The organism is Rhodococcus sp. IEGM 1302, from assembly GCF_030056935.1.
GTDB classification, from domain to species: Bacteria; Actinomycetota; Actinomycetes; order Mycobacteriales; family Mycobacteriaceae; genus Rhodococcus_F; species Rhodococcus_F qingshengii.
In genome coordinates this window covers 56,544-114,214 of sequence record NZ_JASHKY010000012.1, presented here as the reverse complement: position 1 = coordinate 114,214, position 57,671 = coordinate 56,544, and the positions used below count along the sequence as shown (strand labels likewise).

The 57,671-nt window shown below is 62.7% G+C and carries 52 protein-coding genes and 1 riboswitch (2 of these 53 cut by a window edge); of the genes, 25 read left to right on the top strand and 27 right to left on the bottom strand.

Annotation, left to right across the window (positions count from 1 at the left end):
• On the bottom strand, nt 1-619 hold the 5' portion of the coding sequence (locus QM609_RS18015; protein WP_042449828.1) for an ABC transporter substrate-binding protein. 377 nt of this gene lie to the left of the window's left edge; only the first 619 of its 996 coding nucleotides appear in the window; the start codon lies at nt 617-619; its stop codon lies beyond the left edge, outside the window.
• 115 nt (nt 620-734) lie between these two features.
• Nucleotides 735-880, bottom strand: a riboswitch (cobalamin riboswitch).
• Nucleotides 881-951: 71 nt separating this feature from the next.
• On the opposite strand from QM609_RS18015, the gene QM609_RS18010 reads away from it, so the two are divergent.
• From QM609_RS18010 to QM609_RS17995, 4 genes are all read left to right on the top strand, one after another.
• Nucleotides 952-3,072, top strand: a complete 2,121-nt coding sequence (locus QM609_RS18010) for an MMPL family transporter (RefSeq protein ID WP_050654846.1) — start codon at nt 952-954, stop codon at nt 3,070-3,072.
• Nucleotides 3,073-3,139: 67 nt separating this feature from the next.
• Nucleotides 3,140-3,607, top strand: a complete 468-nt coding sequence (locus QM609_RS18005; protein WP_228232554.1) for a hypothetical protein — start codon at nt 3,140-3,142, stop codon at nt 3,605-3,607.
• 284 nt (nt 3,608-3,891) lie between these two features.
• Nucleotides 3,892-4,014 (top strand): hypothetical protein, encoded by a 123-nt coding sequence (locus QM609_RS18000; RefSeq protein WP_003940840.1) that lies wholly within the window; start codon nt 3,892-3,894, stop codon nt 4,012-4,014.
• Nucleotides 4,015-4,064: 50 nt separating this feature from the next.
• The gene (locus QM609_RS17995) at nt 4,065-6,059 is read left to right on the top strand and encodes an SDR family oxidoreductase (protein ID WP_283337329.1); all 1,995 of its coding nucleotides are present in this window, start codon (nt 4,065-4,067) and stop codon (nt 6,057-6,059) included.
• A gap of 96 nt (nt 6,060-6,155) precedes the next feature.
• Here QM609_RS17995 and QM609_RS17990 read toward each other — a convergent pair whose 3' ends face one another.
• Nucleotides 6,156-6,884: a response regulator transcription factor gene (locus QM609_RS17990; protein WP_007727444.1), complete on the bottom strand. Its 729-nt coding sequence runs from the start codon at nt 6,882-6,884 to the stop codon at nt 6,156-6,158.
• Nucleotides 6,881-8,053, bottom strand: coding sequence for a sensor histidine kinase (locus QM609_RS17985; RefSeq protein WP_283337328.1), 1,173 nt, complete (start codon nt 8,051-8,053; stop codon nt 6,881-6,883). Before QM609_RS17985 ends, QM609_RS17990 begins: the two co-directional genes overlap by 4 nt.
• 298 nt (nt 8,054-8,351) lie before the next feature.
• Between QM609_RS17985 and QM609_RS17980 the strand changes: the two genes are divergently transcribed.
• The 4 genes from QM609_RS17980 (at nt 8,352) to QM609_RS17965 (ending at nt 13,584) form a co-directional block, all read left to right on the top strand.
• Complete coding sequence (locus QM609_RS17980; RefSeq protein ID WP_228232550.1) at nt 8,352-9,437, top strand: serine hydrolase domain-containing protein; 1,086 nt, start codon at nt 8,352-8,354, stop codon at nt 9,435-9,437.
• 228 nt (nt 9,438-9,665) lie between these two features.
• On the top strand, nt 9,666-10,850 hold the full coding sequence (locus QM609_RS17975; protein ID WP_050657081.1) for a serine hydrolase domain-containing protein: 1,185 nt from the start codon (nt 9,666-9,668) through the stop codon (nt 10,848-10,850).
• A 99-nt stretch (nt 10,851-10,949) separates the two neighbouring features.
• Nucleotides 10,950-12,146 (top strand): serine hydrolase domain-containing protein, encoded by a 1,197-nt coding sequence (locus QM609_RS17970; protein ID WP_228232546.1) that lies wholly within the window; start codon nt 10,950-10,952, stop codon nt 12,144-12,146.
• Nucleotides 12,147-12,441: 295 nt separating this feature from the next.
• Complete coding sequence (locus QM609_RS17965) at nt 12,442-13,584, top strand: MFS transporter (protein WP_238588030.1); 1,143 nt, start codon at nt 12,442-12,444, stop codon at nt 13,582-13,584.
• Nucleotides 13,585-13,677: 93 nt separating this feature from the next.
• Here the strand turns inward: QM609_RS17965 and QM609_RS17960 are convergent, their stop codons facing one another.
• Both QM609_RS17960 and QM609_RS17955 read right to left on the bottom strand, forming a co-directional pair.
• Complete coding sequence (locus tag QM609_RS17960; protein ID WP_007727452.1) at nt 13,678-15,303, bottom strand: N-acyl-D-amino-acid deacylase family protein; 1,626 nt, start codon at nt 15,301-15,303, stop codon at nt 13,678-13,680.
• Between the two features lie 153 nt (nt 15,304-15,456).
• Nucleotides 15,457-16,446: a threonine ammonia-lyase gene (locus tag QM609_RS17955; protein ID WP_050656871.1), complete on the bottom strand. Its 990-nt coding sequence runs from the start codon at nt 16,444-16,446 to the stop codon at nt 15,457-15,459.
• Nucleotides 16,447-16,527: 81 nt separating this feature from the next.
• Between QM609_RS17955 and QM609_RS17950 the strand changes: the two genes are divergently transcribed.
• A complete protein-coding gene (locus QM609_RS17950; RefSeq protein WP_007727464.1) occupies nt 16,528-17,451 on the top strand; it encodes a LysR family transcriptional regulator in 924 nt (307 codons plus the stop codon).
• 2 nt (nt 17,452-17,453) lie between these two features.
• Here QM609_RS17950 and QM609_RS17945 read toward each other — a convergent pair whose 3' ends face one another.
• Nucleotides 17,454-18,029: a TetR/AcrR family transcriptional regulator gene (locus QM609_RS17945; RefSeq protein ID WP_042449699.1), complete on the bottom strand. Its 576-nt coding sequence runs from the start codon at nt 18,027-18,029 to the stop codon at nt 17,454-17,456.
• A 76-nt stretch (nt 18,030-18,105) separates the two neighbouring features.
• Between QM609_RS17945 and QM609_RS17940 the strand changes: the two genes are divergently transcribed.
• Nucleotides 18,106-18,720: an NAD(P)H-dependent oxidoreductase gene (locus tag QM609_RS17940; RefSeq protein ID WP_050656865.1), complete on the top strand. Its 615-nt coding sequence runs from the start codon at nt 18,106-18,108 to the stop codon at nt 18,718-18,720.
• Between the two features lie 13 nt (nt 18,721-18,733).
• Here QM609_RS17940 and QM609_RS17935 read toward each other — a convergent pair whose 3' ends face one another.
• Nucleotides 18,734-19,315, bottom strand: coding sequence for a GNAT family N-acetyltransferase (locus QM609_RS17935; RefSeq protein WP_050656866.1), 582 nt, complete (start codon nt 19,313-19,315; stop codon nt 18,734-18,736).
• Between the two features lie 76 nt (nt 19,316-19,391).
• On the opposite strand from QM609_RS17935, the gene QM609_RS17930 reads away from it, so the two are divergent.
• A complete protein-coding gene (locus QM609_RS17930; RefSeq protein ID WP_003940911.1) occupies nt 19,392-20,375 on the top strand; it encodes a hypothetical protein in 984 nt (327 codons plus the stop codon).
• Between the two features lie 54 nt (nt 20,376-20,429).
• Here QM609_RS17930 and QM609_RS17925 read toward each other — a convergent pair whose 3' ends face one another.
• Genes QM609_RS17925 through QM609_RS17915 form a run of 3 tightly spaced genes read right to left on the bottom strand, consistent with a single transcriptional unit; the run spans nt 20,430 to nt 22,464 of the window.
• Nucleotides 20,430-21,320, bottom strand: a complete 891-nt coding sequence (locus tag QM609_RS17925; protein ID WP_283337324.1) for a ferredoxin family protein — start codon at nt 21,318-21,320, stop codon at nt 20,430-20,432.
• Between the two features lie 58 nt (nt 21,321-21,378).
• Nucleotides 21,379-21,951, bottom strand: a complete 573-nt coding sequence (locus QM609_RS17920) for a YdeI/OmpD-associated family protein (protein ID WP_050656867.1) — start codon at nt 21,949-21,951, stop codon at nt 21,379-21,381.
• 9 nt (nt 21,952-21,960) lie between these two features.
• On the bottom strand, nt 21,961-22,464 hold the full coding sequence (locus QM609_RS17915) for a hypothetical protein (protein ID WP_042449832.1): 504 nt from the start codon (nt 22,462-22,464) through the stop codon (nt 21,961-21,963).
• Between the two features lie 128 nt (nt 22,465-22,592).
• Between QM609_RS17915 and QM609_RS17910 the strand changes: the two genes are divergently transcribed.
• Nucleotides 22,593-23,438 (top strand): alpha/beta hydrolase, encoded by an 846-nt coding sequence (locus QM609_RS17910; RefSeq protein WP_042923446.1) that lies wholly within the window; start codon nt 22,593-22,595, stop codon nt 23,436-23,438.
• On the opposite strand, the gene QM609_RS17905 is transcribed toward QM609_RS17910, so the two are convergent.
• Nucleotides 23,423-24,379 (bottom strand): GlxA family transcriptional regulator, encoded by a 957-nt coding sequence (locus QM609_RS17905; protein WP_007727480.1) that lies wholly within the window; start codon nt 24,377-24,379, stop codon nt 23,423-23,425. The two genes, QM609_RS17910 and QM609_RS17905, sit on opposite strands and share 16 nt — an antisense overlap.
• 125 nt (nt 24,380-24,504) lie before the next feature.
• Between QM609_RS17905 and QM609_RS17900 the strand changes: the two genes are divergently transcribed.
• Nucleotides 24,505-25,143 (top strand): HD domain-containing protein, encoded by a 639-nt coding sequence (locus tag QM609_RS17900; protein WP_007727481.1) that lies wholly within the window; start codon nt 24,505-24,507, stop codon nt 25,141-25,143.
• Between the two features lie 9 nt (nt 25,144-25,152).
• Here QM609_RS17900 and QM609_RS17895 read toward each other — a convergent pair whose 3' ends face one another.
• The 7 genes from QM609_RS17895 to imuA' all read right to left on the bottom strand — a co-directional run bounded on the left by QM609_RS17895 (nt 25,153) and on the right by imuA' (nt 32,467).
• Nucleotides 25,153-26,109 (bottom strand): R2-like ligand-binding oxidase, encoded by a 957-nt coding sequence (locus QM609_RS17895; protein WP_003940790.1) that lies wholly within the window; start codon nt 26,107-26,109, stop codon nt 25,153-25,155.
• Nucleotides 26,110-26,196: 87 nt separating this feature from the next.
• On the bottom strand, nt 26,197-27,834 hold the full coding sequence (locus tag QM609_RS17890) for a sulfatase family protein (RefSeq protein WP_050656868.1): 1,638 nt from the start codon (nt 27,832-27,834) through the stop codon (nt 26,197-26,199).
• A 45-nt stretch (nt 27,835-27,879) separates the two neighbouring features.
• On the bottom strand, nt 27,880-28,221 hold the full coding sequence (locus tag QM609_RS17885) for a DUF6292 family protein (protein WP_003940902.1): 342 nt from the start codon (nt 28,219-28,221) through the stop codon (nt 27,880-27,882).
• Between the two features lie 67 nt (nt 28,222-28,288).
• Nucleotides 28,289-29,044 carry an alpha/beta fold hydrolase gene (locus tag QM609_RS17880; RefSeq protein ID WP_030535116.1) on the bottom strand — a complete coding sequence of 252 codons (756 nt, stop codon included), beginning with the start codon at nt 29,042-29,044 and terminating at the stop codon, nt 28,289-28,291.
• Nucleotides 29,031-29,876 (bottom strand): alpha/beta hydrolase, encoded by an 846-nt coding sequence (locus QM609_RS17875; protein ID WP_050656869.1) that lies wholly within the window; start codon nt 29,874-29,876, stop codon nt 29,031-29,033. Before QM609_RS17875 ends, QM609_RS17880 begins: the two co-directional genes overlap by 14 nt.
• Before the next feature lie 165 nt (nt 29,877-30,041).
• On the bottom strand, nt 30,042-31,595 hold the full coding sequence (locus QM609_RS17870) for a DNA polymerase Y family protein (RefSeq protein WP_076949016.1): 1,554 nt from the start codon (nt 31,593-31,595) through the stop codon (nt 30,042-30,044).
• Nucleotides 31,592-32,467, bottom strand: a complete 876-nt coding sequence (gene imuA' / locus QM609_RS17865) for a DnaE2-dependent mutagenesis accessory factor ImuA' (protein ID WP_042449713.1) — start codon at nt 32,465-32,467, stop codon at nt 31,592-31,594. The genes QM609_RS17870 and imuA' overlap by 4 nt, the downstream gene beginning before the upstream one ends.
• 227 nt (nt 32,468-32,694) lie before the next feature.
• On the opposite strand from imuA', the gene QM609_RS17860 reads away from it, so the two are divergent.
• On the top strand, nt 32,695-33,894 hold the full coding sequence (locus tag QM609_RS17860) for a serine/threonine-protein kinase (protein WP_283337323.1): 1,200 nt from the start codon (nt 32,695-32,697) through the stop codon (nt 33,892-33,894).
• 9 nt (nt 33,895-33,903) lie between these two features.
• Here QM609_RS17860 and QM609_RS17855 read toward each other — a convergent pair whose 3' ends face one another.
• Both QM609_RS17855 and QM609_RS17850 read right to left on the bottom strand, forming a co-directional pair.
• A complete protein-coding gene (locus QM609_RS17855; protein WP_003940869.1) occupies nt 33,904-35,295 on the bottom strand; it encodes an FAD-binding oxidoreductase in 1,392 nt (463 codons plus the stop codon).
• On the bottom strand, nt 35,292-36,128 hold the full coding sequence (locus tag QM609_RS17850) for a class I SAM-dependent methyltransferase (RefSeq protein ID WP_050656354.1): 837 nt from the start codon (nt 36,126-36,128) through the stop codon (nt 35,292-35,294). Before QM609_RS17850 ends, QM609_RS17855 begins: the two co-directional genes overlap by 4 nt.
• Nucleotides 36,129-36,263: 135 nt before the next feature.
• On the opposite strand from QM609_RS17850, the gene QM609_RS17845 reads away from it, so the two are divergent.
• From QM609_RS17845 to QM609_RS17820, 6 genes are all read left to right on the top strand, one after another.
• The gene (locus tag QM609_RS17845; RefSeq protein WP_003940889.1) at nt 36,264-36,941 is read left to right on the top strand and encodes a winged helix-turn-helix transcriptional regulator; all 678 of its coding nucleotides are present in this window, start codon (nt 36,264-36,266) and stop codon (nt 36,939-36,941) included.
• A 110-nt stretch (nt 36,942-37,051) separates the two neighbouring features.
• Nucleotides 37,052-37,636 (top strand): M15 family metallopeptidase, encoded by a 585-nt coding sequence (locus QM609_RS17840; RefSeq protein ID WP_003940687.1) that lies wholly within the window; start codon nt 37,052-37,054, stop codon nt 37,634-37,636.
• A 2-nt stretch (nt 37,637-37,638) separates the two neighbouring features.
• Nucleotides 37,639-38,280 (top strand): phosphatase PAP2 family protein, encoded by a 642-nt coding sequence (locus QM609_RS17835; protein WP_047270193.1) that lies wholly within the window; start codon nt 37,639-37,641, stop codon nt 38,278-38,280.
• Nucleotides 38,281-38,355: 75 nt separating this feature from the next.
• Nucleotides 38,356-39,054: a response regulator transcription factor gene (locus QM609_RS17830; RefSeq protein ID WP_003940940.1), complete on the top strand. Its 699-nt coding sequence runs from the start codon at nt 38,356-38,358 to the stop codon at nt 39,052-39,054.
• The gene (locus QM609_RS17825) at nt 39,051-40,445 is read left to right on the top strand and encodes a sensor histidine kinase (protein WP_003940854.1); all 1,395 of its coding nucleotides are present in this window, start codon (nt 39,051-39,053) and stop codon (nt 40,443-40,445) included. The genes QM609_RS17830 and QM609_RS17825 overlap by 4 nt, the downstream gene beginning before the upstream one ends.
• A 188-nt stretch (nt 40,446-40,633) precedes the next feature.
• Nucleotides 40,634-41,842, top strand: coding sequence for an MFS transporter (locus tag QM609_RS17820; RefSeq protein WP_050656355.1), 1,209 nt, complete (start codon nt 40,634-40,636; stop codon nt 41,840-41,842).
• Here QM609_RS17820 and QM609_RS17815 read toward each other — a convergent pair.
• The 3 genes from QM609_RS17815 to QM609_RS17805 are packed head-to-tail and all read right to left on the bottom strand — an operon-like array spanning nt 41,839 to nt 45,279.
• Nucleotides 41,839-43,293 (bottom strand): MFS transporter, encoded by a 1,455-nt coding sequence (locus QM609_RS17815; RefSeq protein ID WP_007727505.1) that lies wholly within the window; start codon nt 43,291-43,293, stop codon nt 41,839-41,841. The two genes, QM609_RS17820 and QM609_RS17815, sit on opposite strands and share 4 nt — an antisense overlap.
• Before the next feature lie 49 nt (nt 43,294-43,342).
• Entirely contained in the window at nt 43,343-44,002 is a 660-nt protein-coding gene (locus tag QM609_RS17810) for a response regulator (protein ID WP_003940972.1), read from the bottom strand.
• A complete protein-coding gene (locus QM609_RS17805; protein ID WP_037125680.1) occupies nt 43,999-45,279 on the bottom strand; it encodes an ATP-binding protein in 1,281 nt (426 codons plus the stop codon). The genes QM609_RS17810 and QM609_RS17805 overlap by 4 nt, the downstream gene beginning before the upstream one ends.
• Nucleotides 45,280-45,515: 236 nt before the next feature.
• On the opposite strand from QM609_RS17805, the gene QM609_RS17800 reads away from it, so the two are divergent.
• Both QM609_RS17800 and QM609_RS17795 read left to right on the top strand, forming a co-directional pair.
• Nucleotides 45,516-46,901, top strand: a complete 1,386-nt coding sequence (locus QM609_RS17800; RefSeq protein WP_050656356.1) for a PspC domain-containing protein — start codon at nt 45,516-45,518, stop codon at nt 46,899-46,901.
• Nucleotides 46,898-47,131 (top strand): hypothetical protein, encoded by a 234-nt coding sequence (locus tag QM609_RS17795; protein ID WP_003940832.1) that lies wholly within the window; start codon nt 46,898-46,900, stop codon nt 47,129-47,131. The genes QM609_RS17800 and QM609_RS17795 overlap by 4 nt, the downstream gene beginning before the upstream one ends.
• Nucleotides 47,132-47,186: 55 nt before the next feature.
• Here the strand turns inward: QM609_RS17795 and guaA are convergent, their stop codons facing one another.
• Nucleotides 47,187-48,758 carry a glutamine-hydrolyzing GMP synthase gene (gene guaA, locus QM609_RS17790; RefSeq protein WP_007727510.1) on the bottom strand — a complete coding sequence of 524 codons (1,572 nt, stop codon included), beginning with the start codon at nt 48,756-48,758 and terminating at the stop codon, nt 47,187-47,189.
• Nucleotides 48,759-49,125: 367 nt separating this feature from the next.
• Here guaA and QM609_RS17785 point away from each other — a divergent pair, with 367 nt between their 5' ends.
• Together QM609_RS17785 and QM609_RS17780 are read left to right on the top strand one after the other, a co-directional pair.
• On the top strand, nt 49,126-50,895 hold the full coding sequence (locus QM609_RS17785; protein ID WP_003940887.1) for an Ig-like domain-containing protein: 1,770 nt from the start codon (nt 49,126-49,128) through the stop codon (nt 50,893-50,895).
• 51 nt (nt 50,896-50,946) lie between these two features.
• Entirely contained in the window at nt 50,947-52,704 is a 1,758-nt protein-coding gene (locus QM609_RS17780) for an Ig-like domain-containing protein (protein WP_003940813.1), read from the top strand.
• Between the two features lie 69 nt (nt 52,705-52,773).
• On the opposite strand, the gene QM609_RS17775 is transcribed toward QM609_RS17780, so the two are convergent.
• The 3 genes from QM609_RS17775 to guaB form a co-directional block, all read right to left on the bottom strand.
• Complete coding sequence (locus QM609_RS17775; RefSeq protein WP_003940689.1) at nt 52,774-54,528, bottom strand: GMC oxidoreductase; 1,755 nt, start codon at nt 54,526-54,528, stop codon at nt 52,774-52,776.
• Nucleotides 54,529-54,701: 173 nt separating this feature from the next.
• Nucleotides 54,702-55,841, bottom strand: coding sequence for a GuaB3 family IMP dehydrogenase-related protein (locus tag QM609_RS17770; RefSeq protein ID WP_003940976.1), 1,140 nt, complete (start codon nt 55,839-55,841; stop codon nt 54,702-54,704).
• A gap of 27 nt (nt 55,842-55,868) precedes the next feature.
• Nucleotides 55,869-57,392, bottom strand: coding sequence for an IMP dehydrogenase (gene guaB / locus QM609_RS17765; RefSeq protein ID WP_003940903.1), 1,524 nt, complete (start codon nt 57,390-57,392; stop codon nt 55,869-55,871).
• 243 nt (nt 57,393-57,635) lie between these two features.
• Here guaB and QM609_RS17760 point away from each other — a divergent pair, with 243 nt between their 5' ends.
• Nucleotides 57,636-57,671, top strand: partial view of a DUF5319 domain-containing protein gene (locus tag QM609_RS17760; RefSeq protein ID WP_003940777.1) — the start only. It continues 369 nt past the right edge of the window; 36 of the gene's 405 nt are visible here — the first part of the coding sequence; the start codon lies at nt 57,636-57,638; the stop codon falls past the right edge of the window.

Genomic DNA, 57,671 nt, shown 5'->3' with positions numbered 1-57,671 from the left:
CCGGCGCCGCGTCTCCGACCGAAGCGCGGACGGAATCGAGACCATCGCTGATCTCCTCTGCGACCTCGCGGGCGGAATCTTCGACGCCCAGGACTCGACCGAGTTGCGTGTAGTCGTTCTCGAGCAATCCGATGTCGGGGAAACCGGTGCCACAGTATTCCGAGAAGAGGAAGGTGTTGATTCCGCGCTCGCCGAAAGCGTCTCGGGAACGGCCTTGCTTCTCGTTGAAGGCACTGGTCATTCCTCCGACCACGAAGTCCGGATCGACGTCGAGAACCTGCTCCATGCTGGGGAACGTATCGGAGAGGCTGGGAATCTTGTTGAATACATCGGCGGTCTCGGCAGTTGGCGGGTTGTCGCTGTACGCCCGCCCGACAATCCGATCACCCGCGCCGATCTCGATGAGGGCTTCGGTGACGTGTCCGTTCAAAGACACGATGCGCTGCGGCGGCGAATCGAAGGTCATCTCGCGATCGCAGTTGGTCACGGACACCGGCTGTGCGAAGGATTCCGCAGCAGACGCCGACTCTGATTCCTGACCTTTGGAACAACCTGCCGAAACCAAGGCGACCGCGATGAGAACAGCGGCGGCGCGGGACGGGGAGAACTGAAGTGACACGGGACCTCGTAAGGGCTCTGAGCCACGAATGAGGATCCGACAGACAACTCCGCCCGCACGCTGATCCTCGGCCAGAGCTCCTGCTGGACTTCCTTTTCGTAGACCACGACGAATGGATGTCGCACACCGCGCGGCGGGTAATCGGGCTTGCCGACACTCGGTGACTACCGAGAATCGACCTACCGTTGCGGGTCAGCGCCGGATTCGGACCGGCTTCCCCCACACGCGTGGCTTGCAAGTGCTTCGAGCAGTATGCATGACGTTTCCGATTCAAGACCAAACGCCCACTACAGTCGATCTGGCCAGACGCCCCCACACACCGGAGTTGATACATGACACGCTGGGCCCAAACCGTCGTCGCCCGGAAATGGTGGGTACTGAGCCTCGCGGTTCTGATAGTTCTCATCAGTGGGGTGTGGGGACTCGGAGTGTTCGGCAAGCTCAGCCAGGGCGGCTTCATCGATCCGGGCAGCGACTCCGCGAAGGTCGCCGACATCATCGAAGACAATCTCGGACCGCAGACCCCGGACATCATCGCGATCTACTCGCCCATGGACGGCAAGACTCTGGACGACATCGGGCCGGCAGTGACAGCCGCCGTCGACCAGTTCAAAACCGAAGTGCCGACCGCTTCGGTGAAATCGTATTGGGGAACAGACGCCGCAGCGAAGGCCAGCCTGCTCTCGAACGACGGATCCATGGCGGCCGTCGCGATCACGTTGGCACCGGACTCGGGCGTCACGCCGGCCACTTTCGCCGATCTCTTGCCGAAGCTCGAAGTCGAAGGTGCCGAGGCACAATTCGCGGGTAACACCGTCGTCGGCGTCGCATTCAACACCAAGCTCGAGAAGGACCTGGTGGTCGCCGAAGCCATCGCCATTCCGATCACTCTGGTGCTGTTGGTCTTCATCTTCGGCGGCATCGTCGCTGCTGCCGTGCCCGTGTTCGTGGGTGTACTCAGTGTCCTGAGCGCTTTGGCCGTTCTGCGAATCCTCACGCTGATCACCGATGTGTCCTCGTTCTCGATCAACGTCGCTTCTCTTCTCGGGTTGGGACTGGCCATCGACTACGGACTGTTCGTGGTCGGTCGGTTCCGTGAAGAACTGAATTCGGGCTCGGACCCGGGAGCGGCTGCTCAGCGGACAGTTCTGACGGCGGGTCGCACCGTCATGTTCTCGGGTCTACTGCTGATCTGTGCGTTCAGCGGCATGCTCGTATTCCCGCAGGCCGTCATCCGGTCTTTGGGTTTCGGTGCGATCGCCGCGGTATTGAGCGCGGCAGTTCTGTCGCTGACCGCTGTGCCTGCGCTGCTTGCCATTCTGGGGCATCGCATCAACGCCCTGACGTGGCGCAAGGATGCGGCGCAACGCGGCGAGGAACGCTCGCGCAAGTTCTGGGGCCGCGTCGTCACGTGGGTGATGAAGCGTCCGGTCGCAGTCTCGGTGACGATCGTGGCTGTGCTGCTCGTGATGGCCTCGCCGCTGCTCGGCGCCCGGCTGGGAGAACTCTCGTACACCGCACTACCGGACAACGACCCCGCTCGCGTCGCGATGGACACGTTGGTCAACGACTTCCCGCAAACCGGAAACGGCGCAACGATGATCCTTCAGGCCGAGGACGGGAACACTCTCACCCCGGCCGAAGGTGCAGCGATCGCCGAGTCCGCCGGTCGAGTCGAGGGCATCGGTCAGGCGACCGTCGTCGCGAGCACCAATCAACTCGTCGCGGTTCAGGCTCTCTACAGCGAGGGCTCTACACCCCAATCACAGAGCGCCGCAGTGACAGATCTGCGTGCGATCTCCGCTCCCGACGGAACGGTGCTGCTTGTCGGCGGCGGTCAAGCCATGGTCGACGACGGCAACAACGCCGTCCTGCATTGGCTACCGGTGATGATCCTCATCATGGTCGGATCCACCCTGATCCTGTTGTTCCTCGCGTTCGGTTCGGTGGTGCTGCCGATCAAGGCGGTGCTGATGGCAGCCCTGAGCCTCGCGACCACCTTCGGTGTCCTCACCTTCGTCTTCCAGGACGGACACGGCGTCGAACTCCTCGGGGTCAGTCAAACTCCGCTGGAGGCTACGTTTGTCGTGCTCATCCTGGCGGTGGTCTTCGGATTGTCCACGGACTACGAGGTTTTCCTGATGTCACGAATGGTCGAGGCCAAGAACGCGGGAGCGACGACAGAGGAAGCGGTCAAGTTCGGAACCGAGCGCACCGGCCGCATCGTGACGGCTGCCGCCTTACTCCTGATAGTGGTGACGGGGGCCTTCGCAATGTCAGGGCTGTCAGTGATGAAGTTCCTGGGCGTCGGCATGATCGTCGCGCTGATCGTCGACGCGACCATCATCCGCATGTTGCTCGTGCCCTCGCTCGTGAAGCTGATGGGCGAAGCGAACTGGTGGGCTCCTGTGTGGATGAAAAAGGTTCACGCGAAGGTCGGCATCGGCCACTGATCGCGACTGGATCATGTCGCTGAAGAGTGCCTGGGATCCTGCGGAGAGCCGTGTTTGACTAGGGGTCGTGGGTGACTTACCTGAGAGTGTTGTGGTCGGCTCAGCAGTGTTTTCGCGTGTCGACTCGGACGATTCGTTGGCGTGCTGGACATCGATCATCGATGTCCAGGGGGTCGGTGACTCCAGGCCGGTGAGTCTGGTTATCGAGCCGGCCACCGTGCCGGAGTCTGCGGTGTGTGAGCTCGCTGCGACCGTGATGGCCCGGTTCGGTGAGTTTGCCGAAGTCGCCGCCGATTACCTGCGTCAACAGCTGCGTGGGCCACAGTTCGGCCTCCGCCACTCCGAACTCGTGGAGTTGGACGCCACGGAGTCACTGTTCGGCGAACCTGAGGCGGTGATCTGGGCTGACGGAACCTGGCTGCTGCGGTTCGCTGAGTCAAGGCTCGAGATGGCCGATCCTTTCGGGATCGGTGTTCTGTTCGAAGGAACGACCCCGTATGCGGTCGAGGACTTGTCGGGCGCTGAACCGGCCTAGGGTTTGCCGGCCTGGCCACTCCATCGCCTCGACGATGGTGCGCCGGTCTACTGGCGGACGGCGCATGGCCTTCACACCCTCGGAACAACGGCCGCCCACATCTCATCCGAAATCACGTCACGCGACGCAAGGACGAGCGCGCACCCCACTGCGCCCGAAACTCTTCAGCAACAGACCTAGTGGATTTCCCTGATCGGGCAGTCGTCCTCGAGGATGACTGCCCGATCGTCTAAATCGCTCCGCAGGGCGATGTTCTCCGAAGCTGATTTCGTCAGACTTGGAGCATGACAATTTTCGAATGGATCCTTGCAATCCCCGCTCTTGCGCTTGCCGTCGCGTTCTTGTTCTCCGGAATCATCTCCGCGGGCATCGACTTCGACGCCGAGGACGGGGTCATGACGCATTGATGTTCGTTTCCCTCTAGCCGCTGATCTTACTTTGGAGTAAGTTACCGACTATGGCCACATACATCGTCACTGGCGGTACCGGATTTCTCGGACGAGCTGCACTGCCACTCCTGCTCGAGCGTGATCAAACTGCTCAGATCCGTGTGCTGGTCAGAGCCGGTTCTGTCGCCAAACTCGAAGAACAGGTGTCGGCAATTCCCGGCGGCGATCGCGTGCATCCGCTCATTGGAGATCTGACCGAGCCTGGGCTGGGCATCGATTCTCCCCCACCTGCCGACCACGTCCTTCACCTCGGCGCGATCTACGACATCACCGCCGGAGACGAGCAGGCTTCGACGAATGTCGAGGGCACACGCTCCGTGGTCGAACTTGCTGCGAAACTGGGAGCCACCCTTCATCACGTGTCATCGGTCGCAGTCGCAGGCGACTATCCGGGCACGTTCAGCGAGACCGATTTCGATTGCGGCCAAGGCTTTCCGACGCCCTACCACCGAACCAAGTTCGAGGCCGAGAAGCTCGTTCGAGAACGAGAAGGCCTCACCTGGCGTGTTTATCGGCCGTCTGCCGTGGTCGGCAACTCCGTCACCGGGGAGATGGACAAGATCGACGGTCCGTACTACTTGTTTCCAGGACTGGCGCTACTCGCGAAACTACCTGCAGCACTCCCCGTCCCGATCCCCAACCTCGGCGCAACCAATGTGGTGCCCGTCGATTACGTAGCCGCCGCCCTCGTCGAATTGATGCACGCGCCCGGCCACGACGGCGAAGCATTCCATCTCGTGAATCCGAAACCTCAACCGGTACGCGAAATCTATGCCGGACTCGCCAAGGCCGCCGGAGCGCCCCGGCCCGCACTCAGCCTGCCGGGCGTGATCGCCAAACCCTTTGTCTCGCCATTGCCGATGGATTCGGCAGAATCGGCGCGGAAGGTCTTCCTCGATCGCATCGGCATGCCTGCAGCATTACTCGACAACATGACGATGGCGCCGACATTCACCTCCGCGAGAACCGTTGCCGCCCTGGCCGGATCAGGACTGGCGGTCCCCGAGTTCGGGTCGTACTCCACTGTGTTGTGGAAGTACTGGCGCGCAAACCTCGATCCCAATCGCGCACGACGTAACAGTCCCGAAGGACCACTCGTCGGTCGGATCGTTCTGATCACCGGAGGCTCTTCCGGAATCGGCAAGGCATCGGCCATTGCCGCCGTTCAGAAGGGCGCCACCGTTCTCCTGATCGCACGCCGCACCGACGAACTCGATGCCGCAGTACAGGAGATTCGATCAGCCGGAGGCAAGGCGTTCGGTTACCCCTGCGACATCACCGACGACGAGTCGGTCCAGCACACGATCAAAAGCATTCTGACAGAACACGATCACGTAGACATGTTGGTAAACAACGCCGGCCGATCCATCCGGCGCGGCATTTACCACTCCACTGATCGTTTCCACGACTACGAACGAACGATGGCCGTGAACTACTTCGGCGCTGTGCGATTGGTGCTCGCCTTGTTACCGACCATGCGTTCTCGCCGCTTCGGCCACATCGTGAACATCAGCAGCGCGGGAGTCCAGGCGGCAACGCCTAGATTCTCGGCCTACGTGGCGAGCAAGGCCGCCCTCGACGGTTTCTCGGACGTAGCCGCCTCTGAAACCCTGGCGGACGGAATCACTTTCACGACCATCCACATGCCGCTGGTCGAAACACCGATGATCGCTCCGACCGGCGAATACAACAACGGCCCGATCACCAGCCCGGAAAAGGCTGCGGCAATGGTGATCCGCGCGCTGATCGACCGCCCCAAACGCATCGACGTACCACTGGGAACCCTGGGTGATCTGGGAACCCTGTTCGCACCGCACACCAAGGACCGAATTCTCAACCAGATGTACCAGGCCTTCCCCGATTCTCCGGCGGCAAAGGGTCAGGTAGACAAGGAAACTCCGGCAGACGCTCCGGCAACACCGGCGCGACAGCACCACTCGCGCTCGCGCATCCGCAAACTCGGCCGTCGTGCCGCCCGACTCGTGCCCGGTACGCACTGGTGACCGGTGGTGTGACTTCGTCTCGGAGCGTTTCGGCAAGAGGAACGGATCTGTAGGTTCAGTCGGCGAATCCTCACCGGGTCACGCTGACAAAATCAATCAACCGCCAGTTGCACAGGGTTCCGTATCGGTGCCTGACCCCGGGACCACCAGACCAGACTCGTAGGCGATGACGACAGCGTGCGTCCGATTCTGAGCACCGAGCTTTGCCAGCACGTTCCCGACATGCGTTTTCACTGTCTCCAGGCTCACAACCAGAACCTGAGCAATATCCGAGTTGCACAGCCCGGTGGCCATCAACCGCAATACCTCTTCCTCCTTTGCTGTCAGCGCTGCATTCGGGAACGCCTCAGCGGAGACCAACGGGCGGGGCGTAACCATCCGGCGTAGCGCGGCAGGGAACAGGATCACTTCGCCCGCCGCCACCACACGTACTGCCGCTGCGATCTGCGGGACTGGGAGCCGCTTCAGCACGAAGCCACTCGCGCCCGCACTGAGTGCGGCCGTGACGTAGCCATCGTTTTCGAAAGTGGTGATTACCAAGACTTTCGGCGGTTCGGTGCACTCGGCCTGGAGGTGCCGAGTTGCCTCTATTCCGTTGCGCAACGGCATCCGCACGTCCATCAGCACCACATCCGGACGAAGTTGCCGCGAAAGCTCCACTGCTTCGATACCGTCGGAAGCCTCGCCGACGACCACAATCCCGGGCTGAGCTGCGAGCAGCATACGCAGGCCGCTGCGGGTAACGTCGTCGTCATCCGCAATCAGCAGGGTGACTGGCATGCTTGCAGGTTTGGCGGCGTCCTCACTCCAATTGGCTTCGGTCATCGTGCCACCCGGACCGGCAACTGAACACTCAATCGCCAGCCCTGGGCTCCGTCCGGTCCAGCCTTGAACTCACCGTTCAAGAGTCGCACGCGCTCGGCCAAACCTGCCAGGCCGCGCCCTGATCTTCGAACTACGTCTGCCTTTCCCCCGGTCACTGCCCCGATGCTGTTGACCACTCTGAGCTCGACGCTCTCCGAGCCGACTGCCACCGTGATTTCGATCGGCCCGCTGTCCCCGTGCCGCAGAGCATTGGTCGTCCCCTCTTGCAGGATCCGGTACGCCGCGCGAGAGAGTGTCCCCTGGATATGTGAAAGGTCACCCGACAGGTTCACCTCCACAACCGCCCCCGCATGCCGCAACCGATCAATTAACGCAGGCAAGTCCGACAGCGTCCGAGAAGGTACAGCCCCAGGCCTCTCCTCGCGAAGTACACCCAGTACGTAGTCCAGGTCCTCGAGCGCTGCCCGTGTCGACTCCTCGATGCTACGCATGGCGGCCCTCGCTGCGGCAGGATCGGAGGCAAGCACCTCGCCGGCCACCGCCGCCTGGATCGTGGCGGCGGTGAGCGTGTGTCCGATCGAGTCGTGCAACTCGTGAGCGACCCGATTACGTTCGGCCAGTTGCAGTTCACGTTCTTCCGCCAGCGCGAGCCGTTCAGCCGTGGACGGCCCCAACAGTCGTGGCGCCAGCCATCTCAGCAGTGTTGCCACCAGGACACAAATTCCTACCGCAAGCAGGAGGCAGCCGGCCGCCACGACCCAGGTCCATCCACCCGTCACGTCAACCGACGTATCGAACAGACTGATTCGCGCCGTGCCGCCGAGCCAGTTCCCCGGGAGCGAAATCCCCATGATGAAAAGGACGCTGGTCGCGAGCGCCGCCAGCCAACCCACCATGACATGCAGGACAATCCAGAGCGGGGCCCGCCAGCGATCAATGTCCGAGAGGTTAGGAGTACGGTGTCCGAGCGCTGGACTCGGCAGCGACACCTGCAGCAGTCGGCGGGCAGAAACGATGAGCGCGCGTCGCACAGGATGCACCAGGCCGAGTGCTCCTACCAAAGTCACCCATATGAGCAGGACCGAAAGCACCCGGACGAACTCGGGTGCGGATTGCCACGCGAGAGCAGGCAACATCGCAACCACCAGAAGTGGCAGGCTTGCCAACACACCACAAAAGGCGAAAAGTACAGCTGAGTATGTAGAGCCCCGCATCAGCGGTCGTAGTCCGGTGATCATGATTCGACAAGTATGACTGGGCCGCTCGGCGATGGCCTCCCCCGATCGAGGGAGATGGTTTTCCCGCGTCGGAGCGATGCGCGACCAATTCTCCAGCAGACAGGATCGTGTCCAGACCGATCAATCTCTCCAAGGAGTTCTACTGATGCGCCGCCACAGTCGACAGGGCCAGCCTCCCTCACCCCAAAGACAAAGCCGGAAACGGCACCGCGCCCTCTGTTCCGTCGCAATGACTCTCAGCGTGGTCACCCTCGGTGCGTGCTCGTCGTCCGCCGATACCGTCGCTGCGCGGCACGATGCGGTTCAACGCTCCCTCGACGCGCTGGTGAGCGAGGACGGACTACCCGCCGCCCTCGCAAGCATCCAAGACCGAAACGGCAACTCCCACAACTACACCGCAGGAGTCGGTGACCTGACCACCGGATCAGAGGTACCCCCCAACGGCCAGATACGAATCGGCAGCAACACCAAAACCTTCACCGCAGTAGTGGTCCTGCAACTGGTCGCCGAAGGAAAGATCGAACTCGACACCCCCATCGAGACCTACCTACCCGGACTCGTCCGCGGAGACGGGATCGACGGCCACAACATCACCATCCGCCAACTCCTCCAACACACCAGCGGACTCCCCAACTACAGCAACTACCTGGAAGACGAAGTCCGATATTACGACCCACGCGAACTTCTCGACATCGCGCTCGAACATCCTGCCGACTTCGCCCCCGGAACGAGTTGGAAGTACAGCAACACCAACTACGTCCTCGCCGGCCTACTCGTACAGAAGATCACTGAAAAACCCCTCGCCGAGGAGATGAACCGGCGAATCTTCGCGCCGATCGATCTGCAGCACACATACTTTCCTGAACCATACGACGAGAAGATCTCGGAACTTCACCCCCGCGGCTACTACCGGGAGTCATCGGACGCGCCTCCCGTCGACATCACAGAGATAGACCCCTCGTGGGGATGGGCCGCAGGGCAATTGATCTCCACCACCTCGGACCTCAACCAGTTTCTCCACGCACTCCTCGACGGACGACTGCTCCCCGCAGCCCAACTCGACCAGATGCGCACTACCGTCCCCGCGGAGGAAACCTTCGGACCCGATGCCCGCTACGGACTTGGATTGGTCAGCCGCCCGCTACCGTGTGGCGGCCTGTCCTGGAGCCACGGCGGCAGTTTCCCTGGATACGAGACACGCGGGGGCGCTACCGACGACGGACGCGAAGCGAACATCGCGGTCAGCATGCAAGTAGTCGACGACGCCACCCGGAGAAAACTCGAACACGCGGTGGATATCGCCCTTTGTCGCTGAGGCCTCCTGTCAATCACCAAAGGCCGCCTACTCCGAAATAGCTCGTCAAACCGACAGTATCGGCCGCGAGACGCCGGACTCCGAGGTGCAGCCAGCTACACCCCGTACGCTCCGGCACGCACCACCGAGAGACTGCACTTCGCACCATGGAGGACGCGTACGCACGTCAATACTGTTCTCTGCATGTGGAACTCACCACGAGATTCGACGAACAGGAGACCACAACCAATGACCACCCTTCGACGTCGCCCCCTGCTCACCGTGCTTCCGGCAGTCACCGCTGCAGCCCTCATATTGGGCGTGAGCGGATGTGGTGACACCACTGACTCCACTGATTCCACTCGGCAAAGCGACGCTGCCGTGCAACAGGCGCTCGACGGCGTCATCGAGCAGGGGATCCCCGGCGCACAACTCGTGATCTCCGACCCGTCGCGGGGCACTCGCATCATTCGTGCAGGAATGGGAAACACCGCCACCGGCGAGCCTATCCCCGATGATGCGCGGGTCCGAATCGGCAGCAACACAAAGGCCTTCGTCTCGACCGTCGTCATGCAACTCGTCGACGACGGACTGCTCGACCTCGATATGAGCATCGAGCACTACCTGCCCGGAACGGTCGTAGGCAACGGGAACGACGGCAACCGAGTCACCATTCGAGATCTCTTGCAGCACACCAGTGGACTGACGGACTACCTCGCCGCCGGCGGAGCACGGCCGGAAGACATCAAGCCCGGCCAGCTGCTGGTGGGGACAAGCGCACAACCACCGGAGCACTTCTCCCCCACTGAACTGGTCGATATCGCGATGTCTCTTCCACCCGGCCCGGCAGCCAAAGACAAGGCTGTCTATTCGAACACGAACTACATTCTGCTCGGGATGCTCATCGAGAAGGTCACAGGACGCCCTGCCGCGCAGGAGATCACCACCCGCATAATCGATCCGCTCGGACTGATGGACACCTATTTTCCCGCCTCCCGCGAGACACAGATCCGCGGTTCTCATGCACAGGGCTATCACCCGATTTACGGCATTCAGGTCGATGTCACCGATGGCGACGTGTCGTGGGCCGACACCGCAGGTGCGATGGTCGCAACGGGCGCCGACCTCAACACTTTCTTCACGGCTTTGCTACGCGGCGATCTCGTCTCGAATGACAGGCTCGCCGAGATGAAACACACCGTGCCGTTCGACAGGAGCCCGCAGGACAGCTACGGACTCGGACTAGTCCGCGTGAACAGCTACTGCGGGAAGGAGATCTGGGGTCACGGCGGCGGAATTCCCGGCTTCGGCACCTCGGGCGGAGTCGATACCACAGGACGCGCTGTGACTCTCACCCTCAATCACATCCCGATGAGCGAGGACGCCTTCGTAGCAGCACAGCGAGTTGTCGACGCAGCGATGTGCGAGAAGTGAAGGAAACATGTTCGTGCACGACTTCGCACGCAACATCGAACAACAATTCTTCCCGAGCGAACGATGTCCCGAACCTACCAATCCTCAGGAGTTCTACTGATGCGTAACAATATTCGAAAGGGCTTCCCTTCCTCAGATCGCCGGCAGGACCGCAAACGGCACCGGACCTTTTCGGTCGTTGCCGCGGCGGCCCTCGGTGCCATGACGCTGGCGTCCTGCTCGCCGTCATCCGCCCTCAGTCCCGATACCGTCGGTTCTTCCTCCACCGAGTCCGACGCGGTTCAACGCTCCCTCGACGCGCTGGTGAGCGAGGACGGACTACCCGCCGCCCTCGCAAGCATCCAAGACCGAAACGGCAACTCCCACAACTACACCGCAGGAGTCGGTGACCTGACCACCGGATCAGAGGTACCCCCCAACGGCCAGATACGAATCGGCAGCAACACCAAAACCTTCACCGCAGTAGTGGTCCTGCAACTGGTCGCCGAAGGAAAGATCGAACTCGACACCCCCATCGAGACCTACCTACCCGGACTCGTCCGCGGAGACGGGATCGACGGCCACAACATCACCATCCGCCAACTCCTCCAACACACCAGCGGACTCCCCGATTACGGAATACACGTCAATGACGAAGAGATCAGATACCGCTACGCCGACCCCCACGATTTGCTCGACGTCGCGTTCCAACACCCCGCCGACGCACCGCCCGGAACGAGTTGGGGGTACAGCAACACCAACTACATTCTGGCCGGCCTACTCGTACAGAAGGTTACCGGCCGCCCCCTCGCCGAGGAGATGAATCGACGTATCTTCGCGCCGATCGGCCTGCGCGACACCTACTTCCCACCCCCGGGAGACATGACCATCCGGGGTCCCCATCCCAAGGGATACCACCGCACCGCACCAGACAGCCCACTGAGTGACGTCACAGAGATGGACCCGTCGTGGGGATGGGCCGCAGGGCAGCTGATCTCCACCACCTCGGACCTCAACCAGTTCCTCTACGCGCTACTCGACGGACGACTGCTCCCCGCAGCCGAACTCGACCAGATGCGTACCACCGTCCACGTCGGCGGGCCCACCGGACTCGAGTACGGCCTCGGCCTCACCAGCAGGACTCTCTCGTGCGGCGGGGTCTACTGGGGCCATGGCGGCGACATAGTCGGTTACGAGACCCGCGGCGGCATCACCGACAACGGGCGCGCCCTAAACCTTGCGGTGACTGCTCTTCCCACGACTGCGTCCGCCACGCAACACGTCGTAGACACCGTGGACAGAGCTTTGTGCAGTTAAAGCTCTGGTGACAGCGTCACCCGGAATCTCACCCGAGTGACGCTGTACCGCCCGACGAAACATTCGGTCGGTTATTGGCCGAACGGACCAATGCGGCCTACGTGTCCGCTGCCACACTTCATCAGTCCATGCGGCACAACGCAATTCAGGAGGCATGATGAAGTCGGAACGCGCCACAGTTGAGGAACCCTCGCATAGCGGCGGCAAGTCGATACAAAACATATTGGACAACAAGTCAATTCGTCGAACAACGACTATGACTGTTGGGCTGCTCAGTACGATCTGGATGATCGACATGATAGATCGCGTGATGATCGGGCTTGCACTGCCGATGATCGGAGACGAATTCTCCCTCAGTAATACGCAATTGGGCGGAGTCGTGTCGATCTTCGCCATCTTTTACATGCTCGGGCAGGTCCCCGGCGGCATGCTGGCCGACCGATTCGGACCCCGGCCACTGTTGATCGTTGCGTTGATCCTGTGGTCGGTGTTCACCGCACTGACAGGATTCGCCTGGGGACTCGTCTCGCTGATGGTCATGCGTGCGATGTTCGGGCTCAGCCAGGGTCTCTTCCCAGCAGCGTCGTTCAAAGCTCTGGCTGAGCGAACCCGTCCGAAAACTCGCGCCACGGCCATGGGCTTCATGATCGGTGCAAACAACCTGGGCCCCGGCATCGCACCATTGATCATCGCCCCAGTTCTCATGGCCGTCGGTTGGCGGGACGCATTTTGGCTGGTGGCCATAGTCGGCGCCGTGATCGGCACAGTCGTCTGGTTGGTGCTCCCGGCGCCGCTGGACACAGAGATCACGGAAGATCCGGAGGCCGCACTGCAACCGCTCGCCCGTGAACACTCACGCGCCGCGGTATTCAAGTCCGTTTCGGTCTGGAAGTTCGCACTTCTGTTCTGCCTGGCTAACATGGCCGGATATGGGCTGTTGACCTGGGTGCCGAGCTACCTCCTCAACGAAAAGGGGCTCTCGCTGATCGATACGGGAATCTTCGCGGCGATCCCGTTCATCGTCACGGCATTGGCCATCGTCGTCGGTGGACGTCTGGTGGACAAGTACTTTCACGACAGCGCGCGCATTCTGCTCGTTCCGTGCATGGCCACCTCCGCCATTCTGCTGTTCTTGATGACTACCACCGATACCGTCGCGATGTTCACGTTCTATCAAACCCTCGCGATGGGCGTCAGCGGACTGTGCTCGATGTCGATCTTCGCCCTCCCGTTGCGGGCATTGCCTGCCGAATTCCTCGGTTCCGGAATGGGTTTGATCAACGGTTGTGGACAGCTCGCCGGTTTCATCACCCCCCTCGTGATGGGATGGATGGTGGACCAGTTCTCGTACATGGCCGCGTTCGGAGTCCTGGTCGGCGCGACGGCTGCGGCGGCTCTGGTGGCCATGATCGTTCCGCAAACCCCGGCGAAATTCTGAGGGCTCTCACGTGGTCCGGCGAAGTGGCCGCTGAAGGGTCGTTCCCGGCAGTGGCCGCTTCGCCGATCCGGAGCTGACCCCGGTGCCAGCTCGTCACCTCACTGCATCGAACCCGTTGCGCGAGCGCCGAAGTGCGCGCCCTGCAAGCATCCCCGTCGGCACCCCGTCCGACAGTGCCGGTTGCCCATTGACCACAACGTGCCGCATTCCGGTCGCATACACTCTTGGGTTGTCGTATGTCGCGAGATCCTCTACCTGCGAGGGGTCAAAGATCGCCAGATCGGCGTATCCCCCTGGCGCAATGTAGCCCCGCTTCGCCAAACCGAAGTTTTCAGCAGGAAGGCTGGTCATTCGGCGAACGCATTCCTCGACTGATTGCCCGCCAATGCCGCGGGTGTAGCGGCTCAGAATACGGGCGAAAGTTCCGAATGAACGGGGGTGGACGGGTTGCCCCGCGAAAAGGGTCTCCGTGCTTTGAGCATCGGCATCGGAACCAACCGAAACCCAGGGACGCTCGAAGGCAGTTCGCGTGTTGTCCTCCGACGCAATGAAATAGGCAGCCTCGGCTGTGGGGAGAGCGTCGAGAACAGCCAGTATGGTGTCTACCGGGTCGTGATGCCCCATCCTCCGAGCAATAGATCCCAGAGCTTCCCCCGCTCGGATCCCGAGTGCCGGTACCTCGGACAAGATCGTCACCCCATCGGCGCCTCCGGACGCAGCGTAGAGATTCTCCCAGTCCTCGTCCTCACGATGGATCCTCTCGCGGATCTGCTCTCGGACACCGGTCGAGTTCAGGTGCGTGCGCCCGGCCGTCGTGTCACGACACCGAAACTCCGGTGGCAACGCGGCACTGAGCAGCGTGTTCCCCGCCTCGTACGGATATACGTCCGCGGTGATTCGCACACCGTCCTCGCGAGCCGACTCAACCAATTGCAAGGCCTCGGACATTTTGTGCCAGTGCGACTTACCAGCAACCTTGAGGTGGTAGATCTCCCCGCGCGCTCCTGTCGTTCGAGCGATATCGACCAGTTCCTCGATGCTTTCGAGAAACCTCTGCCCTTCGCTTCGGAGATGGCAGATATGGACGGCATCGTGTCTGGCGAGCACCTGCGAAAATGCTCGCAACTCGCCGGAATCCGCATAGCTTCCGGGTGGATAGATCAGAGCCGAACCCACTCCGAGAGCTCCATTTTCAAGCTCCTCGTCGAGCAGGGCACACGCTTCGGCCAGCTCTTGTTCACTCAACAGGCGATTGTCCACACCCGCAACCACCATGCGCAGATTCGCCGCGCCGACGAAGCTCGCCACGTTGAAACCGACGCCGTTCGTCTCCAAGGATTCGAGAAAATCATGCAACCTCGGCCAATGTGATTGCACCCCAGTTGGAATCGCGCCCAATCCGAGCATCGCCGGAGTCATCGAACCCGTGACCGGTCCGAGAGACACGCCTTCACCGAAGACCTGGGTTGTGACCCCCTGATACAAGTCCGACAATCCTCGTGGGTCTTGCTGCAGCGTGAGGTAACTATGGCTGAGCACATTCACAAAACCGGGAGCCACCATGCAACCGCGAGCATCGATGTCGATCGCCCCCGGCACAGCACCGATCGTTCCGACTTCCACGATCGTGTCACCGGAGATCGCAACATCCGCTTTCCTGGGCGGGCTCCCTCTACCATCGAGCACAGTCCCGTCCCGAACGACGATTGTCGGCAGCATCACGTCTCCTCCACGGTGGCCTTGCTGTCGCGAGATGCGACCCTGTTCACTTTGCTGAATCGTGGAAGCGAAATCTTGTTCCAGACACACATACGCGATGCAAAATTGGTGCCGCCCTACCAAACTGGCCCATGGTTCCGATCATGCCATCGGTCAGCCGACGACCCTGCGGATCTCATTCTCGGAGGCATTGGCGCCCGTGCAGACAACAGCAACGCGCTTGCCAGCGAAGGTGTTCGGATGCGCATAGACCGCAGCAAGTGCGGCCGCACCGGCGCCTTCGCTCAAAGTGTGAGCGTCGTAGAGCAACGCCCGCTGCGCGAGGGTGATGTCATCGTCCGTGACGAGCAGGAATCCCCCGAGGCGTTCACGCAAGACACGTTGAGTGAGTGCGAACCCGGCACCGGTCGCAAGCCCTTCGACACGGGTGGTGTTCGGGCGCTCGACGCACGTGCCAGAACTCCACGAGTCATGTGCGGCTCGTGCGGCCTCAGACTGCACTGCGAACACCTCGAGGTGCGGTGCAAGCGCACTGGCGACGAGACACGCCGCCGCCGCACCGCTGCCGCCACCGACTGGGACCACCACCGCGTCCAGATCAGGTTGTTGTTCGAGGAGTTCGACGTAGGCCGTTGCAACACCGGCGAGGATTGCCGGCTCATTGGCGGCGCTCACGAGACGCAGGCCGTCACGTTCGCTGATGAAATCGGCATGAGCACGTGCCTCGTCGAAGTTCACACCGTGCTCGATGAGCTCGGCTCCGAGCATGCGGACAGCGTGAGCCTTGACTGGATTCGCCCCAACCGGCATGACGATCACACACCGCACGCCCGCACCCGCCGCGGCATACGCCAAGGATTGAGCATGGTTTCCGGTCGAGTAGCCGACAATCCCCCGCGCCCGCGTCGCCTCATCCAGTCCTGCCACCAGGTTCAGTCCGCCGCGAACCTTGAACGCACCCGTGGGGTGCACGTTCTCGTGTTTGACGAACAATTGGCTGCACGAGCCCGCACCCAAGGTCGGGTGCGATATCAGGGGCGTGACCGGTAGATGCCGACGGACGACCTGACTGGCACGCTCGATGTCTGCCCATACGGGTGGATGTAGCTGGTTTGATGCCGTGAGATCAGATGCCGGTGCCATGTGATTCACCCTGCCAAACACCGATTCATAGATCCAATACGTGTTTTCGTCCAAAGCATCGAAATCTTCTATGATTTTGGCATGCTCGATCTAATTCGGCTGAGGGTCCTGGTCGCTGTTGCACAGGAAGGGTCGGTGACAGCCGCCGCCGATTCTCTCGGTTACGCGCAGCCCTCCATCAGTCACCACCTTCGACAGCTCGAATCGGAAGTCGGGGTTCCACTGTTCCAGAGAGCGGGTCGTGGACTGCGCCTGACGGACGCCGGCGCAGTGCTGGTTCGGCGAGCCACCGAGATCCTCGGCCACGTCGACGCAGCGGTAGCCGAAGTCCAGACGTACGCAGGACTGAGGGCCGGGCGGGTACGACTGGCCGCATTCCCGTCAGCCCTGGCGAGTTTGATTCCGCAGGCGATGGCAGCGTTCACGTCCCAGTACCCCGATGTGTCCATCAGCCTCGTTGATGCAGAACCACCCAAAGCACTTGCACTGCTTCGTAACAACGATGTCGACGTAGCTGTTGTCTTCGCGCACGAGGACACCCCTGAAGTCGGGCTCAAGCATGTCGCGCAGACGACTTTGCTGGAAGATCCGTTGTACCTGATCACCTCTACGCGGAATGCAGATGCCGCCAACGAGATCACGGACTACGCCGGTGAGACCTGGATTGCCGGTTGCCCGAGCTGCCGAGCCCACCTCCTCACCGCTTGCAATCGAGCTGGATTCATTCCGCGGATCGAGTTCGAGACCGACGACTACGTCGCCGTCCAAGCCCTGGTCGCCTCCGGAAGCGGGGTAAGCACCCTTCCGGCCCTCGCCCTCCAGGCACATCAGAACCCGAGTATCCGCGCACACCGCATTCCCGGCGAGCGACGCACTGTCTCCGTCGCAACCTACGGCAAACCTCCACTTGCTCCCGCGATCGACGCGTTCGTCAGAACTCTGACAGCGATATCCGAATCCATGCGTGAGCGCGTCGAATTGGATGGGCACCAAGATAACCGGTGACCTCAGGTCCGGCCGACCACCGCGACTATCAGTGCGGCAAGTTCGCTTCGAGCATCGTCGGGCGAGAGCGCTCCCGCTACCGCCGCATGCGAGAGTGCCTCTGCAGCACCGAATATTGCGGTCATCGAAGGTTGCGCAAGTCCTCCGCCCGCACCAAAGGGAGTCAGCACCTCCCGACATCGTTCGGAATAGGCGTGTTCCGATTCACGCTTGACCCGCTCCAGCTCGGGCGAACCCTCCAGCGCTGCAAGCACACCCGTCAGTTCACGCCCCTGCGCCAGCGAACATCCGACGTAGGAGTCGGCGATGGCATTCGCGCGTCCGTTCAGAGACTCATCCGCGGCATCGAGATACTCCTCGAGCATCACCGTCTGACGATCGTCGAATTCCTTGAAGAGCGCTGCCAACAACGCGGCGCGAGAGGCGAAATGGCTGTATACAACTGGCTTTGCAACGCCGGCACGTTCAGCCAACCGACCAAGGGTCAGCGCGTCCGCACCCTCCTCTCGCACCAATGCCCACGACACCTCCACGAGTTGTTCGTACCTGCCGGCTCGCGACAGTCTCGTACGTGCCATCGGACACCTCCTTGCGCTATATACCAATAGTAACCTACTCTTAGTACATAAGCGCACCATCTACCGAAGGACGCTCATGACCACACTCGTCGTAGTCTCCCACCCCGATCCCCAGTCACTTACCCAGCATGTCGCCCGTTCTACTGCCGACGCGATCCGCGACCTGGGCGGCGACGTCGACTTCGCGGACCTATATGCCGAGAATTTCGATCCCCGATTCGCCGAAGCCGATGTGAACCTGTTCCGCGGCAAAGGGACTCCCCCGGCCGACGTTGTAGCCGAGCAGGACCGAATCGATCGTGCAGACGATCTGATTCTCGTGTTTCCGATGTACTGGTGGTCGATGCCCGCACTACTCAAAGGTTGGATCGATCGAGTCTTCGTCAGCGGATGGGCGTACGAATTCACCCCGGGAAGCGAATTCGTGAAGAAACTGGACCGACTCACCGTCCACCTGATTCCAGTCGCAGGTGACGACGCCGAGAGTTTCGACCGACACGGCGTGTACGAGGCCTTCCGGACACAGATCGAACGCGGAATCATCGAATATTGCGGTGCCACACTGGGATCGACAACCTTCGTTCACGAGTCGGACACGAAGAGCCGAGACGTCCTCGCCGCAGAAATCCACGACCTCAGCGAAAGCATCGCGTCCCGTGTCGCCTACCCTGCGACCGCGACTTCCCGTTGACGGTCAAAAACGGTCAACTGGCGCTTGACCGGCCCGTGGCCGCCCAGTAGCGAAGCGTGTCTCCCGAATGGCCGAGGTTGCGCGACAACTGATCAGCTGGGCGCACGCTATCGAGAAGTCCCCCACACCCTTCGATAACATTACGCGAACCCGCGTTCGTTTCGTCGCAGGTAATCAGGACGCGACTGAGCCCCACCGGGTCGCCGGCATACGTGAGCACTTCCCCCAGAGCAGCCGACGCTATCCCTTTCCGGCGTTCCGACGGCCTGACCCCATAGCCGATATGACCACCGACATCGGCCAAGAACTCATTCAAGCTGTGCCGCAACTGGATAGCACCGAGATACCTGCCGTCTCGAACGATCCACCAGTTGGTTGCCGGGACAATGTCGGGCCCCGGCAACGCCTCGGGCTGCGCCAACAACTCCTGCACCCAGTGCCCGAACCCATCGCGGGAGGCAAGGTCGAGATCCAGACGTTGCGCAACTCCCAAGGCCGAGCCGGGCTGATCCGCCTGCGGTCCACCCCACTCGTCACGCGACTCCAACCAGGACACCCACAAGGCCTCGTCAGGCGCAACCAAATCGACTGTCATAGCAGCGATGCTACGTCGCACCCGCAATGGTCGAGACTTCGCCTCAATCCATCGCAAAAGCACATAGTGTCGATGTATGAGTGGACGATTCACAGCTGGGGTCTTTATCGTCGTCGTCAGTGTCGTCGCCGTTGCGTTGGTTTGGACCGGCGTTCGAGACTATGAATCTTTCACTCCACCGGTCGCGACGGCGGTCGATCGGGCAGACTGCCTCGCCCCCGATATCACCGCCGCGCTCGTAGCCCCCGAGGCACGCGACAGCAGCATCGCACTTCGCCCCGAGGGAAGTGGTTACCCGCCTCCTGATTTCAGCCCCGTTGCCGTTGTTCGATGCGAACGCGGAGAAACGTCCGACGGTGGGTTGACCATCGACTCCATACGCCTCGAGGGGGACATCCACGCGGTGGACGATGCATTCCGCGAACAGTCTCGTCGATTTCCTGCCAACGTCCGGGCCGACTGCGCGTACCGTCTCGTCCCGCCAGCCGGTTTGTGGCTGGTAGACGAAGCAGGAGCAGCCATACGCCCTACCTGGCCGACCGCGCCCTGCGGACTGCAAGAGAAACCACACGCAGCCCTGAGCCAACTACATGAGATCAGCCGCGCGCAGCATCCGGTCGACGGCATCTCCTCCGATGACGCCGGAACCTGCGCGGAGTCGATCGGACAACCGTTCGCGACGACCACTGAAGCTGACATGAGTCGCATGGCAGAACACGAAGACACTCACGCGCGCCCACTGACGGAAACAGCTTTGGCTACACCGATTTCCGACGTCGGCAGACTACTGGTGTGCCGCTATTCCACCGAACCGCCGCTGCCCGAGTCCCGAATCCGCTTGTCACGCCAGCAGAGTACTGATCTGATGGAGGTTGCATCCACCGCGCCACCTGCAGGCCCATGCGATCTCGTCGCCCATCACATCGCTTCGATCGACGTACTTCGTCCCGACGGATCGGGCGGCACGCGGATGGCAGTCGAACTCGACGGATGCCAACGCGTAAACCTCCTCGGACAACGTCAATTACCGCCCGCAGTCATTGCGCTCCTGTTGCAGTAGCGATGACCCACACCCGAGTTCATCGAGACTGATCGTAGAAAACCGACGATGAAATCACAGGTCTCGAATCGACGTGACGACAACCGGCCTGACCGGCTTGGGCGCCGCGCCGCAACTCGGTGGACGCGGCGCGAGTTCGGAGACTGCAGTCTCCACGGCCCATTGCCGGCCGTCCACATGTGCGACGACGCATGTCCCGTCACTCGCCTGCTCGATGACAGCCAAGTCGTCGATTCCGCAGGTTATTTGCTGTCGCACAGCAATTTCCGAAGCCTGCCCCGCAGGAGACCAACAACTCCGTCCACGCAGGCCTGGCAAATGGACCTGATCTCGGGAAGCCACCTCCACGGCCGTGACACTCTCACTTGCCGACAGACGGCCGTACGTATTGCCGCTCGGCAACAGGATCATCGACGGCGCGAATCGGTGCCCGCCGGTATGCGAACACTCCCACGCCTGGGGTCCGAAGGACGACATCAGCGCTGCGGCGATCGGCCTGCCGAATACAGCGCAGCACTGGTCGCGCTTGCCGTGTGCGCAAACCAATACGACTGGCTCGGTCACTTGCTCGCCCAGTCCTGGTGGCGGCCCATCCAACAAGAAGTAATCGACGTCGAGTAATTCCATCGGCGAATCGATGTGCAACCTTTCACACCATGAGTCGCTCGGATCGGAGCGCGCAAGCAGGACGGTGTGTCCATCAGTCATCGGATCGGTACGCCCGGGTCGCCGAACGAACATGATTCGCACGTTCGCTGCATCGGCTCGGCGGCTCAGCTCGGCGGCAAGGTCCTCCCCCAAGGCCGTACCGTCCAACACGTCACGACCCCACGCGGCATTGAATTCGAGGCATACCCAGCCCCGCACGACGGCAGCGCTGCCTGCCAGCGGCTCATCGACAGCAGACAGTGCGGAACAGGTTTCGGCTTCGATCACGAGGCCCATTGTGTCAGCCTCGCTGGGTGTCGATTCGCAAGTCCCTGTGGCCCAGTGACACGGCAGCTCAATAGAACTTCTTGCCCTCCGCAAGCTGGTTCACGAACTTCTCGATCCGCCTGGCTCGCGTCTCCGGACGCTTTGCCTCCTGCAGTCGGTACACGATGGTGAATCGGTTGGTGGAATTGAGCGTCGCGTAGAACTCACGAGCCTTCGGGTTTTCCGCGAGCGCATCGAGAAAGTCTTTCGGGACCTCGGCCTTGGCTGATCCCTCGTACGCGCGATCCCATCGACCGTCGGCCTTGGCCTTCTCGATCTCGGCGATGCCGGAAGGCTCGAGAAGTCCCGCAGCGTCGAGGCGGGCGACTATCTCGACGTTGCGTTTGGACCACGGACTCCGCGCGGTGCGTCGCGAAAACTTCTGTACGAAGAAATCGTCGTCGATTCGCCGTGCGAGGCTGTCGATCCAGCCGAAGCACAGGGCAACGTCCAACGCTTGGTCGTAGTCGATCGAACTGTGCGACGAGGTCTTCTTGGCCATTTTCAGCCAAAGGCCGGGGACCAACTCGTGGTTCTCGGACAGCCATCGACGGAACTCTGCTCCGTCAGCGAAGTATTCGGTGCCGAGTTCGACTGCCATCAGTGCTCCTCATTTTCGCGATACCCATACCCTGACAAAACCCTGCGACAAATATCCGAGAGTTCCGAGTGCGAGCACCCATTTGGCAATACTGACGGTCGAAGCGGCGCGAACCCTCGAGTCGGTGATCCTGTCGCGATGATCGAGGAAATGGAGTCCGACCACGTTCTCGACGTAGTCGCCGGCCGCCGACAGTACCGGCACTACGGCAAGGGCGCGCCGAGTTGCCGGGGAAAGGGGAACCCGCTCCCCGAGCCTCGTGCCCGCTGACCGCAAAGCCATCGCGTAGATCGCGGGATGTACGAAGTCGGGGTAGTAGTGACTACGAAATCGTGCCGTGGCCTCGTCGTCCATGGAGTCCAAGATCTCGACGTACCGGCGAGCGGAGAACGCCGTCTGCACTTCCAATACTTTGGGAGCCACCGGCCCGAGTAGGCGAGCAATATTCGCTTGTGAGACAACAAAAGCGGTGGTCCACAGTGCCATCGCCTTCGCAGATCCAGTTGGTGCCATGCCACGATCGTGCCATCTTCGCACAACAGAACGGAACGGCCCGACGGAAGAGCTCGCCGAAAATGTGAATGAGGTTGTAAAAAGCGGGCATCCCGTATCGATCATCGGTCCGATAGCGGGGAGCGCGCATGTCGCCCAAGTCCAACCCGACTGTTCTGTTCATCCACGGACTCTGGATGCACCCGACCACCTGGGACCCCTGGGCGCAGGTTTTCAACGCGCAGGGATACCCCACGATGGCGCCGGGGTGGCCAGGGGACGCGTCGACCGTGGGTGAGACGCGTGAACACCCGGAAGACATCGCGGGACACGGCATCGAGGACGTGACGGATCACTACGCCAAGGTGATAGCCGATCTCGACGAACCACCGATCGTGGTGGGGCATTCGTTCGGAGGTTTGATCGCGCAGAAACTTCTGGGCCAGAAGCTGGCGACCGCGGCAATTGCCATCGACCCGGCTCAGCCCAAAGGGGTGTTGAAACTTCCCCTCGTTCAACTGGGCAGTGTTTTCCCGGTCCTGTCCAACCCCGGGAACTACCGGAAGGCGTACTCACACAACAGAGAGTCGTTCCACAAGTCCTTCGCCAGTGCCGTGTCCAAGGACGAGTCCGACGCATTGTTCGAGCAGTATGCGATTCCCGCCCCTGGTCGGCCGTTGTTCGAGGCAGCACTCGCCAACTTCGCGCCCCACAGCCCCGCTGCAGTAGATTTCAACGCCCGCCGCGGGCCACTCCTGATGATCGGCGGCGGCAAGGATCGCACAGTCCCGAAAGCCAGTTCGGACAGCTCGTTCAAGAAGTACGCCAAGGCCCCGACGATCAACGAATACAAGGTCTTCGGCGATCGAGGTCACTCGCTGACCATCGACCACGGCTGGCGTGAGATCGCGGACTACAGCCTTGCCTGGCTCGACAAGCAGGGCATGAGCCCGCCGCAAGGCAAGCACGAAAGTCAGTCTCAGCCGAAAGCTTGAAAACGACGGCGGTACACCTGCGGCGAGATTCCGAGATGCGTCGAAAATGCTCGTCGTAGGGATTCCGAACTGCCGAATCCCGCCAATTGCGCGGCTTCGGTCACCGAGTGGCCGGCATCGAGGAGCGCTTTCGCGGAGTCGAAACGGATCAACTCGACGTATTTGGCCGGCGTCGTACCGAGTTCTTCCCGAAAGAGCCTCGTCAGATGCCGTGGGCTCAGGTGCGCCAGGGCAGCCAGTTCGTCGACCGAGTACTCCCCCGCCGGATCGGCGGCCACCGCCTCGACCACTGCGCGAAGCGCGGGCACCCGGGGCCGCGGCCCGCTCAACGACGGCGAGAACTGTGACTGCCCACCTGGACGTTGGAGAAATACCACCAGAAGCTGTGCGACACGTCGGGCCATTTCTGCACCATGATCTCGCTCGAGCAATGCGAGCGCGAGGTCGATCCCGGCGGTCACACCCGCAGACGAGAACACCGTGCCGTCCTGGATGAAAATGGCGTCGGGAACTACCGTGATCTGCGGATAGGCGCGCGCCAGCGTTGCCGTGTGTTGCCAATGCGTCGTTGCGCGGCGTCCATCGAGCAGTCCACTCGCCGCCAGGATGAATGTCCCGGTACAGATCGAGGCAACCCGACCCGAACGTCTCGCCAGATCGCTCGCTGCCTCACGCAATTCCGGACTCACCGGCATCGACGGGAACACGTCGCCACCCATGACCAGCAACGTGTCGAAGGAACCGGAATCTGCGACGTCACAGTCGACCGGAATGCGCATGCCGGTCGACGAGTCGACATCGTGTCCACCTACCGAGCAGATCACCAACTCGTAGTTCGCTCCGCCGCGATTGGCCTCTGCGAACACCTCACTCGGACCTGCGACGTCGAGCAGTTTGACGCCGTCGAACACCAGGACGGCAACTCGATGCACTGCGGTCACGATCGCTCCCCTTCGTCCTGATCTGTGGACAGTATGGCCGAGATCAGGGTGCGCCCGCGTGCGTGCTCGACCGACACTGGGACAGACCGAGAAATTCGCAGCAGCGACGAGCAGAGCAGGTACCGATGAACACGATCATTGCCGGTGTGAAAATCCCCGATTCGAAGATGGCTGCCGACGCCACCGAACTCGTCCGAGATACGGCGTCCGAGTTACTGTTTCACCACTCGCGACGCGTCTTCCTCTTCGGATCGCTGCAAGGCGCGCGTTTGGGACTGCACGCCGACCCTGAATTGCTCTACGTCGGCGCCATGTTTCACGACCTGGGGCTCACCGAGAAATTCCGGGACAGTACGGCGCGATTCGAATTGGACAGCGCGGACGAAGCGCGGCGATTCCTCACCGGCTACGAAGTCGACGAAACCGACATCCGCAAAGTGTGGGAAGGCATCGCTCTACATACGACGCCCGAGGTCCCCTCGCGGCTGGAGCCCGAAATCGCCTTGGTGACAGCGGGTGTGGAGACCGATGTACTCGGAATCGGATACAGCGAACTCGACCAGGCCGACATCGACGCCGTCACCGCGGCCCACCCCCGTCCGGATTTCAAGAATCAGATCTTGAAGGCCTTCACCGACGGCTTCAAGCACCGTCCCGAAAGCACGTTCGGGACGGTGAACGCTGACGTACTCGAACATTTCGTGCCGGGATTTCGGCACATCGATTTTGTCGAGGTCATCCAGAACTCGGCTTGGCCCCAATAGAATTCGCAGTCATTTGGCCGCCTCACTCATCGCAGCGGCATCTTCTGCCCCGAACTTTTCCTCGAGGGTCTCCGGCGAATAGTCGAGGTCGATCTCGGCGACGTCGCGCCCGCGTGCAGACTCGATCGCCGAAAGTCGGCGCTGCGCACGGTCTGCGGCATACTCGAGGAACTCCTGATTGTCCAAACCGAACGGCTGCACCTCGAATTGATCGTTGACCCAGTTGATCATTCCGAGGGCCATGGGCATGAGTTCACCCATCCGCTGCTGGACGACGTCCCAGTTGTGATCGTCGGCGGCGACGTGCCTTCGGCAGGTGAACGTTCCCCAAGCCATGTGCCGTCGTTCGTCGTCACCGATCTTTCGCACCAATTGCTGCATGCCAGGGAGGATTCCGCGCGTCGCACAAACTTTCTGCCAGGCGTAGTAACCCGTCAACGCCAGACTGCCCTCGATGACGTGGTTGTACGTGACGCTGGCACGCACCTGGTTGACCGGGCTGGGGTCTGTCTCGAGAATGCGTAGCGACGACGGCAGCTCCTCGTAGAACAGTTGCCGGTAGTACGGATTGTCAGCGACGTAGGAATGCAGGTCACTGGTCAATCCCACTTCGTCCATCCACAGCCGAAACACCTGGGTGTGCTTGGCTTCCTCGAAACAGAACTGCGTCAAGTACATCTCGTCGCCGAATCGTCCCTCGGTCGACATTGCTTTCATGAACGGTTGAATGTCTTCGGTGACGGCTTCTTCACCGGCGATGAACTGCGCACACAGGAAGGTGGCGCTGCGCTGTTGTTCGCTGGTCAGCTCCTGCCAGTCACGGGCATCCTGCGAAAAATCGAGGTCGGTTGGGTTCCAGAATTTGGCGTTTCCCTTGGTGAACAATCGGAGTGGGAACGAATCCCAGTTCAACCCTCCCGACCGAAGAGAACTGAAACCTTCTCGCCCCGGCGAGGTGACAGTCATGACATTCCTTCTTCCCGAACCGAAGACAGATGCCCCACCAGCATGCCCGCAGAACTGAAACGTGAATCAGTTTTGACGAAATTCGATCTATTCCTTCAGGGAAACACCCTTGGTCTCCATCACTGCGAAGAGCTTGGCGTTCATCTGAGCTGCCAGATCCGGCCGATACGAACCGATGTTGAGCGGATTGGCGAGATTGTTCAGTTCCAAGGGGTCGGCTTGTAAGTCGTACAGTTCGTATTGCGGCGCAGCAACTCCCGCAGGATCGAAGTACATCGTGTACTTCCAGCGGCTCTCGCGTATGCACCGAATGTGGTTGGGCTGCGTGACGATGTTCTGACCGTCGGGCGTCGCACAGTTCTGATCGTCGTAGGTGAACAGAATCGTGTCCTGAACCTGCGTGCTGGGACTTTGCGGATAAGCGGCAGCGTCGACGATGACCGGTGTCAGATCGGTACCCAGGAAGTTCCACGATTGACGCGCAGGCGCTTGGGCGAGCGTGGCGAGAGTGGGCATCACGTCGATCAACGACGCCAGGGCGTCGGTGCGAACGGGTTCGGGAAACAGCAAGGGGTTGCTGATGACCAGTGGAACGCGCAGTGTTTCCTCGTAGGCGTTGAACACTTTCTGCCGCAAACCTCCGTGGCTCATCCCCATCTCCCCGTGATCGGACATCCGAACGATCACCGTGTCGTCGAGCATCTGTGGAGTGGCTTCGATCGCGTCGAGCACGCTGCCGATGTGTTCGTCGACCACCTTGTGCATATAGGCGTAGAAGTTGATGTAGTTACGCGCCTGATCGGGTCCGAGCAGCGGCCCGAGCCCGGCTGCCAACAGCAGTTCCGACTGAACCTGGGCTGTCGGTTTGTGATTGAGCGCCAGGATCTCGTCGAAGGTGGGCGGCAAGTCGATACCCTGCTCGAAGGCGCCTGGCGCGTCCGATCCGTAGTTGTCGCACGTGCCGTTCATCGCGTTCCACGTCTGGGGGTACGCGAGGACATCGTGCGGGTTCACGAACGAGACGATCAGCGCCCAAGGCTGTCCGGATGCGACTGCGGGTCCGGAGAGAAACTCGACAGCTTCCTCGGCGACACGGCGATCATGGTCTGCGCACCCGCCACCGAAATGATCCGGATTGGTGTCCTGGCCCGCGTCCGGCGGAATCCACCCCTCGAAGCCGAATCCTGCCACGTCCTCGCTTGTCGGATCACCACCCTCGACGCCTTTGCTCAGATGCCATTTCCCCCGGTACTGGACGTTGTAGCCGGCCGACGCCAGCAGCTTTGCCATGTTCTGTTCGGAGACCTGCAACTGTGGCTCGGTGGGTGAGACAGTGCCACCTTCGGTGAGCGTTCTGGTGACCCCGTGCTGCGCGGGGTAGAGGCCGGTGAAGAACGTACTGCGACTGGGCGAGCACATCGCGGTGTTGCACACTGCCTGGTCGAAACTCAGCCCGTGATCGGCAATCCTCTTGTGGTTGGGCAGATTCTGTTCAGCCCAGCCTTGGGGCCAGTACATCGGCCGGCGTTCCTGATCGGTGATGATGACAACGATGTTGGGTTTCTGCGGAAACCGATCGGCGGGTGCTGCTTGTACCGGCACCGCGCTCACCGCGCCGGCCGCGACGTCTGCCACTCCCGCGAGGACAAGGGCACCGACGCCACCGAGGAACGTCCGGCGCGGCAATGAATGACAATGCGGGGCTGGAACGTTCTCTGGGTTCACGGGCGTCGTCCTCTCGGAGGCGTTGTCGCCCCAGAGTTGACCGAATCACTCTTCGCTACACATGCGCGAGCAAACTGCCCGTGCGCTGATCAGTTCGATAACCCGATCCGCACAGCGCAGCGGATCCGGTGTCCGGCCGATACCGAGGGTGTCGACTATCGAAATCGTCCTTCGCACATCAGCCTCCTCGACACCCCACGACCAACCGAAGTCGTGATTCCAGAGCAGAACTGCGTTCTTCCCCGGATGGTGCCTGGCATGAACGGGAAGGACGATCACCGCATCCATGCTCGGCCCCTGCGGCCATCGGACGGTCTCACCGTGAACGGACCGTGCTACCGCGTCGATGTATTCGTGTGCGGACCAGTCGTTGCCGTTGGTATGCATGGAAGTACATTCGGTGCCACACACGTTTCGGATGGGTTCGTGGCATCACCGATCGAGTATTGCGCTTTCAGGAAATGAACGGCAACACAACGGATTCGAATTGGCGATGACCGTCGCGGTGGACACTGTGGCCGGTACGGAAAGAGACCAATTCGCAGCGTGCGACGGTGGCTGCAACAGCGTCGAGGCGAACAGGATCCACCATCCCGCCCAGACCTCCACGCAGGAACAACATGTCAGCCTCGATGAGCGGCAACCGATCCCACCACTGCGGATCCGGTCGGCGGAACTGCTCGAGCGCGGACCGCGTCATCGAGCGATCGAACGTCAACGCTGCTCGCGGATGCCGCACCAAACTTGTTGTGGCGTGCCACAGTTCTGGGACACTCGGCAATTTCCTCGCGAACACCTGTTCCGGGTCACCCGCGCGTAATGGTAACGGCGCTTCCTCGATGACCAACTTCCGCACCGCAGTGGGACGTTTCTGCGCGATCAACGACGCCGCGTGCCCGCCGAGCGAGTGGCCGACCAGATCCACCTGCTCGAGTTCGAGATGATCACACACGTCCATGACGTCGTCCGCGAACTCCTCGAACAGATACGACGACGCACGAGCGCTCCGGCCGTGGCCGCGAAGGTCGACCGAGACAACTCGCCGGTTGCGTGATCGCAAGGTCCGCGCGAACTTGTCCCAGGTACCGCTGTCGCCGCCCATCCCGTGCACGAGGACTACCGGAGGCAGATCGGCCACACTGGGATGCGAGCCGGAATCGCGGTAGCTGATCTGGACCCCGCCGGCACTTCGTACGTTAGCGACACTCACGAGTTCCCAGGATAGACCCGTCCTCGCGGATTGCTGACGCGGTCAGCCGAGGCTGCAACTCCCCTGGTCGCGTGACCTCGTCGTAGCGACCGAGTCCGATCCTCGCGATGTTTCGCAGCGACTCGCTTGCATCGGCGAAGTAGCCGCAATGCCCTCGAACGGCTCCGGTACCGAAAACAATGGCTCCGTGCTGCGCCCGAACTGGAGACGGGCCGTGGCCGATGCGGCCGATCTTGACGCGTGGGAAATAGCGGATCCAGTCCGACGGACCAAGCGCAGCCCAGAGATTTCCGGCAAAGCACAGGTCTTCGCGCGAACTGGTCCCCATCCCCGGACTACCCAGCACCACGCAATCGTCCACTCGCGCCGACGGGAGAGCGAGTCCGCACACCACGGCCCCGTAGCTGTGTCCGACGAGCGTCACATGCGCCGATCGCGGCAGGATACGAGTCAACCGCGCCAGATCTATCGCACCAAGTTCTGCAAGTGTCCGGGAGAACGACTCGAGAAATCCCCACGGCGTCCGATAACCGACCCACACGATCACCGCGACGCGGTCGTTCGGCCCGAGCGTTCGGAGCATCCTTCCCAGTGTCCATCCGCTCGCGCGTGGTCCTGTCGGACGGTTCTCGTCGAAGTAGTTTCCCAGTCCGTTGTCGTTGCCCGGCACGAAGATCATGATGTGCTCGGCTGTGGCGACATCGCCGAACACCTCCACGATCCGGCCTTCGCCGGTCTCGTCGTACGCCAGAAGTTGTGCGTCGCGTAGCTCCATCGACTCGTAGTGAAGTCGATCGGTTCCGGAAGCGTCAGCTCGACCCGCCGTTTTCATGACACTCCTCGCGAAGAGTTGCAACGACGAGAATCATTGCAACAGTGAGTTTTTGAATGTCATCAACGCTAGGCGCCCGACGGCGTCAGTGCGATGGCGCCAGCGCCCCTACTGTTCGTACAGTCGACTCGACCATGTCCGGTACAGCTGGCTGTACCTACGAGCTCATTCGTACACGCCCTCCACCGACCATCCACCGCCTTCACAGATCATCAGCAACGCCCGCGATTCCTCCAACAGCACCTGAGCCCGCGCGGCCGTGCGCGCCGAGGCTGCGTCCCACCATCGCTCGTCCACCGGCCAGGGCCCGGCCCATCCCTGCACTGCCCATTCCTTGCTCCCCCACTTCAGCCTTCCCGGCTGCGAGCTGAAGACACCGCGCTCAGTGACGTACACGGCGTTGCCGGCTACATCCTCCAGCCATACCTTGGGATTGTCGACGAAGATCGACCCCGGAGACGGCTGCGGCAGACGACCAGGCCACGGGGCTGTCGGATCATGAGCAGCTACCCGCTCGTCACCCAAGGGCAACAGGGTAATTCGCTCCGAGGGCCCTCGACCACCGCTCAGGACACCGACCTGAACCGATTCGCCGCCCAGAAGACCTTGCACGCGCACCAATGCTCGCCTGGCCCGCTCCTCCTCGTCGCCGACACCGCCCCACAGCCCCAACTGCAAAGCGCCGGCACTGACCACCTCCACCGGTTCCAGACGCAACACCGCTATGCCTGCGGTCGGCCGGGTCTCACTGCGCCCGCTGAGCCAGCCGTCCAGTTGCCATCGCACTCGATCGGCCGTTCCCTCCGGTGTCAGAGGTTCGGCGCAACGCCAAGTCCGAGAAAGATTTTCACCGTTGCCCGTGCTGGCCGAAATCGACAGGCGGGTACACGCCACTGCGGCAGCCGACAATTTGTCGTGCAGGAGACTCGCCAAGGCGCGCCCGGCAAACGCTGCGGCATCCACCCGCTCGATCGACGGATCGTAATGCTGCTCCACTTCCAGATCCGGCGGAAGCGTCCGCGCCGACGGTGGCCGCTCGGGTTCACCGCGCGCCGCACGATGCGCGAGCACCGCATCGGCCCCGAAACGCGAAGCGACGTCCACTGCCGGTAAATCCGCGAAAGCACCGATGGTTCTGATCCCGAGCCTGCGCAGCAGATCCACCAACTCCCCGCGATGCGGCGCAGACAGACTGGGCTCGGCCGCCAACTCCGGCATGGGTAGCGGCGCCAGAAACCGTGCCCCCTCCCCCGGCGGCACCAGCGCTGCCCGGCGCGCGGCAATGACCGCTGTGGACAGTTGATCCGCCACACCCACCTGACTCTCGACGCCCGCAGCAGATGCCTGATCCACCAATCGTTCCGCCGCGGCTTCCTCCGAACCGAAGTACCGACTGACACCTCGCGCACTGAGCACCAACAAACCGGGACGGAGTACCTCGACGCCCGGTGCCACCGCATCGATGGCCGCGGCGACCGGCTCGAACAATCTGGCGTCGCGTTCCGGATCTGCCATCGCCACATACAGTTCCGGGCAGCGGGCCTGCGACTCGCGTCGGCGCAGGCCTCGTCGCACTCCCTCCGCGCGGGCCGTCGCCGAACATGCGATCACCCGATTACCCGAGGTGACCGCGACAGGATGCGTGGCAGGAAGATCGGCAAGCGCTGCCGCTGCCACCGCCGGCCAGTCCGGGCACCACAACGCCAGAACTCTGCTCACAGTGACACCACCCGCGACGACACCACCTGCTCCGACACCACCTGCTCCGACACGGCCTCGACCGGCCGGGAAGGTACCCACTCGACCCGCCCGGCTGCACTACAGATGTCCAGACGCGTGGTCCGGGGCTGGAACGAGCGCCCCCGAGCACGAACCGCGAGGCTCAGGGAACTGAGCCGACCACGCCCCAACTCACGGCCCTGACCGAACCCACCGTAACCATGAACCCGAGCGTCCAACCGAACTTCGGCCCCGTCCCAGTGACCTTCGGTGACAACAAGAGTCGAGCCCTTGCTCCGGGCGCGCGCCACCACCGCTCGCGCACGCGACGGGGATACCGACGCACCCGCCAATCCCAGAATCACCAGATCCATACCGTCGAGCAGCACAGCAGCGATCTCGACCGGATCCGGCCCAGGCGCCGGAATGAGCGCCAGACGTTCCAGTTGCGCACCCATCTCGTACGCCGCCAGCAATCCCAGTCGAGGTTGCCCGATGACTGCCACATGCCCCCCGGACGCCGTCACGGACGCGACCAATCCCAAGAGCAAGGAAGCAGCGCCCTCGACGGACACCACGGTTCCGCGCACCAAACCGCCCTGCGGTAGCAATGCCCCGATACCTTCCGGCACTGGGAGAACACCAGCCTTGTGCGCGCGGTCCACGACCGGCATTTCCCGGTCGGCAACACTCTCGAAGGCTGCTGCACTTGTCCCGGAAACACCAGCCACGGAAACACTCGGTCCCGAAAACGACGTATCGCCGCGAGAGGGAATGGACGCGATCTGTCGGCGGAGCTGTGCCAGCCGATCCTGACGGGACAACCCCGCCGCATCTGCCGACAGCTCCACCAACTCGGTCACCTCGGTCATCCCCATCCTCCGGAACACCGGAAAAACTCACTCGGCAGCAATCCATAACCAGCCGGCAAACCGCGGGGAAGTCGGGTCTGACATGCATCCAACGAACAGCAATTTCGAACATATTTTCGAACTGTTTTCAGTAAACCGTGTCACCCCCGACACGTCAAGCAGAGCAAAAAACCCAGTTCACAGGAGCCTCGAGCGTCACAGTGGCATCAATCCATTAACCTTGAGATGTGACAGCTCAGGAGCAGACCGGGAGGGGCATCGGGCCCGAATACCTGCTGGCGGGGCGGTACCGACTCCACTCCAAGATCGGCGACGGAGGCATGGGCGCCGTCTGGCTGGCCCGCGACACCCTCCTCAGCCGTGACGTCGCGGTGAAACAGGTCACAAGCACGGAAGGCCTCGACACCGAAACGGCCGAAGAGGTCCGTGAACGTACATTGCGCGAAGGCAGGAACGCCGCAAAGCTCACCCACCCCCACTCCATCGCCATGTACGACGTCGCGATCGAGTCCGGTGAACCGTGGTTGGTCATGGAGTACTTCCCCGCCCGCAGCCTCGCCCAGGCGATGAACCTGGCCGACACGTTGCCACCGCTGGAGGTCGCGCAGATCGGCGCGCAGATCGCTGCGGCACTCACCGAGGCGCACGCCGCCGGCATCGTCCACCGCGACATCAAGCCCGGCAACATCCTGATCGCCGACCGAGGCAAGTCTCTCGGCACCGTCAAGATCAGTGACTTCGGCATCGCCCGCGCAAAGAGCGACGTATCCGACACCCAGGACGAGGTCATCACCGGCACTCCCGCGTACTTTGCACCCGAAGTTGCCCGCGGCGACGATCCCACCGAGGCCAGTGACGTCTTCTCACTCGGGTCGACGCTCTACACGGTGATCGAGGGTCAACCGCCCTTCGGCATCGACTCGGACGCCATCGCTCTACTGCATCGTGTCGCCAAGGCCGAGATCTACCGACCCACCAAGTCCGGACCGCTCACCGACGTTCTCCTTCAGCTCCTCGAGCCGGACCCCACCCGTCGGCCGACGATGGCTCAGGCACGCGACGCGCTCGCTGCAGCCGCGACGGGCGGTGGCACGATCGAGCAGTTGATCGACGCTCCCGTCTACTCGTCCGAAGGCGCCGTGCCGGCGTGGGCTCACCGCACCACACAACTCGCCGACCCACACCGCCGCAATCGCCTGACCGGCTCCACGATCACCGGACTGCCTGCAGTGCAACAGAACACGCCACTGCGGAACGTTCCCAGCCCCATGGACATGTTCTCCTGGCCGCCGCGGATACCGACCGGCCCCGCCGATGCCAGCACCCGCGACAAGGTAGTGGCTTGGGCTCCCCTCGCCATGACAGGCATGGTTGCCGTCATCATCTTGGCCGCACTGATCGTCGTCATCCTGGTGTTCACGGCCTGACCGGACGCTCTACGCGGGCAGAATGTTTGCGTTGAGGTGAAACACGTTGTCCGGGTCGTACTTCGCCTTGACGGCGGACAATCGCGCGTACTTCGCCGCACCGTAGGACGCTCGCACTCGGTCCTCGTCGACATCGGTCATGAAGTTGACGTACCCGCCTTGATTGGACGAGAACGGACGCAAGGCTTCCCAGGTCTCACGCACCCACGATCGATCCAATTCCAGTGTCCCGGCATCGGTGGCCGTAGCCGTCATGTTGCACACGTAATGTGGTGTGCGAGAACCACCGAACGCAGTGTCGTCCTCGCCGACGGAGGTGAAAGCTCCCTGCAGCGGAAAGATCGGCATGAAGGACATCGGCGACGATTTCTTGCCCGCTTGCTCGGTCAGAACATCGATCACGTCGTCGGAGAAATCCACCAGGTCCAAGGCCTTCTCATAGGCGTATGCACCCCATGGTTCCGATTCGTCGAGCATCGACTGTAAACCGATGTACGGGAGCGGGGTGACGAACTCGAACAGCGTCGGCACGCCCTCTCGAATCGGCGCAATCGCGTTCGAGTGTTCCTCTTCCGATCCGAAACCGGCTACCAGCAACGCGTATCCGGGCAGCAGGTGAAACTGATCCGGAACAAACGGTGCCGGAGGCGCGGACAAACCGACGGCAACCATCGCTCCGGCATTTCTCGGCAGGGCAGGCACCACTTCGCGGCACAGACGAAGCGCTGCGGGTCCGTCCTCCATCCCCCAGAAGAACAGTCCCAGATGCACTTCCGGACCGATCTCGCTCAGACGGTACTCGAACTCGGTGACCACTCCGAAGTTTCCGCCGCCGCCGCGCAGCGCCCAGAACAAGTCGCTGTGATCGTTCTCGGAGGCCCGCACGATCGAACCGTCGGCGAGCACCACCTCTGCCGACACCAGATTGTCGATCGCCAGGCCGAGCGTGCGCGTCAACCACCCCATGCCGCCGCCGAGGGTCAGGCCACCGACGCCGGTATCACTGATCACTCCACCGGTCACTGCCAATCCGTGTTCCTGCGTCGCGGCGTCGAGGTCGGCAATCGTCGCACCACCACCGACCCTGGCTCGCTTCGCGGACGGGGCGACACTGACTACGTTGATCGCACTGAGATCGATCATCACACCGCCTTCACACACCGAGGTACCTCGGTAGGAATGCCCACCACCTCTGACCGAAACCTCCAACGAATGGGCTCTGGCAAATGCAAGTGCCACAGACACATCCGACGCCGACCGGCACCTGGCGATCACCGCCGGACGATGATCGATCTGCCCGTTCCAGATCGACCTGGCGTCGTCGTACTCCGGATCTCGGGGGCTGAACACAGAACCCGTGATCGCCGACTTCAGTGGCGCGAACTCGACCGTCGTCATCATGCACCGCCCTCATCGGGTGTCGCGGTGAGAAGCAGGTACTCCCACTCCATCACGAACGGCTCGCTTCCGCTGCCGTACTTCTTTGCCAACTCGAGCAGATCGCGATCGAGCGCCTGCGTGCGGTCAGGATCGCCGGCGATGTTCCGGTACACCGCGATGGTCGGGCCGTAATTCTTCTTGAAGAAATCGCGGAAATCTTCCGGCCCGCTGAATGTGTCCACACGAAGTACGTCTTTCCTCGCGGCAACATCGCCGAGCAGATCACGAACATGGTTCTCGTCGCCCCACAAAGGCGCCGGCTGCGAACCAGGAGGCGGGGGCGGTGCATACGGCTTCATCGTTTTGAACATCTCGCCGATGAACCCCGTCGGAGTCCAACTCAGCACTCCGATCTTTCCACCGGGTCGGCATACTCGCAAAAGTTCGTCCGCGGCGCGCTGATGATGCGGGGCAAACATCACACCGACGCACGAGAGCACTACGTCGAACTCGTTGTCGCCGAACGGAAGAGCCTCGGCATCGGCCTCCTGCCAATCGAGTTCGACACCCGCGAGCGCCGCGGCCTCCCGTCCTGCCACGAACAGTTCGGGAGCCAGGTCGGTGGCGATCATCTGCGCACCCAGCGCAGCCGCCGGAATGGCGGCGTTGCCGGACCCCGCCGCGACGTCGAGCACCCGATCTCCTTTCTGCACGCCGCATTCACGCACCAATACAGGTCCGAGTTCCGCGATGACCTGCGTCGCCACCGCCGGATAGTTACCGAGCCCCCACATTGCCCGGTGCTTGGCCTTCAGCTCCCGGTCCAACCCGAGAGTCCCCGTTGATTCACTCATTACCGTTCTCCTTCAATAATTTTCGTACTCGGAGCCTGACAGCGTTCATGCCGTTACTCCGACGCTACGACGACGGTTCGCTCCTCTCCAGTACGAAATCTGTACCGGAGCACCCCGGAGGCCTACGATCGAGAGATGGGGTCCTCGTACCACCAGTTCTGCCCCGTCGCCAAGGCGATGGAGCTACTCGACGAGCGGTGGACACTGCTTCTCCTCCGCGAACTGATCATGGGAAGCGAACATTTCAACGATCTCCGCCGCGGGCTCCCGCGAATGTCACCGACTCTGCTCTCGACCCGGCTTCACCAACTCGCGGTCGCCGGCATCGTGGAGCGAGAAGAAACCGACTGTGTCGTCAGCTATCGTCTGACCGACGCCGGCCGCGAACTGCGCCCTGTGGTCGAAGCTCTCGGCATCTGGGGTACCAGGTGGATCGGTGAACTGGGCGACGAAGATCTGGATCCGAAGCTGCTGCTGTGGGACATGCATCGCCGCGTGGATCATTCCGTGGTGCCTGAAGGCAAGACCGTGGTGCACTTCGCATTCTCCGGAGTACGTGGACATTCGCGGAACTGGTGGCTCGTCATCAATTCCGGTGAGGTGGACATGTGCGATATCGATCCGGGTTTCGACGTTGCAGTGTCGGTCTCTGCGGGCTTGCGACAGATGACCGAGATCTGGCGAGGTAACCTGACCTGGTCGGACGCCATACGGTCCGGTGACGTCACCATTTCTGGGCCTACTGCGTTGCGTCGTAGCCTGCCTTCGTGGTTCGAGCTGTCGACTTTCGCGTCGATCCCGCGCCCCGCGTAGCGCGCGCTCACCAGCCCCGTTCCGTCCTGTTACAGAGCTGTTGCAGACCGTGACACCGTCGACGAACGGTGACCACCTGCCGGTGACACTGACCGAGAAGTCTCTGTTGTATGCCCAGCCACCGCGGAATCATCCGCTTCGTCGCACTCGGTGCAGTCGTGCTCGGTGCGGTCGCGCTCAGCTCCTGCTCGTACACAGAAGAAGCACAACCGAAGAGCGGTAACTACCTTGCCACTCAGCCTGATTCAGGACCCTCAGGCGGCGAGATCGAGGACGGCATCAGCTTGCAGGACACTCATGTGCCCGCGCTTGCCCGTCTCGATTCCGCACTGCTCGCGGCGCTCCAGTCGGCAGCGGCCGACGCACAGGCATCCGGCGTGGACATGCACGTCACGTCGGGTTGGCGGTCCGCGGCATACCAACAGCGACTGTTCGACGAAGCCGTCGTCAAGTACGGCAGCGTGGACGAAGCGTCCAAGTGGGTGCACTCGCCGAGCCTGTCCAAGCATGTCAGTGGACAGGCCGTCGACATCGGACCGACCGACGCCGACGACTGGCTCATTCAGCACGGCAGCGATTACGGCCTCTGCCAGACCTACGCCAACGAGATGTGGCATTTCGAATTGGCAACCACTCCTGGCGGGGAATGCCCGCCACAACTGAGCAACCCCTCGGACGAGAGAGCGGAAGGCTGATCATGACACGAGTCAAACCAGCGAGACTGATTGCCGCACTGGCACTCTTGATCCTCGGAGTCGTCGAATTCGAATTGGCGGTCAACACCACCGGTGGTCAGATCGTCGACCAACAACTCATGGTGGGTGCGGCCACCTCCGAACGCCTCAGCGTGTTCTCCGCCGAGTTCATCGGCCTCGTCACCCCGATACTGATAGTGGGAGGAGTGCTCGTGGCGCTCATGATCACATTGCGCAACAACCCGATTGCGCTAGCTTTACGCGTCGTCGTCGTGACCCTCGGTCCCATCACGACGGCCTGGGTTCTCAAACAATCGCTGGATCGACCGGACCTGAACGGTCTGGTGATGCACAATTCCTTCCCCAGCGGCACTTTGACGGCCATAGCTGCTCTGGTCTGCGCGATCGTGATCGTCACGCCCTCGAGGTGGCGGGCGGTCGTTGCGGTCAACGGTGCGCTGATCACCATCGGAACCGCGATCTCGGTAGTCGTGCTGCAATGGCACCGCCCGAGCGACGTGATCGGTGCACTACTGCTCGTCGGCTGCTACACCCTCGCTGTGTCGGCATTTCCGTTGAACACCAGCGTCGCCCGGCATGCGGTGCTGGCAGACTCAGGCAACGAGCGACTCTCGCGAGTGTGACCCCTGTACCCTTGGCTGACCGAGATTTCTCCGACCGCAGAAGGCCCCTGATCATGGCGAGTCCAAGGTGAGCTCATGGTGAGCATTCTTTTCATAGAAGACGATCCAGCCGTGGCCGAGGCAATCACGTTGGGACTGAACCGACTCGGGCACAACGTCAGCCATCGCCCCGACGGTAACGGTGATTTCGACGACGCCCTGGGTGCCACGGACCTCGTCCTACTCGACCTCGGGCTGCCGGGTGCCGACGGTTACGAGATCTGCCGACGTATCCGCACCCGAAGTTCGATCCCGATCATCATTCTGACCGCTCGGTCCGACGACATCGACACCGTCGCCGGCCTGGAAGCCGGTGCCGACGACTACGTCGTCAAACCGGCCAGTCCGCGCGTCCTCGACGCTCGTATCAAAGCCGTCGTGCGGCGCTCGGCACCCGCAACGACGCGCCCGGATGCGACGCCGGGTGCAGAGACGTTCGGCGACCTGGAATTGGATCGGTCGTCGCTGCAGGTCCGCAAGGCCGGGATGCTGCTGACCCTCACCCCGACCGAACTCCGACTGATCCTGGCGCTGACCGAGAACCCCGGACAGGTCCTGAGCCGCCGACAGTTGTTGTCCGCAGCCTGGGACCAGGAGTATCTGGGTGATTCCAGAATCGTCGATGCAGCAGTGCAGCGGCTGCGCGGAAAGATCGAGGACGACCCGGCCGCACCGACCGTCATCGAAACGGTGCGCGGGTTCGGGTATCGCTTCAACACCAGCCCAGCCCGATGAGACCGACCTGGCTTCAGGTCGACGGTCTGCGAACCAGGCTCGTGCTCGTGTTCATCGCAATCGTCGTGATCATCGCCGGGGCAACCGCGGGTGTCGTCTCGTTCATGGCACGGTCGTGGATCTATTCCAACGCTCAGGATGTCGCGACCGCACAATTTCGCGACGAACTGCAATACGTCAACGGAACACCGGTAGACGAGTTGACGCCTGCCAACCTCCAACAGATCTTCCAGTCCGACATGACGCTGATCGTCGACGGCGAAGTCATCCGTCAAGGATCCGTGGATGCGGCGACCATTCCGCCCAGCTTCGACGAAGGTTTGGACAGTCCGAAGCTGATCCGTTTCGAGAGGCTCGACTCCCAGCGCATCATGTTGGGAATGTCCGTCAATGTCGTGGACATGAGCGCGGACGACAGCTACGACAACGAGACATTGGTCAAAGCCGTCACCATCCGGCCGCTGGTAGGAGTGCAGGACAAGTTCGACGACCTGCTTCGAGCTGTCGGCCTCACCCTCGCCGCCGGTGTGTTGGTGAGCGGACTACTCGGGCTGTGGATCGCGTCGACGCTTGTCCGTCCGCTCAAACGCCTGGACAAGGCGGCCGCCCGCGCTGCCGACGGCGACCTCAGCGTCCGACTCCCCGAAGACGGAGTAGCCGAACTCGCCCAGGTCACAACAACGTTCAACAACATGGTCGCTCGCAACGAAGCGGTCATCCGAGGTCTGGAAGAATCGGAAGAGCAGTCGAGAAGGTTTGTCGCAGACGTCTCCCACGAGCTCCGGACGCCGCTCGCAGCACTGGTGCCGGTCAGTGAGATCCTCCGTGAAGAGATCCCCAATCTTCCGCCCGACGCCGCCGCTGCCGCGCGCATCGTGAGCAGTGAGATCGGCAAGCTCACTCGACTTGTCGAAGACCTCATCGAAATGTCTCGCCACGACTCTCAGCAAGCGCACCTCGTCCTCGACGACGTCGACCTCGTCGAATTGACCGAGCGCACACTCGAGAGCCGCGGATGGACAGACACCGTCGAACTGCGCGCACCCGAAAGTGTCAGCGCCAGAGTCGATTCGCGTCGGATCGACATTGTCGTCGCCAACCTCGTCGGCAATGCACTGCGCCACGGAGCGCCCCCGGTTCGCGTCGAGTTGAGCGTCGAATCCGGTTTCTCCGTCATCACCGTCGTCGACCACGGCCCCGGCATCTCACCCGAAGACCGGCAGGCGATCTTTCGGCGGTTCTACAAGGTCGACACCGCGCGCGGACGCAGCGAGGGCAGCGGACTCGGACTCTCGCTCGCCGTCGAGAACGTGCACCTGCACGGCGGCACCATCGGCGTCGACCAGGTGGATGGTCGCACGGTCTTCACGGTTCGCCTGCCCCGTCGCTGAACCCTTCCCGAGCGAACGTACCTTTCGGCGCACCCAAGGCGATCGTCGTACCGTTCACTCGAAAAGGGGTGGGCACTTCGCACCCTGAACCGTCCGCGTTCGACCAAATAGTGGGATTCTGGTTTCAACATGTGAAACCACGCGAGTAGCGTCGGCATCGTCGAACAGCGTAGAGATCGGAGGGCACCATGACGCAGGCGTCGCGGCTGGAAAAGACGGCCGTCTCCCCGAAGGCGTGGACGATGCTCGGAATCGGCGTCGCAGCCCAGGCCGCAGGCACCGTCTTCGTCAGCACCCCCGCCTTTTTGATCCCGCTGCTGCATTCCGAGCACGGCCTCTCGTTGACGCAGGCCGGAACTCTGGCCGCTGCACCCACTTTCGGCATGGTTCTCACGCTGGTGGCGTGGGGAGCGATGGCTGACAGATTCGGCGAGAAATGGGTCATCTCCATCGGGCTCGGCCTGACGGCGATCGCCGCGCTGGCCGCGACCACCACCGACAACTACACCCTCCTCGGGATCGCATTTCTGCTGGGCGGAATGGCTGCGGCGAGCACCAACGCTGCCAGTGGACGTGTTGTGGTCGGCTGGTTTCCCAAGGATCGGCGCGGCCTCGCGATGGGAATCCGGCAGATGTCACAGCCCCTGGGCGTGACCATCGCGTCGCTGACCATCCCGACTCTCGCTGTGAACGTAGGAATCGGTTCGGCCGTCGGACTGTCGGTAGCTCTCAACGGCGTTCTCGCCCTGATCTGCGCCGTCGCATTGATCAATCCCCCGCGGCCGGCGGCGCGGCCCACAGACATCCCGGTCGAAACGGTAAATCCTTATCGCTCGAACTGGTTCCTGTGGCGCATTCACGTCGTCTCGGCACTGCTGGTGTTTCCGCAGTTCACCCTCTCGACATTCGGTCTGGTCTGGCTGATCAGCGAGCAAGGATGGGACGCTGCGCCCGCTGGGCTCCTGATCGGGATCTCCCAGTTCGTGGGTGCACTCGGACGCATCGTTGTCGGCATCTGGAGTGATCGCGCCGGAAGCAGAGTAGGCCCGCTGCGGTTGGTTGCCGTCTCCGCGTCTGCGGTCATGTTGGCAATGGCGGCAGCCGGCGCAGCGCCTTGGGGCGTTCCCGCCTTGATCCTGCTGCTGGCAACCACTATCAGCGTCGCCGACAACGGTTTGGCATTCACTTCCGTCGCCGAAGCTGCCGGGCCGAAATGGCAAGGAAAAGCATTGGGCGCACAGAACACCGGGCAGTTCATTGCCGCGTCAGCAGTGGGCCCGGTGGTCGGTGCGCTGATCGGCGCGGTCGGCTACCCGCTCGCCTTCGCGATAGTCGCGGCATTTCCCGCCGCAGCAATTCCCTTGGTGCCCAGCCGCGATCGCGACATCAGCGTCTAGTCCCTCATCGGATTCGGTTGCACTGCAGGTCCCGTCAGATCACAATGCGGCTTGCAGGCAACCGAATCCGCTTCCTGAACAGGCTCTACTGTCGGAGTTCGGATCAGCGTCGCGGCGATCGCTGCACCGATCAACAGCAGTGCCACACAGATGTACATCGCGTACCGGAACCCGTCGGAGAAACTCGTCGGATCGACCAGACTTTCGGCGTCGATACCCACGAGGGCAGGCAAGGCCGCGACGGCAAGAAGTTGGCTCGTGCGAGCAACGGCATTGTTCACACCGGATGCGATTCCGGACTGCTCCACCGGTACCGAACCAAGCACCGCGGCGGTCAACGGCGCGACCATCACCGCCAGGCCGAGCCCGAACACCAGAACTCCCGGCAGCACGACGGTCAGGTACGACGCATCCGGGCCGATCCGCGTCATCAACACCAACCCCACCGCGGCAACGGCGGGCCCGACCGTCATCGGCAACCGCGGTCCGTGCGTCTGCGCGTAACTGCCCGCGCGCGAAGACAACAGCAGCAATGCCACGGTGATCGGTACCGTTGCGACGCCGGCAGCCACCGGCGAGTACCCGGCAACCAATTGCAGTTGCAGCACGAGCAGGAAGAACACACCGCCCAGCGCCGCATAGACCGCAAGGGTCACCAGATTGGCCGCGACGAACATCCGCGAACGGAACAGGGACGGCGGCACAAGGGCACTCGGTGAGCGTCGTTCCACCACGACGAACAGGCAGAGCGCGATCACTCCGATCAGCCCGACTATCGGGTTGACCTCGATCAGCCCGTACGTCAGTGCGCCGAGACCGACTACTGCGCAGGCAGATCCGACCACGTCCAGGTGCTCGGGCGGATGCGGGTCGCGGCTCTCCGGTACATGGCGCACCGCTGCCCACACCACGACGATCGCCAGCGGGATATTGAGCAGGAATACCGATCGCCATCCCGCCACTTCCACCAGCCAACCACCGAAAAGCGGTCCGATGGCGCCGGCAACACCACCTAAACCCGACCACAATCCGATTGCCGCGCCGCGGTCCTCCTCTCGAAGTGACGCGGAGATGATGGCAAGGCTGCCAGGTGTCAAGAGCGCAGCTCCCACTCCCTGCAGGATTCGTGCAATCACCAGAAACGTGATGTCAGGTGCAATTCCGCAGAGCAACGACGCGACCGCGAACCAGACCGTCCCCCACACGAATACCCGTCGCCGACCCCAACGATCACCGAGGGCTCCCCCGAGCAGAATCAGCGACGCCAAGGCCAAGGTGTAACCGCTGAGCGTCCACTGCAGTCCAGCGACACCGGAACCCAGTTCTTCACCGATGTGAGGAAGAGCAATGTTGACGACGGTGCCGTCGAGGAGAGCCATGCTCGAGCCGAGAACGGTGGCGGCGACAACCCAACGCCCACGCTTCGACGCGAGCGCCAGTGGTTCCGTCATCGGTCCATGGTGCGCCTTCGCACGCAATCGCGAAAGAGCGCGCGGGAATTCAGTCGATCTGGCGGCGATGTGCCCAACGCGTCAACGCATTGCGATTGGACTGCTGAGTCTTTCGCAGGACGTTCGATGCGTGAGTCTCGACCGTCTTCACGGAAATCACCAGGTCCTCGGCGATTTCACGGTAGGTGTACCCACGTGCCAGCAATCTGAGCACTTCGAGTTCTCGCGGAGTCAGCGAGTCGAGTTCCGGATCGAGTTGCGGTTCGGGTGCATTGGAACGCCCGGTGAAGGAGTCCAGTACGAAGCCTGCCAGGCGAGGCCCGAACACTGCGTCACCACCGGCAACGCGTCGTACACCCTCGGCCAGTTCGGATCCCGAGATCGTCTTGGTCACGTACCCGCGCGCGCCGCCGCGGATCACCGCGATCACATCCTCGGCCGCATCGGAAACGCTGAGCGCCAAGCACACCGGGCCGGAATCGATTCCGCGCAGAACTGCCACTCCACCACCGTCAGGCATGTGGACATCGAGCAGAACGACATGCGGTTTCGTCGAGTTGATACCCGCGATCGCCTCAGCGACGCCACCGGCTTCACCGACTACGTCCATGTCTGCCTCGCGCGAGAGTTCCGCCCTCACCCCGGAGCGGAACACTGCATGATCGTCGACAAGAAATACGCGGTACGGGGGCGGCGCAAGCGAAGTCACTGGGGCTGTTCCTCGGGGTTGTCGACACGGTCAGCAGTCTGGTCCCACTTTAGAGCAGAGTCACCGAGCGGCATGTGCACGCGGATCTCGGTGCCCTTTCCGATGTCGGATCGAACCACGACGCGGCCACCCCGTCGCTCGATGCGACCACGAATCGACTTGGCCAAACCCTGACGGTCCTCCGGCACCGCATTGACGTCGAATCCGACTCCGCGATCACGAACGAACACACTGACCTGGTCGCCCTCGACCTCGGCGAAAAGATTGATTTCCTTCTCCCCCGAGTGCTTTGCCGAGTTCACGAGAGCTTCACGCGTCGCACCGAGGAGCGCGGTGAACGCTTCCTTGGGCAGACCGTTCTCGACGCCTTCGCCTTCGAGTTGTACGTCGCCGACCGTGACGGGGCGGACCGTGACGCCATGCTGGTCCTCCACTTCACCGGCGATGATCTTCAGACCTTCGGTCAGGCTCGTGTGGTCGATATCCCCGCCGCTGAACAACCACTTGCGCAGCTCGCGTTCCTGACCACGGGCCAGGCGCGCCACCTCTTGCGGATTGTCGGACTGCTTCTGAATCAGCGCCAACGTCTGAAGTACGGAGTCGTGCAGATGCGAGGCGATCTCTTCACGTTCGTCGTTGCGAATTCGGGCCGCACGCTCGGCGCCGAGAGCCCGCCACATCCGCAGCCACAGCGGCACCGTCAACAATCCGACACCGATCAGCGTCACCACCACGGCCAGCAGGGACGAGCGCAGTGCTTCGAGGTCGACCTGAGCGAGGACGACGACGCCGAGACCCAAGATGATCAAGGTCGCTCCCCCGACCACCCGCGCCCACGTGAGAACGGTAGGCCGCTGCGGCAAGCCGATGACGGTCCGGGGACCGTCGGAGTCGAACTCGCGCCACACCAAAGCGGCACCGATCGCGACGACGAAGAACGGTGCGAGCACCGAACCCGCCGTGCCGCTGAACAGCCAGGACAACGCGGCTGCGCCGCCCAATCCGAGTGCGATCAAGCCGTACGCCCGCTGCCGCTCGGCCGCGGACGGCTTCTGGGTGTCCGTGCCGGCGGAGGTGAAGATCCAGAGGGCGCCGTAAATCACGATGCCGGATCCGGCCATCGCCGCCAGAATCGCGAAGGCGACTCGAACCTTCAGAACGTCGATCCCGAGATGATCGGCGATACCGCCTGCAACACCGGCGACGATGCGACCGCCGGAGCGCCGCTCCAGCTTTCGCAATGGAACACCGCCCGGAATGGGCACACCCTTCTTCATGGGTACGGCATGCACCGGTACCCCGTTGACGGGCGGGCCTCCCGTGAACCCGGGAGCGGGACCGCTCACGAACGGCGGATCTGACAGATATTGCACATAGTCGATACTGGCACGAACCACTCGCAGTCACATCAGGGTCCAACCCTGAATCAGGGCGGCGCCCCTGGCCCCGATCGTCACAAAGATCAGGGTTGGCCCTGATGCGCGGAGGCCGCCCCGGAAGCCAGGATTGATTCATGAACAATCCGACTTTCCAAGAACAGATCCAGGATCTGTGGCGGACCCGCCCCGTGCGTCTGCCGGCACAAGGTCACGTGGCCGGGGTATGCGCCGGAATCGGATACCGGTACGGCATCGACCCCATTCTGGTACGTGTCGCGTTTGTGGCCTCCACTATTTTCGGCGGTTCAGGCATCCTTCTCTACCTCGCCGGGTGGTTGGTGCTCGCCCGCGCCGGTGACGGATCGTCCCCCGCACAGTCGCTGATGGGCCGCGGACACAGCTCCGATTCCAGTACCAAGACCATCGTCTTGTTGGTGGCTCTCGCCATCGCGGCTACGACCGTCGGGCCTGTCGGCGTCGGCCTGGGTGGTTCCGGTCTGATCGGGCTGATTCTGATGGTCGGAGGCCTGTGGCTGCTCTACCAACGAGCGCCGGTCCCGCCTGCGCTGCCGCAGAGCACGTCCCCGTACGTCGGCGCGGGTACCGCGTATCCAGGCACGGGATTCACGCCCGGGCCGTTCACTCCCGGATACTTCGCACCCAATCAGCCGCCCGTGTACACGCCGTACACAAAACTCCCCGACACCTACGTGCCCGAGGAACGGCCGGCCGAACAGTCACCGCAATCTCAGGCCGATCATCCGACGATCAACCTGTCGAAGGACCCGAGCGCTTCAGCCGCCGCCAATCCGACCGAGGTGATCGGCGAGGCCGCCATCACACCGCCCTCCTGGGATCCGCTCGGTGTCGCTCCGTTCGCCTGGGATCTCCCGGACCCGGCAGTCAAAGCCACGCCGCTGCTGCCTTTGCCACCACGTAAGCGTCGCTCGCGATGGACGCTGACGGTGCTCGGACTCGCGATCATCGTCGCCGCCGTCACCGGGGCAGCGGGCGCGGCAACCGGCAACGAGTGGTTCACTCCCGGCCGAGTCGGTGCTGTCGGACTCGCCGTCATCGCGCTCGGCCTGATCCTCGGGGCATTCTTCCGCAAGGGGTACGGCCTGCTGGTCGTCACCGGACCGCTCGTGGGTTTCGTGCTTCTCGCCTCGTTGGTCTACCCGATCGATTTCGACGCCTCGGGTGAGCAAAGATGGACTCCGGCAACCGCTTCCGAGTTGGAGCCGTCGTACTCGGGAGCCTTCGGAAGCTTCACTCTCGACCTCAACGGGGTCAAGTTCACCGAGGACAAGACCATCGACGTCGCGGCGTCGTTCGGTGAGTTCGTCGTCATGGTGCCACCAACCGTCAACGTCAAGAACAGCTGCACCGTCGTCATGGGTGACGGATCCGGTTGCCTCGACGGCGGAGTACACCGGGGCCGCGAGGCGACACCGGATTCGCCCACACTGACCATCAACGCCAAAGCAACGTTCGGCAGTCTGAAGGTGACGCAATCATGAGCGAATACGACGAGACCACAGAGCACGACGAGACCCGAGAATCCAAGCGCCCCTCGGCACTTCTGCTGATCGCCGGACTGGCCGCACTTCTGGTCAGTGTGTGGGCGTTGGTCGGGCCATTCTCCCTGGCGCCGGCAGCGAACATTCAATTCCGTTGGCTGTTCGTCGGTGCCGCCGTCGTGGCAGGACTACTGCTGGTGATTCTGCCGAATCGGCGCAACCGGAAGTAAAACTGCTGTGCGCCTTTATTAACCGCGGGGGGTTAATAAAGGCGCACAGTTGTTTTTACTCCCACTCGATAGTTCCCGGCGGCTTGCTCGTCACGTCGAGGACTACGCGGTTCACGTCCGCAACCTCGTTGGTGATTCGAGTCGAGATGCGCTCGAGGGTCTCGTACGGCAGACGCGTCCAGTCCGCGGTCATCGCGTCTTCACTCGAGACCGGACGCAGCACGATCGGATGACCGTACGTCCGGCCGTCACCCTGCACGCCCACGCTTCGGACGTCGGCAAGGAGAACGACCGGGCACTGCCAGATGGTTCCGTCCAAGCCTGCAGACGTAAGCTCTTCGCGCGCAATGGAATCTGCCTGACGCAGGATCTCGAGGCGATCGCGGGTGACCTCACCGATGATGCGGATACCGAGTCCGGGACCGGGGAACGGCTGGCGTCCGACGATCTCTTCGGGCAGGCCGAGTTCGCGGCCCACTGCACGGACCTCGTCCTTGAACAGCAGACGCAACGGTTCGACCAACTTGAACTGCAGGTCTTCCGGCAGCCCGCCGACATTGTGGTGGCTCTTGATGTTTGCAGTTCCCGTGCCGCCGCCCGACTCCACGACGTCCGGGTAGAGCGTGCCCTGGACGAGGAAGTCGACGGTCGCACCATGAGATGCGTTCTCGCCCAGAACATCACTGACTGCGCCTTCGAAGCTGCGGATGAACTCGCGGCCGATGATCTTGCGCTTGGTCTCGGGATCGGTGACGCCTGCCAGCTCACCGATGAAGGTGTCCGCGGCATCCACGGTGATCAGACGAGCGCCGGTTGCCGCGACAAAATCCTGCTCGACCTGCGTGCGCTCACCGGCTCGCATCAAACCGTGATCAACGAAGACGCATGTCAACCGGTCGCCGATTGCGCGCTGAACCAAAGCCGCAGCGACAGCGGAGTCGACGCCACCGGACAGACCGCAGATGGCGTGTCCGTCTCCGACCTGCTCGCGAACCTGCTCGATCAGCGCATCGGCGATGTTCGACGCCGTCCACGCTGCCGGAATACCGGCAATCTCGTGCAGGAAGCGGCTCAGGACCTGCTGACCGTGCGGGGAATGCAGAACCTCAGGGTGGTACTGCACACCGGCGAGCTTGCGGGCGCGGTCCTCGAACGCCGCGACGGGAGCACCGTCGCTGGTCGCGGTCACCTCGAAGCCGGAAGGCGCTTCGGTGACGGCGTCACCGTGGCTCATCCATACCGGCTGCGTCGAGGGAAGACCGTCGTGGAGCAATCCGCCGGATACCGCGATGTCGGTTCGGCCGTATTCGCGGGTACCGGTCTCGGCGACGGTGCCGCCCAGGGCGCCTGCCATTGCCTGGAATCCGTAGCAGATTCCGAAAACCGGAATGTCGTGATCGAACAGTGCGGGATCAAGCTTGGGAGCACCGTCTGCGTAGACACTCGAGGGCCCACCCGAGAGCACAACAGCCAAGGGGTTCTTGGCCACGATCTCCTCGACGGTCGTGGTGTGCGGAATCACCTCCGAGTAGACCTTGGCTTCGCGAACTCGCCGTGCGATCAACTGCGCGTACTGCGCCCCGAAGTCGACGACAAGAACTGGTCTCTGCTGCTCGATATCTGCCACAGGTGCAGTCTAATCGCCGCAGCCAGCGCTTCTGCGCATGCATGGACTCAGCCCGCTACTCGACCGAGCGAGCGCGAGGTACGTCACTACAAAGGCCGCCCCTCAGAACTGCGCAGCGACCTCGCGCGGATCTAGACCACCGTCCAGGTCAACGGCGCCCCGATCACCCGCATCTTAGCTTCGGCAATCAATTCGGCAGCATCATCGCAGGCCAGAGCCCGAAATGGACGAAGGGTGAATTTTCTGGACGTTTGACCGATTCGCCTGAACCAAACGTCCAGTAAAGGTAATCTCGCCCGTCAAGTGATCAGGATCACGATCGCAAACGGCCGGCGCCGCCGAACGGCGCTCACCTCGAGGAGGACCTGTGCGTCGATTCATACGACGACTCGCCATACCTGTCGCGGCTGTGACGGCTGCCGCCGGACTTCTAGTCCTCGGCACGCCGGCCACTGCTGACGAAGCCCCGCCGACCACTTTCACCGGCACGACCGACAACCTGATCTTCACGAAGAGTGTCATCGGGAACGCGGCAGTTCACCCAGGCGACACCGTCACGTACAAGACCGAGATCAAGCACAACGAAAGCGGCATCGAACGGTCGATCGCAAAGATCCGTGACATCCCGCCCGCAGGATTCGTCCTCGTGCCGGGCAGCGCCAAGGCCACCTACCTGGGTGTGACCAACCGGGCCACGATCAGCAACGAATCAGATGGCGGAGTCTCCGCGAAGTGCTCGAGCGGCTGCACCTTCCTGGTCGGTGGATTCGTCGTCAAGAAGAACCAACCCGTCACGCTGGAAGCGACCTACACGGTCCCCGTCGGCACAGCATTCGGGACGTACGACAGCGGCATGCTCTTCGACGTCAACGCCTTCAGCACACAGCAGGGCCTCAACCCCATCAACGTCAACGTCCAGGTAGTCGACCCGTCTGTCGCCACCGGAACCACACTGGTTGCCCCGGCAACGGCGAAGGTCGGCACGCCGGTCGACCTGACCGCGACAGTTGCGCCGTCCGACGCGAGCGGCACCGTCCAGTTCAAGGACGGCGGCAACGACATCGGCTCACCGGTCCCGGTCTCGGGCGGTAGCGCCACCCTCTCCCACACCTTCGACAGCGTCGGCGCCCACGACATCACCGCCGCGTACAACGCCGGTCCGGGATTCCACAGCTCGACCTCCGGAGTCCAGACCGTCGACGTCTCCGCGGACACCACCACCACGATCTCGGCCCCGAACGCCGCGCTGGTAGGTGACAGCATCACCGTGAGCGCTGTCGTCACACCGGCAAACGCCGTGGGCACGGTGCAGTTCAAAGACGGCGAGACCAACCTCGGCGCACCGGTGGCTGTAGTCAACGGAACGGCTTCCCTGACCCGCAGCTACGACGCTTCGGGTACCCACAGCTTCACCGCAGTGTTCACCGGCGAGGCCGGTTACGGCGATTCCGTCTCCACCGCAACCCAACTCGACGTCAGCGATCCCGACTGGGGAACCACGACCACCGTTGTCGAACCACTCACCGCTGTTGTCGGTGAACCGACCAACCTCTCGGCCACCGTCTCCCCCATCCCGAGCAGCGGAACCGTGACGTTCAAGGTCGACGGCGCCGAGGTCGGTACCGCACCGGTCGGCACGGGTGACGGCGTCGCGATCCTCCCGCACACCTTCGCATCAGCGGGCGCTGCAGCCGTGACGGCAGAGTTCTCCGGCGGAACCGGATTCATCGGCTCCACGTCCACGTCGTTCACGGTGAACGTCACCGATCCCGAACCCGCCCGCGCCGACACCACGACGTCTCTGACCGTCAGCGGCTCGGCTCAGGTCGGAAAGGCATTGCAGCTCAAGGCCACCGTCGCACCCGGAACAGCAAACGGAATGATCCAGTTCAAGTCCGGCACGACGCCCATCGGCGCACCCGTTGCCGTCGTCAACGGCGTCGCGACACTCACGCACACCTTCGACGACGAGGGAACGTTCGGCCTCACTGCCAACTTCGTCGGCGACGCCGGTTGGAAGAACTCCGTCTCCGGCCCGACGGTCGTGCAGGTCGGCACCGCACCGACCGACGGCGGCGGCACCGGAAGCGTGGACACCGGTTCGCTCAGCGGCCTCATCCCGCTCTTCGGAAGCTAGTCCCCCACATCAGCTTTGGACACCACTCCCGTACCCAGCTCAGGAGAATCCATGTTCGTGTACTCCAGACGTCGCATCGCGGCGCCGATCGCCGCCACGGCACTCGCCAGTGGCGTCATCCTCGCGGGAATCCCCGCATCAGCGGCCCCCGTGACAACAACCTTCGGCACGAGTTGCCTGGCAACCCCGTCCGCTGTCGCCGGTCCGACCACGCAGTCACAGTCCGGCTCGGTCATCGTCGACGCACCGGAATCCATCGGCGCCGGTGAGACCTTCGAGGTCACCATCCAACCCGGCCCCATCGCCTTTCCCGGCTCCGCTTCCGGGGCGACCGTCCAGAACGTCTCCCGCATCAAGGTCGACGTCGACGTTCCTGCGAACGCCACCCTGGTGGAAGCCACCATCGTCCCCGGCACCTCGGCTGGGCTCAGCGGTGTCGCGCCGAACATCCTGCGCGTCAACGAGAACGGCAACGTCGATCCCAACGGAACGATTCTGCGCCTCTCCGGAAACAACCAGGTCATCGGAAACAGCCCCAGCTCGAGCATCAACTCCGAGGGCGGCATCGTCGTCAAGGCGACCGGCAAGAACGTCGATGGTTCCAACAATGCCGACGGCTACACGCAGTTCCAGCTCCCCCAGGTCAAGGCAGTTCTCAAGGCCGGCGATTCAGGGGACGTCGCGATGAAGGTACGCACCGGCGGCAGCGCGGGAGCGTGGAACAACGATCGCAACTTCCTCACGTTCCTCCCCAAGGCCACCCTGGTCATCACCGCCTGGGCACCCACGCGATGCACCCCGCGTGACGCCGAGAACGGTCCGCTCAACAGCGGCGCAGGCCCCCTCGCCACGACGCGGATCATCGAGGCGGACAAGGCAACCACCACCACAGTCGTCGGACCGGCCAACGCCAAGAACGGAACTCCCGTCACCCTGTCAGCCAACGTGAGCGGCGGCGCAAACGGTGGAACCGTCCAGTTCTTCGACGGCGACAACCCACTCGAGGACGCCGTGCCGGTAACCGGAGGGTCGGCCAGCATCTCCCCGACCTTCACCGAGGACGGACCGCACTCCATCACCGCGAGCTACAGCGGAGCCCCCGGGTTCCTGGCGTCGACGTCGGCGTCGGCCAAGATCGTGACCGTCACGACCGATGCACCGCCGGACGCCGTGACCACTACCGCCACGGTGTCGCCGTCGACCGCGAAGGTCGGACAGGACGTCAACCTGACTGCCAAGGTCGATCCGCAGGGTACCGGCGGCACCGTCGATTTCATCGTCGACGGCACCGAAACGGTCAGTGCTCCGGTCGGAACCGACGGAGTTGCCGTCGCTCCGTACACCTTCACCTCGACCGGAACGCACAAGGTTGTCGCGAAGTTCACGGGCTCACCAGGATTCGCCCCGTCCGCTGCCCCGGCATTCCCGGTCAGTGTGACGACGCCGGCTCCGGCTGACGTCGAGACGACCACGGTTCTCGACGCTGTCGGAACTGTTCAGAAGAACACCCCGGTGACGCTCAAGGCAACGGTCGATCCGTCCGGCGCCACGGGCAAGGTCCAGTTCAAGGTCGGTGACACCCTCATCGGTGGACCGGTCGACGTGGTCAACGGTGTCGCAACGGTACCGGCGACGTTCTACAACTCCGGGACCTACAGTGTCACCGCCGAATTCGTGGGCGCTTCGGGCTACACGGCCTCCGCATCCGCGCCGCAGACCCTGACCGTCCCCGGCGATACGGACGGCGGGCCCGGAGGCGGGACCGGCAGCCTCGACCTCGGCACTCTGTTCGGGTCGCTAGGAGGCTGACACTCTGAAACAGAGATGGGGCGTATCGTCGAATCCTCGACGACACGCCCCATCTTCGTTCGCGGCGAACTATCCGGCTGCCGGCTCCGCCGGAACAGCGGTAGCTGTCTTGCCGCCGGTGATCTTCACGATCGGCAGGACCAGCGCGGCCGGAGCCGACGCCGGCACCACAGGCGACTTGGGTGCAATCGGAGCCAAACGCTCGTAGCCGCTGCCCTGGGCGGGACGCAGGTCGGTCTCCCCCTTGTTCGGCCACAGCGAGGCCGAACGCTCGGCCTGAGCGGCAATGGTCAGCGACGGATTCACGCCGAGGTTGGCCGAGACCGCTGCGCCGTCGACGACGCTGAGCGTCGGGTAGCCGTACACGCGGTGGTACGGATCGATGACGCCGTGATCGGAATCCGACGCGATAGCGCAACCGCCGAGGAAGTGCGCCGTCAGTGGAACGTTGAAGATCTCGCCCCACGTGCCGCCCGCGACACCGTCGATCTTCTCGGCAACTCGACGCGTCGCCTCGTTGCCCTCCGGGATCCACGTCGGGTTCGGCTGACCGTGGCCCTGCTTACTGGTGACCTTGCGTCGACCGAACAGGCCCTTCTTCGTGTACGTGGTGATGGAGTTGTCGAGGTTCTGCATGACCAACGCGATGATCGTGCGCTCACTCCAGTCCTTGACCGTCAACATGCGCAACATCTGGTACGGATTCTTCGCAACCACACCGAGGAACTTGATCCATCGGGGCGTCTTGCCGCCGCCGTCCGTCATCAAGGTCTGCAACAGGCCCATCGCGTTCGATCCCTTGCCGTAGCGGACCGGCTCGATGTGGGTGTCGCTGCTCGGGTGGAACGACGAGGTGATCGCCACTCCGCGGGTCAGGTCGAGTGCGGGATCGACCTTGTACTTGCCTGCGCCGACAATGGATTCGGAGTTCGTTCGAGTCAGCTCGCCGAGCTTGTCGGAGAGCTTGGGCAGCGCTCCGGTGTCCTTCATGTCGAAGAGCAGATGCTGAGTGCCCCACGTTCCGGCCGCGAGAATTACGTTCGCAGCCGTGTAGGTGCGGCGGTTCTTTCGTCCGAATGCACCGGTTCGCTCGGTGAACACGTCCCACGAACCGTCGCGAGCCTCACGAAGCCCGGACACGGTGGTCATCGGAATGATCTCGGCGCCGGCTGTCTCGGCAAGGCCCAGATAGTTCTTGAGGAGCGTGTTCTTCGCTCCGTGACGGCAGCCCGTCATGCACTCGCCACACTCGATGCAACCTGTGCGCTCGGGTCCGACGCCGCCGAAGTACGGGTCCTTCGCCTTCTTGCCAGGTTCACCGAAGTAGACGCCGACGGGCGTCTGGATGAACGTGTCGCCGACACCCATGTCGTCGGCGACCGACTTCATGATCTCGTCGGCGGGCGTCATGTGCGGATTCTGGACGACGCCGAGCATCTTCTGAGCCTGCTCGTAGTACGGCGTGAGCTCGCTGCGCCAGTCGGTGATGTGCGCCCACTGCTTGTCCTGGAAGAACGGCTCCGGCGGCTGGTACAGCGTGTTGGCGTAGTTCAACGACCCGCCGCCGACGCCTGCGCCCGCGAGAATGAGGCAGTCGCGCAACAGGTGCACGCGCTGAATGCCGAAGCACCCCAGCTTCGGAGCCCAGAGGAACTTCTTGAGATCCCAACTGGTCTTCGCGAAATCTTCGTCGGCATACCGTCGGCCGGCTTCGATGACGCCGACCTTGTAGCCCTTCTCCACGAGACGAAGCGCGCTCACGCTTCCGCCGAACCCGGATCCGACGATCAGTACGTCGTAGTCCGTTGCCCGTTGCTTGCCCATCAGGACACCTCCACCGTGAACCGTAGTTACCCGCCAGTATGCACCTACCCCTTGTGACTACCACCACAAGGGGCCCCATAAGCGTAACCGCAAGTATCAGGAACGGAAGAAAGTCCTGCACAACGAACTGTGGCCCCAGTTCACGAAGAACCGGGGCCACAGAAAGGTACAAACTACGCGCGGACTGTCAGCCCGACCTTCTGGAACTCCTTGAGATCGGAGTATCCGGCCTTCGCCATCGACCGACGGAGACCACCGACGAAGTTCAGCGAACCGTACGGATCGTCCGAAGGGCCGCTCAGAACCTGGTCCAGACTCGGACGCTCACCATAGGAAACCGGAAGAAGTGCTCCACGCGGAACCGAAGGATGAGCCGCAGCGGACGGCCAGTACCAGCCACCACCCGGCGCCTCGGCGGACACGGCCAGCGGCGTGCCCAGAACGGCAGCGTCGGCACCGCAGGCGATGGCCTTCGCCAGATCACCCGAAGTTGCGATGTCACCGTCGGCGATGACGTGGACGTAGCGTCCACCCGTCTCGTCGAGGTAGTCGCGCCTGGCTGCTGCAGCATCGGCAATGGCCGTGGCCATCGGAACGCCGATGCCCAGGACCTCACCGGTGGTGGTTGCACCCTCGGTAGACCCGTACCCGACGATGACACCGGCAGCGCCGGTACGCATCAGGTGCAGCGCGGTGCGGTGGTCACTGACCCCACCCGCGACAACCGGAACGTCGAGTTCCGAGATGAACGTCTTGAGGTTGAGCGGTTCCTGCTCGGTGTGCACGACGTGCTCGGCCGAGATGATCGTGCCGTGGACGACCAGGAGGTCGATTCCCGCCTTGATCAGCTCCGGCGTCAGTGCGCGCGCATTCTGCGGGCTGACGCGAACGGCAGTGGTGACCCCCGAATCACGGACCTGCGCCACCGCAGCTGCCAGAAGACCGGCCTGCAGCGGAGCCGCATGCAGCTCCTGCAGGTAGCGGATGGCCGCGTCGACGCCACCGTCCTTCTCGGCGATCTCGACGAGACGCCGGAGCTTCTCCTCGACATCGGGGTGACGGCCCCACAGGCCTTCACCGTTGATGACACCGAGGCCGCCGCGCTTACCCAACTCGATCGCGAAAGTCGGCGAGACCAACGCGTCGGTGGGATGTGCGAGGACAGGAATGTCGAACCTGTAAGCGTCGAGCTGCCAAGCAGTCGACACCTCCTTCGACGAACGAGTTCGCCGGGAGGGAACGATGTTCACATCGTCCAACTCGTAGGTACGTCGGGCCGTTCGACCCATGCCGATCTCAACGAGGTCGCGCACGCGCGCCCCTTTCTCGTGTACTGGTTGCTAACGAGCGGTGTAGTTGGGTGCTTCGACAGTCATCGTGATGTCGTGCGGATGGCTTTCCTTCAAACCGGCCGCCGTGATCTGGACGAACTGAGCGTTCTGCAGGTGCTCGATCGTCGCCGACCCCGTGTATCCCATGGCAGCGCGCAGACCACCGGTGAGCTGGTGCGTCACCTGCGAGAGCGGGCCACGGAACGGAACACGTCCTTCGATGCCTTCCGGAACCAACTTGTCCTCGGAAAGCACGTCGTCCTGGAAGTACCGATCCTTGGAGTACGACTTGGCCTCGCCACGCGACTGCATCGCGCCGAGCGAACCCATTCCGCGGTAGCTCTTGAACTGCTTGCCGCCGACCAGAATCAGTTCGCCGGGCGATTCAGCGGTACCGGCCAGGAGTGAACCCAGCATGGCCGTCGACGCACCTGCGGCAAGAGCCTTCGCAATGTCACCGGAGAACTGGAGTCCACCGTCGGCGATGACGGGCACACCCAGAGGCTTGCACGCGGCAACCGCTTCCAGGATGGCCGTGACCTGAGGGGCACCGACACCGGCGATGACGCGGGTGGTGCAGATGGAACCAGGGCCGACTCCGACCTTGACGGCATCGACGCCGGCTTCGACCAGTGCCAGAGCACCCGCGCGCGTAGCGACGTTGCCACCGATGATCTGAACCCGCTCGCCCAGTTCACGCTTGAGCTTGGCGATCATGTCGAGAACATTGGACGAATGCCCGTGCGCACTGTCCACCACGAGTACGTCCACACCGGCATCGGTGAGCGCCATCGCGCGCTGGAAGGCGTCATCGCCGGCACCGACTGCAGCGCCGACGAGCAGTCGACCGTCACGGTCCTTGGTGGCGTCGGGATGCTGCTCGGTCTTGACGAAGTCCTTGACCGTGATCAGACCGGTGAGCTTGCCGTTGCCGTCGACGATCGGCAGCTTCTCGATCTTGTGCCGACGAAGAAGGCCCAGTGCCACGTCAGCGGTGACGCCTTCCTGAGCGGTGATCAGGGGCATCTTGGTCATGATCTCCGCGACCGGGCGATTCTGGTCGACCTCGAAACGCATGTCCCGGTTGGTGACGATGCCAACCAGCTGGCCGGCGTCGTCGGTGACAGGCAGACCCGAGATGCGGAAACGAGCGCACTTCGCATCGACCTCACCCATCGTGTCGGTCGGCTTACACGTGACGGGATCGGTCACCATGCCGGCCTCGGAACGCTTGACCGTCTCGACCTGTCCTGCCTGGACCTCAACCGACGAGTTGCGGTGCAGGACACCCATGCCGCCGGCGCGTGCCATCGCAATTGCCATGCGCGACTCGGTGACGGTGTCCATCGCAGAACTGACCAACGGAATCCGCAGACGGATGTCGCGGGTCAGTTGACTGGACGTGTCGACCTGGCTCGGGATGACGTCGGACGCAGCCGGCAACAGCAGCACGTCGTCGTATGTCAGTCCCAGCATCGCGACCTTGTTGGGGTCGTCTCCTCCGGTGTGTACATGTCCTGCAGAACTACTCATGCGGTCAGGACCCTCCATGGACCTAGATTCGCCCAGGGCGACCGCTGTAGCAGCCGCCTCGAAACGGATTACGAAAGCTGGATATCGGATAGAAGGCGCCTGCACGGAAAGAAATTCCTGGCACCTTTTCCCGGCGTTGCACACCATGGTATCGGCTCACTCAAAGGTCCGAACCATCCCACCCACGCTGCGGGTACGCGTAACAAGTGGCGCTGACCCCCCTGACCTGCGTACCGTGGTGCTGTGCGTGATCAACTGCCCCCCGGTCTGCCGCCAGAT

Bases quoted from the DNA above. Each gene is read 5' to 3' on its own strand.
- QM609_RS17970 (WP_228232546.1), top strand. From the start codon at position 10,950: ATGCGTAACAATATTCGAAAGGGCTTCCCTTCCTCAGATCGCCGGCAG.
- QM609_RS17930 (WP_003940911.1), top strand. From the start codon at position 19,392: ATGAGTGGACGATTCACAGCTGGGGTCTTTATCGTCGTCGTCAGTGTC.
- QM609_RS17875 (WP_050656869.1), bottom strand. From the start codon at position 29,876: ATGAAAACGGCGGGTCGAGCTGACGCTTCCGGAACCGATCGACTTCAC.
- QM609_RS17945 (WP_042449699.1), bottom strand. From the start codon at position 18,029: ATGGCACGTACGAGACTGTCGCGAGCCGGCAGGTACGAACAACTCGTG.
- QM609_RS17990 (WP_007727444.1), bottom strand. From the start codon at position 6,884: ATGACCGAAGCCAATTGGAGTGAGGACGCCGCCAAACCTGCAAGCATG.
- QM609_RS17925 (WP_283337324.1), bottom strand. From the start codon at position 21,320: ATGGGCCTCGTGATCGAAGCCGAAACCTGTTCCGCACTGTCTGCTGTC.
- QM609_RS17885 (WP_003940902.1), bottom strand. From the start codon at position 28,221: ATGCATACCAACGGCAACGACTGGTCCGCACACGAATACATCGACGCG.
- QM609_RS17900 (WP_007727481.1), top strand. From the start codon at position 24,505: ATGAACACGATCATTGCCGGTGTGAAAATCCCCGATTCGAAGATGGCT.
- imuA' (WP_042449713.1), bottom strand. From the start codon at position 32,467: ATGACCGAGGTGACCGAGTTGGTGGAGCTGTCGGCAGATGCGGCGGGG.
- QM609_RS17895 (WP_003940790.1), bottom strand. From the start codon at position 26,109: ATGACTGTCACCTCGCCGGGGCGAGAAGGTTTCAGTTCTCTTCGGTCG.
- QM609_RS17915 (WP_042449832.1), bottom strand. From the start codon at position 22,464: ATGGCACCAACTGGATCTGCGAAGGCGATGGCACTGTGGACCACCGCT.
- QM609_RS18000 (WP_003940840.1), top strand. From the start codon at position 3,892: ATGACAATTTTCGAATGGATCCTTGCAATCCCCGCTCTTGCGCTTGCC.
- QM609_RS17995 (WP_283337329.1), top strand. From the start codon at position 4,065: ATGGCCACATACATCGTCACTGGCGGTACCGGATTTCTCGGACGAGCT.
- QM609_RS17955 (WP_050656871.1), bottom strand. From the start codon at position 16,446: ATGGCACCGGCATCTGATCTCACGGCATCAAACCAGCTACATCCACCC.
- QM609_RS17855 (WP_003940869.1), bottom strand. From the start codon at position 35,295: ATGATGACGACGGTCGAGTTCGCGCCACTGAAGTCGGCGATCACGGGT.
- QM609_RS17835 (WP_047270193.1), top strand. From the start codon at position 37,639: ATGACACGAGTCAAACCAGCGAGACTGATTGCCGCACTGGCACTCTTG.
- guaB (WP_003940903.1), bottom strand. From the start codon at position 57,392: ATGAGTAGTTCTGCAGGACATGTACACACCGGAGGAGACGACCCCAAC.
- QM609_RS17800 (WP_050656356.1), top strand. From the start codon at position 45,516: ATGAACAATCCGACTTTCCAAGAACAGATCCAGGATCTGTGGCGGACC.
- QM609_RS18010 (WP_050654846.1), top strand. From the start codon at position 952: ATGACACGCTGGGCCCAAACCGTCGTCGCCCGGAAATGGTGGGTACTG.
- QM609_RS17910 (WP_042923446.1), top strand. From the start codon at position 22,593: ATGTCGCCCAAGTCCAACCCGACTGTTCTGTTCATCCACGGACTCTGG.
- QM609_RS17850 (WP_050656354.1), bottom strand. From the start codon at position 36,128: ATGAGTGAATCAACGGGGACTCTCGGGTTGGACCGGGAGCTGAAGGCC.
- QM609_RS17840 (WP_003940687.1), top strand. From the start codon at position 37,052: ATGCCCAGCCACCGCGGAATCATCCGCTTCGTCGCACTCGGTGCAGTC.
- QM609_RS17830 (WP_003940940.1), top strand. From the start codon at position 38,356: ATGGTGAGCATTCTTTTCATAGAAGACGATCCAGCCGTGGCCGAGGCA.
- QM609_RS17920 (WP_050656867.1), bottom strand. From the start codon at position 21,951: ATGGCAGTCGAACTCGGCACCGAATACTTCGCTGACGGAGCAGAGTTC.
- QM609_RS17940 (WP_050656865.1), top strand. From the start codon at position 18,106: ATGACCACACTCGTCGTAGTCTCCCACCCCGATCCCCAGTCACTTACC.
- QM609_RS17805 (WP_037125680.1), bottom strand. From the start codon at position 45,279: ATGAAGAAGGGTGTGCCCATTCCGGGCGGTGTTCCATTGCGAAAGCTG.
- QM609_RS17815 (WP_007727505.1), bottom strand. From the start codon at position 43,293: ATGACGGAACCACTGGCGCTCGCGTCGAAGCGTGGGCGTTGGGTTGTC.
- QM609_RS17965 (WP_238588030.1), top strand. From the start codon at position 12,442: ATGATAGATCGCGTGATGATCGGGCTTGCACTGCCGATGATCGGAGAC.
- QM609_RS17775 (WP_003940689.1), bottom strand. From the start codon at position 54,528: ATGGGCAAGCAACGGGCAACGGACTACGACGTACTGATCGTCGGATCC.
- QM609_RS17780 (WP_003940813.1), top strand. From the start codon at position 50,947: ATGTTCGTGTACTCCAGACGTCGCATCGCGGCGCCGATCGCCGCCACG.
- QM609_RS17825 (WP_003940854.1), top strand. From the start codon at position 39,051: ATGAGACCGACCTGGCTTCAGGTCGACGGTCTGCGAACCAGGCTCGTG.
- QM609_RS17935 (WP_050656866.1), bottom strand. From the start codon at position 19,315: ATGACAGTCGATTTGGTTGCGCCTGACGAGGCCTTGTGGGTGTCCTGG.
- QM609_RS17950 (WP_007727464.1), top strand. From the start codon at position 16,528: ATGCTCGATCTAATTCGGCTGAGGGTCCTGGTCGCTGTTGCACAGGAA.
- QM609_RS17960 (WP_007727452.1), bottom strand. From the start codon at position 15,303: ATGCTGCCGACAATCGTCGTTCGGGACGGGACTGTGCTCGATGGTAGA.
- QM609_RS17980 (WP_228232550.1), top strand. From the start codon at position 8,352: ATGACTCTCAGCGTGGTCACCCTCGGTGCGTGCTCGTCGTCCGCCGAT.
- QM609_RS17795 (WP_003940832.1), top strand. From the start codon at position 46,898: ATGAGCGAATACGACGAGACCACAGAGCACGACGAGACCCGAGAATCC.
- QM609_RS17820 (WP_050656355.1), top strand. From the start codon at position 40,634: ATGACGCAGGCGTCGCGGCTGGAAAAGACGGCCGTCTCCCCGAAGGCG.
- QM609_RS17975 (WP_050657081.1), top strand. From the start codon at position 9,666: ATGACCACCCTTCGACGTCGCCCCCTGCTCACCGTGCTTCCGGCAGTC.
- QM609_RS17845 (WP_003940889.1), top strand. From the start codon at position 36,264: ATGGGGTCCTCGTACCACCAGTTCTGCCCCGTCGCCAAGGCGATGGAG.